Below are 53,783 nucleotides of genomic sequence, written 5' to 3' on the forward strand. Positions count from 1 at the left end.
ACGCGAGGTTGCGCGCGACCGTCTCGGAGGCGCCGCGCACCGCGGTGAGGTCCGGGCCGCCGTCCGGCGAGAGCGGTGTGGGCACGCAGATCACCACGGTACGGGCGCCTTCGAGGATCGCCTCGTCCAGGCTGGGCGTGAACCCGGCCGCCAGCATCGCCTCGACCTCGTCGGCGGACACGTCGTCGATGTGCGACGACCCCGCCTCGAGACCTGCCACGACGCGGGGGTCCCGGTCCAGCCCGCCGACCCGAAGCCCGGCCAGGCAGGCTTCGCGCACCAGAGGCAGCCCGACGTATCCGAGCCCTATGACCACGAGATCCACGCGGCGCTCCCTTCGCATGTTCCCCCCGGGGAAGTGGGGCCGATCCGGGGCGGGGGGTAGTACGGCCCGGTCAGCCGACGTCGCGGTAAGCCTTCAGGTAGCCGGTGGCGACCGCACGCCACGTGCGTCTCGCCCGGACCCAGTCCTGGGCGGCCTCACCGATTTTTCGGCGTTGCTCAGGACTGTAAATCAGGTCTGTCAACAACTGGGCCCAGGCCTCTGGGTCTTCCGGAAGAGTTAACGTGCCGGTCACGCCTGGTTCCACGATTTCACGGAGAGCTTTGACATCACTTGCTATTACTGGGACGCCTCCGGCCATCGCCTCGACGGGCTTGAGCGGGGTGACCAACTGGCAGACTCGGTCCGCCCTGCGGGGGACGGCAAAAAGATCAAGGACGGCGTGGAATTGACGGACCGACGACATCGGCACGCGGCCGGTGAAGACGGCGTGCACCCTCTGCTCGGTGGCGCGCCGTTCCAGCGCCGCGCGCTCAGGTCCGTCGCCGACGAGCAAAAGGGTGATCGGCGTGCCCCGGTCGCGCAGCAGCCCGGCCGCGTCAATAAGCGTGTCAATGCCCTCGTAACCATAGAACGACGATGTGAGCCCGGTCACCATCGCGTCGGGCGCGATGCCGAGCGACGCGCGCAGCGCGGTGCCGTCGGGCAGCGGTTCGAGGAAGGTGTCGTCGACCGCGTTGGGCACGACGACGATCTTCTCGGGGTCGACGCCCCTGCCGGCGATCTCGTCGCGCATCGCCTCGCCGAGCGTGACGACGCGGTCGGCCTCCTGGATGCAGCGGGTCTCGAGCTCTCTGGTGAGACGGTAGAAGTCGTCCTGCTCGCTGTGCGCGGGATCGCGCGACAGCCACGAGTCCTCGAGGAAGCCGCGCACCTCGTACACGACCGGCAGGCCGTAGCGCTCGCGCAGCTCCAGCGCGACGGCGGCGTTGAGGTGATTGCTCACCGGGTGCAGCACGGCCGGCCGCAGCCGCTCGACCAGCCGCCCGGCGTGGTCGGCGCCGGCCCGTACGGCCGCGGCGAGGTCGCGCGGCGGCAACCAGGGCAGCAGGCGGTGGTAGGGGACACCGTCGACCTCGACGTACGATCGGGCATCGGCGACGCCCTGGGCCGCCGGGTGGCCGAGGCGCGACACCACATGCGGGTCCAGGCCCAGCTCCCGCTGAGCCAGAGCGATCTTGTGCGTCCGCACCGTGTAGCCGGCGTTGGTCCGCGGCAGCGCGTTGGTCACGAGCTGCAGCACGCGTCCCTCCACCACCGGCACCTCCACCGCGTCCCGCGGCCTGGCGGCGCCGGCGGCGGCTTGATCGACGCCCGTGTGATCGACGCCCGTGTGATCGACGACTGCGTGATCACGGCGGAGGCGGAGGAGGGCGCGGAGGTCGGCCACCTCGCGGCGGGGGTCGCGCGGACGCGGGACGGCAAGGGCGGCCAGCCGCCTGCGGGCCGGGCCCGGCATGAACCGTCGCGTCAGGCGAACGCCGAGCCGCAGGGCGCGGGCGGGATCGTCGCGCAGTTGCCGCACGCCGAGCCCGATGACGAAGACGACCAGCCTGAACCGATGCCGTCTCGCCCGAGGTCGTGTTTTTTCCAGCACGGCGGGCGAGCCTAGGCAAGTTCGATGAACAGAAGGGAAATCATGTCCGACCGTGTGTTTCCGGGTGATCGGCCGACGGGGGGCCATCCGCTGGTCGCCCACGTCCTCGGTGCGCGGCCCAACTTCCCCAAGGCCGCCCCGGTCATCAACGCCCTCGCCGACGGCGCGATCGGCACCGGGCAGGTCGTCATCCACACGGGACAGCACTACGACGAGCGGTTGTCCGAGATCTTCTTCCGTGAGCTCGGGCTGCCCGAACCCGATGTCAACCTCGGCGTCGGCTCCGGCACTCACGCGCAGCAGACCGCCGCGCTGATGGTCGGGCTGGAACGTGAGTTCACCGAGCGTTCACCCGCCCTGGTCATCGTGTACGGCGACGTGAACTCGACGATCGCCGCCGCCCTCGTCGCGGCCAAACTGCACATCCCGGTCGCCCATGTGGAAGCCGGGCTGCGCAGTTTCGACATGACCATGCCCGAAGAGGTCAACCGGCGCCTGACCGACCAGCTCTCCGATCTGTGCTTCGTCACCAGCCCGGAGGCGATCGGCCACCTCGCCGCCGAGGGCGTGCCCGTCGAGAAGGTGCACTTCGTCGGAAACCCGATGATCGACACCCTGCTGGCCAACCTCGCCACGTTCGACACCGAGGCGGTGCGCGCCGCCCACGGGCTGCCCGATCGCTACGTGCTCGCCACCATGCACCGGCCGGCCAACGTCGACTCGCCCGAGGTGGCGGCCGAGCTCGTCGGCCGCCTGCACGAGATCGCCGACCTGGCCGACGTGGTGATCCCGCTGCATCCGCGCGGCCGGGCCGTGCTGCTCGCCGCCGGCCTCGCCGACCACACGGGCGTGCACGTCCTCGACCCGCTGGGCTACATCGACTTCATCGCGGCCGTACGCGGGGCGGCCGCCGTCGTGACCGACTCGGGCGGGCTGCAGGAGGAGACGACCATCCTGGGCGTCCCGTGCCTGACCGTGCGTCCCAACACCGAACGGCCGATCACCATCACCCACGGCACCAACCAGCTCGTCACCTTCGACGAGCTGGTCCCCGCGGCACGGAAGGCGCTCGGGCAATCCGCCTCGGCCGGCCATGCCGCGTCGGACCGCACTCCGCCGCTGTGGGACGGTCAGGCCGGGCCCCGCATCGCCGAAGTGATCACGAGGTATCTGGGTGACTGAGTCCACCACGTCCGAGACGTCCGCAGGGACGTCCGAGACGTCTCCAGAGACGTCCGCCGAGCTGTCCAAGGCGCTCCGGACGCAGCAGGCGCAGGCCAACCGGCAGGTCGCCCGGCTGCGCGCCGCCGTGCGTGAGCGCGACAGCCGCCTGCACGAGGTGGAGGAGCGGCTCGCCGCGCTCGAAGGCTCGACGACCTACCGGTTCGGGCGCATCGTCGTGGGCGCGGCCCGCCGGCCCGGCCGCCGGGCCACGCGGCTGCCACGCGAGCTGTACCGGCTGTGGAAGCACCGGGACTCGCCGCAGCAGCCGGGCCAGGGCCGCGACATCACCCGGGTCCAGTCGGACGTCTTCGACCGGCAGGAGGACCGGCTGCTCGCCGCGTCTCCGTCGGCGCTCGAGGGCTCCGTACGGCAGCTCGTCATCGCCGGCGTGTTCGGCCCCTCCACCCCGGCCGACCTCGCCGGGTTCGCGCGCACCGTCCCGCTGTTCCCGCATGACGGCGCGCTCGTGCTGGAGTCGGCCGACGCCGACCTGCTGCTCGTCGACGCCGCAGCGGGCGCGGCCGGCGGGCCGTGGGCCTACCTCGGCGAGCCCGGGATGTACGACCGGGAGCGTACGCTCCGCACGCTCCTCGACGCGGCGGGCGGCCGGGAGCTGCCGGTCGTGCTGTGGCCGGCCGGCCGCGGCGACGAGGGCGAGCTCGCCGGTGTCGCGACCGCGCCCGGGCTGAGCCGGCTCGACTGGGACGCGATCGCCGTCCCGGGCGTGTCACTGCGCCGCTTCAACCCCGCCTGGGGAACGGCGCGCGACCGCACCCCGCTCGTCGTCGACCCCGGAGTGCGGCTGCCGCTGGGCGTACGCCGGGCCGTCGACGCCATCACCGCCGCGATCGGCGCGCGGGTCGCCGCGCCCGGGCCGGCGGAGCTGCCGGAACTGCTGCGGCGGCACGCCGTGACGGTGGCGGCCACTCCCGCGCAGGTGCCCGAGCAGCTCGCCTCCGGCGCCTTCGTCCTGTGCCCCGCCGCGGTCGCGGACGCCCTCCCCGCGGACCTGCGCGCTCACGTCCACGTGGTCACCGACCCGGCCGCCCTGCACGAGGTGCTCTCGGCCGTGCCCCGGCACGACCCGCGCCTGGCGCTGCGCACGCTGTTCCTGCGCCACTCGGCCCCGGTACGGCTCGCGGAGCTGTGCCGCCGGCTCGAGATCGACGCCGACCCCGCCGCCGCGCGCGGCGTCACCGTCGTGGCGGACGTCCACGCGGCGGCCGACGCGGCCCGGCTCGCCGACACCGTGCTCGCCCAGGCGCACCGTCCGGTCGAGGTGGTGGTCCGGCACGGCGTCGAGCTTCCCGCCGGGGCGTTCGCGACGGTCACCGCCCGGCTCGCCGAGCACGGCGTGACCGTCCACCTGCAGGCCGCCGACGGGCGCGCGGCCACGCCCGGCGACGCCGCGTGGGTGGCGCCGTGGCAGACCCGCGCGCACGTGCCCGACTCCTACCTGGCCGATCTGGTCTGCGCCGCGGAGTGCTCCGGCGCCGACGCCGTCGGCCCGGCGGGTTTTCCCGACTACACGTTCGTCACGGCGGTCGAGCCCGCGCTGGTCCGCCGGGAGCTGTACGAGACGGGCGGTGCCCCGGACGGGTGGGCCGCCCGGGGCGTCCGCCTCATGTCCCTTGACCCGAGAAGTTAGGAACCTCAGTGCGACCACGCGCCCTCGTTTACGGCGACGTCGATCTCAACCTCATCGACGGTTCGGCGATCTGGGCTCAGGGGATGGTGCAGGCCCTCGTGCGCGCGGGCTGCGCGGTGACGCTCGTGCTCAAGGCCCCGGTGCGCACGGGCCGGCTGGTCGACCCGCTCGCCGCCCTCGACGGGGTGACCGTACGGCGGCCGCACGAGGAGGGCCTCATCGAGGGCGGCGTGGGCATGACCGCCAAGCAGGCCGTGCGGATCCTCACCGACATCGACGCGGCGGAGCCGTACGACCTGGTGGTGATCCGCGGCCGGCGGCTGGCCGGCAAGCTCGCGCACAGCCCTCTGCGGGGCCGGCTGTGGACCTACCTGACCGACGTGCCGCAGTCGGCGGCCGAGTTCGACGGCAACGCGAAGGGCGAGCTCACCCGCATCGCCGAGGCGTCGCGGTTCCTGCTCTGCCAGACCGAGGAGCTGCGCTGCTTCCTCGAGGCCGCGGTGCCCGCGACCGCCGGGTCGTGCGTGCTGTTCTCGCCGGTCGTCGTGCTGCCCGACGGGCTGTCGCCGCAGGACCGTACGCCACCGGAAGGCCGGTCACTGCGCCTGGTCTACACGGGCAAGTTCGCGCCGCGCTGGAACACCTACGAGATGGCCGGGCTGCCACGCCTGCTGGCCGCGCGCGGTGTCGAGGCCGAGATGCACATGGTCGGCGACAAGATCCACGACGACCCGCAGGACCCGAACTACTCCCGGCGGATGCGCACGGCCCTGGAGTCGGCCGACGGCGTCGTGTGGCACGGCGGGCACCCGCGCGCCGAGGCCATGCGGCTGACGGCCGGCTGCGACATCGGGCTGTCGTGGCGGCACCCGGACATGGACGCCAGCCTGGAACTGTCCACCAAGGTCCTCGAGATGGGCGCCCTCGGAGTGCCGGTCGTGCTCAACCGGACGCCCATGCACGAGCGGCTGCTCGGCGCCGACTACCCGCTGTTCGCCGCGGCGGAGACCGACGTCGTCGAGGCCCTCGCGGTCGCCGCCAGGGAGCCGGAGACCTATGCCATGGCGGTCGAACGCTGCCGTCAGGCCTCCGCCGGTTTCTCGCTCGACGCCGCCGCCGACCGGCTGCGGCGCTACCTGACCCAGGCGTTCCCCGAGCCGTCCGAGGCGATCCTGCGGTCGTCCGGGCAGGGCGGTCGCCCGCTCAGGGTGGGGATCGCCGGGCACGATCTGAAGTTCTTCACGAGGCTGCTCGACTACCTCAAGTCCCGCCCGGACATGGAGGTCCGCGTCGACCACTGGGCGGCGCTGAAGGTGCACGACCCCGAGCGCAGCCAGGAGCTCGCCGACTGGGCCGATGTCATCATCTGCGAGTGGTGCGGCCCGAACGCGCTGTGGTACGCCGAGCACAAGCGGCCCGGGCAGCGACTGTTCGTGCGGCTGCACCGGTTCGAGCTCTACTCGGGCTGGCCGCAGCGGCTCGACATCGGCGCCGTCGACCGGGTCATCTGCGTCAGCCCGCACTATGCCGACCTGACCCGCAAGATGACCGGCTGGCCGACCGACAAGGTCGTGGTGGTGCCCAACTGGGTCGACGACACCCAGTTCGACCGGGTCAAGCTGGACGGCGCCGAGCACCATCTCGGCATGATCGGCATCGCTCCCTCGCGCAAGAGGCTCGACCTGGGGCTCGACGTGCTGGAGCAGCTGCGCCGTGACGATCCGCGGTTCATGCTCTTCATCAAGTCCAAGCTGCCCTGGGACTACTGGTGGATCTGGCAGCGCGAGGAGGAGCGGGAGCACTACGAGCAGGTCTTCCGCCGCATCCGCCGGTCGCCGCTGCTCGCCGGCGCTGTCGTGTTCGACTCCTACGGCCGTGACGTCGCCTCGTGGCTGCGGCGGATCGGGTTCGTGCTGTCCACCAGCGACGACGAGAGCTTCCACCTCGCCCCGGCCGAGGGCATGGCGGCCGGGGCGGTCCCGGCGCTGCTGCCGTGGCCGGGGGCGGAGACGATCTACGACCCGCACTGGATCCACGCCGACCCGGCTGCCATGGCCGCCTCGATCGCGGCGACCGTACGGGAGGGACGCTGGGAGGATGAGCGGCTGCTCGGCCGGGTCCAGGTGCGCGAGGCCTACGCGCTCGACGAGGTCTGCCGTCAGTGGACCGGCCTCCTCGCCGGCGAGGCGATGTAGAGGTAGACGTAGAGGTAGATGCAGAGGTAGATGCAGAGGTAGACGGGCCTGTTCCCGGTCGTCGGAGCCTGTTCACCCCGGACGCCGAGTCGTAGGCCTCCGTCCGTGTTCATCGACGCGGTCGTGAGGATGTCTCAGTCGAAGTCGTAGACGGTGACGGGGATGTCGCGCTCGGACAGCGTGTCGATGATGATCGGCTCTATTCGTTCCCACTTGCCGCCGGCGAGCCCGCAGCCGATGCGGGGCATGTGGAGTGAGGCGCCGAGGCGCAGGGCGTCGTCTCCGACGGTTCGCAGACACTGCTCGACGGCGTCGTAGCGGATCGGTGGCCCGCTGCTGCCGGTCTTCATGCCATGCTGGGCGACCATGTTCGCGACCCAGGTGTCAGGGCGAACCTGTACGAGCTGCACGGCTCCGAGGGCGAAGTCGCTGCTCGCCCGCTCCCGGTGTCACCGGCGGTATTCGCGCTCGGGCTCCGGCCAGCGCCGGGAGATCGCCAGCACGAACCCCTTGCCCCACCCGCCGCGGTCGTTGCAGACATGGGTGATGATCTTCGGGCCTTTGGCCTGAGGGCTGGTCGCGTCGCCTTTGATGATCCGCAGTGGTTCCACGGCGGCCATGCTGACCCAGGTAGCGATCATGGGTCTAGAGGTGAGCCCGGTTCGGCGTCGGAGCGGCACGGTGGGTCTGCGAGGATCTACCAATGCAGCGAGCTGGGGTCGAGGTCCACGACGAGTCGGCGACGTCCGCCGCTCCGGATGCCGAGAAGAGTGAGCGGCGGCGATCGTGGCGGTCATGGCGGCCGGGGCTGACGACGCTGGGGCATCCGAGCGTGGTGGCGGTGCTGGTCTGGCTGGTCGCGGCCCCCTTGGCGGCCCTCGTGCCGTCGGTGCTGGACGTGAACCCGTTCACGCAGGCGGGCGCCGACGTGCCGCTCGTGCTCGGCGGGTTCGCCGTGGCGGCGATCGCCGGTCTGGCACTGTGGAAGCGGAGCCCGGTCGTGATCGGCGTGGCCGCCGGCCTGTTCGCGGCCTGGACCGTGCTGCTGCTGCGCACCGCCTGGCACGGCACGCCCTTCCCGGCCGAGGGGCTGTACGGGGACACCGGCCGGCTGGCGGCAATGGCCACCCGCTACACGGTCACCTCGGCCAGCACTGACGGCCTCGTCGAGGGCGTGGCCTCGGAGTATCCGCCGCTGTACCCGTGGCTGATCGGCAAGACGGCCGTGCTGCTGGACATCGAGGCCTGGCGGCTGCTCGCGCCGGCCGCGATCCTCGTGGTGTCGGCGTCGATCGTGGTCGGCTTCGCGCTGTGGTCGCGGCTGACCTCGCCGGGAGCGGCACTGGCGATCACCGCGCTCGGCCTGGCGGTCTTCGGCAAGCCGGTCAAAGCGTACGAGGTCATCGCGCTGGCGATCATCATCCCGCTGCTGCTGTTGACGGCGGGATCGCCGGACAGAGGGCGGCTGCACTGGCTGCCGGCCGGTCTGATCGGCGGGCTGATGGCGCTGACCTACTACGCCTACCTGGCGTTCGCGGTGCTGGGCGTGCTGACGCTGGTGTGGCTGACCTGGCGGGCGGAGTCCGACCGCAGGGCGTACGTCCTCTACCTCGGCCGCATCGTCGCCGTCATGCTGGTCGTGACGTCGTGGTACCTGATCCCGTACGTCTGGGCGATGTTGCACGGCGGCCAGCAGGTCGCCGACATGTTCCAGTCGAGCCTGATCTCCATGAACCCCCTGCTCTTCCTGGAGATGACCCCGCTGGGCATCGCCCAGCTGGTCGGGCTGGCGGGCCTGCTGTGGCTGCGCCGTTCGGTGTGGTGGGCGCCCCCGCTGCTCGCGGTCGTCCTGGGAACGTACGCCTACTACCTGATCAGCCTCGCGCGCTACGTGGCGACCTCGCACACGGGCCTGTTCTACTACGCGTTCCCGGTGATCTCGGCCGCTCTCCTCGCGGCGGCGGTGCTCACGGTCCTCCATGTGGTTCCGGCGCTCGTACGGCATTTCTCCGCGCCGTCCCCGGCCGGCACCGGCGTCGCCGTCATGTCCATCGTGCTGGTCTTCGCCGGATACACCTACTGGCACACCAACATGCCGAGCGTCCTCTGGTACTCCACGCCCACGGGCGGGGGCAGGCCCGACTTCGGCGCGGGCGCGAAGTCCAACCGCGATGCCGCCTACGCCCACAACCAGGCGTTCCCGGGCGGCTCCCGGCCCCGGTTCGCCGGCGCCGCGGCCCGGGCCGAGAACCGGCCGTGGTTCCCGGTCGAGCCGATCCAGCGGGCGGTGGAGTCGACGCTGGGCCCGGGAGCGCGCCCGAGCACGCTGTCCTACGACGAGCAGTTGTTCGCGTTCCTGCCGTGGCGCGGCTACATGGGGGTCGAGCGCATCGCCTCGTACGGCCCGGTCCGCTGGGACGACAGGTACGCCGAGGTCACCAGACTCTCCAAGATCACCGACCCGGCCGCCTTCGCGCAGGCCTCGGCGAACACGAAGTTCGGGCCGATCGACGTCTTCGTCCTGCACCGGGAGAAGACCGGCCTGGTCTGGCGGGCGCGGCAGGTTCCGACAATGCCGACCTTCCAAGCGCAGCAGTTCGACCCCAGGACCTTCGTCGTCGTGGACGGTCTGCCGGCGGACACCGTGGTGGCCGTCCGCCGGCCCTGAGTCTCAGCCGAGGGGTCTCAGCCGAGTGGTGCCAGCCGAGGGGTCTCAGCCGAGTGGTGCCAGCCGAGTGGTGTCAGTCGATTGGCGTCAGCCGAGGGCCGAGTGATCTCCGACTCGGAGCCATCGGCACTCGTAGCCGCCCAGGTTGAGTGCCGCGCGGCCGTCGGCCGACACCGGGGTCGTCCCGTCCACCAGCAGGTCGGTGAGCACATGGGAATCGTCAAGGCCGGCCGTTTCGACTTCGACCTTGACCGGGTCGGCAGTGAGGTTGTGCACCGCGATAACCGCGGCGTCGCCGGCCGTGGTGCGATGCGCCAGCACCGCGTCCGTTCCGGTGTCGAGTACGGTGCACTCGCCCCAGGCCAGCTCGGGGTTCTCGCGGTAGCGGCGCACGAGCAGGCTGATCCAGGACAGCAGCGAGTCCGGGTCGCCGAGCTGCGCGCCGACGTTCACCCGGTCGGGCCCGTAGTCGCCCTCGACCACCGGGCCGGGGAACCGATCGGGATCGGCGGCGGAGAATCCGGCGCCGTCGCCGGACCTCCACTGCATCGGCGTTCGCACCGCCATCCGGCCCGGGATGTCCAGGTTCTCGCCCATGCCGATCTCCTCGCCGTAGAACAGCACGGGAGTGCCCGGCAGTGAGAACAGCAGGCTGTAGACCATCCTGATCCGGTCCTGGTCGCCGTCGAGCATCGGCGGCAGCCTGCGGCGCAGACCGCGCCCGTACAACTGCATGTCCTCGTCGGGGCCGAAGGCGTCGAACACCTCCTGCCGCTCGCCGTCGCTGAGCTTGTCGAGGGTCAGCTCGTCGTGGTTGCGGACGAAGGTGGCCCAGTGCCCGTCCTTGGGCGGGGCTGGCCGCTCGCGGATGGCCGCCGCGAGCGGCCGGGCGTCGCCGCGGGCGAGCGCGAGGTACATCTTCTGCATGCCGATGAAGTCGAAGCACATCGTCAGTTCGGGACCGTCGCCGTCACCGAAGAAGCGCATCGTCTCGTCGTAGCTCAGGTTCACCTCGCCGAGCAGCACGGACGAGCCGCTGCGCCGGGACTGGAAGGCGCGCAGGTCGGCGAGGTACTCGTGCGGGTCGGGCAGCTTCAGCTCGTCGGCCTGGCCGGCGGTCTCGAGCAGGAACGGCACCGCGTCGACCCGGAAGCCCGACAACCCGAGCTCCATCCAGAAGCCCACGATCCGGGCGATCTCATCGCGGACCGCCGGGTTGGTGATGTCGAGGTCGGGCTGCTGCTTGTAGAAGCGGTGCAGGTAGTACTGCTCGGTCTTCTCGTCGTACTCCCACAGGCTCTTCTCCTTGTCGGGGAAGGTGATGCCCTGCGGTCCGTCGGCCGGCGGCTCGTCGGCCCACACATACCAGTCACGGTACGGAGAGTCGAGGCTCTCGCGTGCGCTCTGGAACCAGGGGTGCTGATCCGAGGTGTGGTTGACGACCAGGTCGGCGATGACCCGGATGCCCCGGTCGCGCGCCGTGCGGACGAACTCCACGAAGTCGCCCAACGTGCCGAGGCGCTCATCGACGCCGTAGAAGTCGGTGATGTCGTACCCGTCGTCGTTCTCCTGAGTCGGGTAGAAGGGCATCAGCCAGATGCAGGTGACACCGAGCCGGTCGAGATAGTCGATCCGCTCGGTGAGGCCGCGGAAGTCTCCGATCCCGTCGCCGTTGCCGTCCTGGAACGTCTCGACGTCCAGGCAGTAGATGACCGCGTTCTTCCACCACAGGTCCGCTGTGCGGGCCGGCATGCTGGGGGGCACTGTTGACTCCCTGACCTCGGAGGTTTCGTCTGCATCGCGTCCGCACTTCTTGTGCCCTGGTCAGCGACACGAAACATTCGTGAGGTGAGGCGGCCGCCGCCTGCGCCTGTGCCTGGAAATGCAAAAGCCCCGACCGTGGTCGGGGATGTGCTGGCACAGGAGCGCAAACTGACAGCCATCAGCGGAATCGGCCCGGTTCGGGTGGCGGAGATCGAAGCGGCTCTCACAGCAGCAGGGTTCGACTTGGGCCACGATCACCGATGCTGTGATCGCAGACCTCGCGGGCGCACCGGCGGTCAGCGGGAAGCGCCATCGACGTGAACTGTCGAAAGGCGGAGGGCCGCGGGTTCTTGTCGCGCTAACAGTAATGGGGTCGGCGGAATCATCGGTCCCCGGCCTGCTGTGGGGCGGGCTCAGCCACGCAGCCGGCGTCCGCACTCACGTCGAGGTGCGATGGCATATGACGTGTGCGGCCGAATGCATGGCGTATGGTCCTAATCAATCCTCGATTGAAAGCTTTGACTTACGTGCGCGGATTACGCATCTATGGTTTGGTGTATGAGGTCTCGTGGACCGATAGCACAGGACCATTGGCGCAGATCTGGGCACCGGCAGGTTGGTGGCCGCGGGGTGGTCTGGCCGGATGAGGACAAATGGCGGGTCGACGGGGTAGCGGGACGTCTCATCTCCCAAAGGATATGAGGAGGGTGCTGTGGTGGTTCGACGTCGGGGCTGGTTGGTCGCGGGTGGAGTGTTCCTGGCCGGGGTTGTGACGGCGTCCGTGGCCTGGTTCTGGCCGGAACCGAAGCCGGTGGCGCTCGTCCGCGACTATTTCGAGGCGATCGGTGAGCGCAAGGTGGAGGAGGCGCTCAGGGTGGCGGGGGTCCAGCGTCCCCGGGGTGAGCGGGGACGGTTCCTGGTGCCAGAGGCGATAGACGGTGGCTTGGAGATCGCGAAGATCACCGTGGAGTCCGAGGACAGCGAATACGCCGATATGACGGTCGTTGTGGAGTCCCGGGACGGGGTTCCGTTCCCGCGCAGGGTGAGGGTGCTCAAGGAGAAGGACGGCCTGCGGCTCGCAGATCCGTTTGCGGTTGTGGTGTTCGAAAAGACCGCTCTGCGGTACGCCGAAGTCGGTGGGGTGCGGATTCCCTTCGTCGCCGAGGACGAGAACGGGGACGGGTACGAGGACAATAGCGTCACTTACGATCTCTTTCCTGGGGATTACCGGTTTTACGCGGGACGCTCGGACATTGTGCGCACCCGGGTAGAGCAGAGCTGGTTGTGGGGCGGGGCGAGGGTGGAACCTCAATTCACTATAACGCCGGTCGGGCAGCAGGCCGTGGCAAGGGCGTACAAATCGTTCATTGACCAGTGTGTGAGGAAGGGCGGGGTTCGCCCGCAGGGGTGCCCCTTCGGCAGGGATATTTCGAGTTCTTTCACTTGGCGAAGCTACCCCTTTCCTGAATTTCGGCAAACGTCGTGGAGGGTACTGAAATATCCGACAGTGGTCGCCGCTCCGGGCACTGAAGCGCTGGAGCTCAACGAGCGGGAACCCGGCATCGTCGAATTGACGGGAGTCGGCAAAGTCAATTCGGCGAAGCCCTCCAGGCGTTTCAGCGCCCAGTGTGAGATCAACACGGGGGATGTCGAGGTCGTGGTGGGCATGGACCAACGGATTTCGATCAGGGACACGTCGGGTTACCCGTTGAACACCTGCCGGAAAGCCCCGGCTCCAGTGCGCTGAGAACCTGAATGGGACACGATCATCGTGGTGCGGGCGGGCGAGCGGACGGCGTGCCGCCGAAGCGATCGCAGTGGCCGATTGACTGGGCCTACCCGCGAATCCGTCGTTGAGTTGCGGCGTGTCGTCGGTGCGAGCCCTGCGACACCGACGACACGCCGCAACTCAACGCGCGCCGTGGGCTTCAGTGGGGTGGGGGCGCTGTTAGCGGCGCTCCGAAGGGGCCTACGCGGAGGCGGCGTCGAGCTCCTTCAAGCCGAAGCCGAGTTGGCTGTACAGCTCCAACTGATCGAAGTACTCCCGGTGCGTCTTGATCTTGCCGTCCTCGACGAAGGTCGAGCATGTGGACCGGAGGGTGATGCGGCGGCCCGTTCCATCCAGCACACGCCCATCTGGCAGAAGGAAGGGTCCGGTATGTGTCCCGGTCATGGTCCATTCCGTCACCGCAGGGTTATCGCAGTCGCCGAGCTCGAACCACGGTGTCAGGTGAAGGTCTGGGAAGCCCTGGAATAAATGTCCGTAGAGCCAGGCGATCTGCTCATGTCCTTCTGCGACGCCTGACGGCGTCACATATACGGCGTCTGGACGGTAGCAGTCGAGCACTCCCTGCAGGTCGTGAGCATTGATCGCCTCGCCCAGCCGGTGTTTGAGGTCCCAGAAAGTAGACATGGGATGCCCCTCGCTGATGTTGAGGGCCGCCGACGCTCTCGATGGATCGAGATGGCATTGCCCCAGCGCCTGGTGAGCGCCTGATCGAACTCAATCATCAAATTTTTATGTTATCCGGCGAAGGGTCAGCTGCTGATCACGGCCGCGTTTGCCGCACACCAAGGACATGTCACGGTTTCCCATCGGCTCCTGTCGTGCACGCCTTCTCTGGTCAAACGGAGGCCGACTCGCACACCACTCCGCGGAACCCATCGGGGGTTGCTCAGTGGCCTCCCTGCTTGAGCTGCGGCAGCACCTTGTCGCCGAACGTGTCGATGAACGCCGTCTGTTCCTGACCGACGTGGTGCAGGTAGATGCCGTCGAAGCCGAGCTCGGCGTACTCGTGCAGCCGGGCGGCGTGCAGTCCCGGGTCGGCGGAGACTATGACCGACTCGGCGACGTGTTCGGGCGTGACGTGCTTGGACGCCTCGTCGAAATGGTCGGTCAGCTCCAAGTCCCAGCACACCGGTGGGGCGAAGACGTTGCTGCGCCACTGCTCGTGCGCGATCCGGGCGGCCTCGTCCTCGTTCTCGGCCCAGCTCAGATGGACCTGCAGATTGACCGGCCCGCGCCCGCCCGCGCCGTGGTAGACCTCGATGATCTGCTGTAGTACGTCGGTCGACTGGTTCACCGTGATGAGGCCGTCGGCCCATTGGGCGCACCGGCGGGCCGTCGAGACGCTCACGGCGGCTCCGATCAGCGGCGGCGGGGTCTCAGGCCGCGTCCACAGCCGCGCCCGGTCCACGGTGACCAGCCCGTCATGGCTGACCTCCTCACCGTCGAGCAGCGCGCGGATGACGTCGACGCATTCGCGGAGCCTGGCGTTCCGCTCGTCCTTGCGCGGCCAGCGCCCGCCGGTGATGTGCTCGTTGCTGGCCTCGCCGGTGCCGAGCGCGGTCCAGAAACGGCCGGGGTACATCGCGCCGAGGGTGCCGATCGCCTGCGCGATGATGGCGGGGTGATAGCGCTGGCCGGGCGCGTTGACGACACCGAACGGCAGCTCGGTCGCCTGTAGCGCCGCACCGAGCCAGGACCAGGCGAAGCCGGACTGTCCTTGGCGTTCGCTCCACGGGGAGAAGTGGTCAGAGCACATGGCCGCCGCGAAACCCGCCTGCTCGGCCTGGATCACGGCGGCCAGGAGATCGCTGGGGTGCACCTGCTCGTGCGAGGCATGGATTCCGTAGACCGTCATGCGGCCGCCTCTACCCGACAAATCGCCCGTGATGTCACACCACGCGGAACAATGCCGTTTGCCAGGCGGAGAAGGGGCGGGCGAGCCCGCCCGCGCTGTTCAGAACTCCAGTTCGCCGAGCTTGATGGCGCTCAGCAGCCGGCCGAGATCGGTGGCCGAAACGGCAAGCATGCCGCCCTCCGGGTTCTTGCCGTCCCGAATCCCGACGGCCCCGACTAGCCTGGCCAGTTCAACACAGTCGGTGTTCTGGCTGCCGCCGCTGTGACTGGACTTACGCCACACGGGTGCACTCATGCCTTCGCCTCCATCTTTTTCACGATCAAGGCCTGGGACGAGTCTACGGGGAGTGCCCAGGCCCCGATGCGATCATGCCGCAAGGTGAAGGCTCGCACCTCTCCGGGATCTGTGACCAGCCTGCCGCCGCCACATGCCTCTGTACAGGCCACATCACCGGTGTCCACAGTGAGGATTTTGAAGGCGCCCTCGAATCCGAAATGCCATCCCACGGTTCTGGGGACGACTCGCAGGGTCACGTGGTGTCGTTCGCCGATCTCCAGGAGCCGGGCGAGCTGATCCCTCATCACGGCCGTACTCCCGACCTCGTGGTCGAGCACTCCCTCATCCAGCAGGACCCACACAGTGGGCGGATCGGGCTTTTCCAATGCGCGTTGTCGCGCCATGCGTGAGGTCAGTTCCCTGTCCAGGTCCTCGTTCCGCAATCCGGCGGCGGTGAAGGAGGCGCGGGCGTAGTCGGGTGTCTGGAGCAGGCCGGGGACGACGGCGAGTTCGTAGATCTTGAGCATGGTCGCCTTGGACTCGTACTCGAGGTGCTGCTTGAACCAGTCGGGGTCGTGGCCCGCCCTGGCGAACCTCAGCAGTCGGAGGAAGTGACCGCCGGTGTCCCAGTGGCGGTCGAGTATCCGGGCCTCCTGCTCGCTGATCCGGCGCCGGCCGGCCTCGCAGTTGGAGACGCTCCCTCTGGTACGCCCCATGATGCTCCCGAGCTGGGCCAGCGAGAGCCCGTGCTTTTCGCGGTAGAACCGCAGGTCGTGTGCGAGCCACGCCCATAGCGAGGAGTCCGGGTCTATCGAGTCGGCGGCGCTCATCGCTGACCCTCCGCGTATCCAATGAATTCGGTGACATTCAAAGAGTAGTGACCCGGTGTCACGATGAGCGAAGAACACCGGAAACCAGATCCGGGAGACGGCCAGAGGGCAGGCTAGATGAGTTCAATTCCGGCAAATGTGGCGGCTCGCAATGGCGCGGAACACACCTTCAAGTATCCGGCCGAGCCGCAGAGCGTTCGGCTCATACGCGAGATGGCCGACACGGTGATCAGGTCATGGGCACTGGAGCGGCTCCTTCCGGACGTCAAGCTCATTCTGTCCGAGCTGGCGACCAACGCGGTCGCGGAGACGCCGGGAAAGGGCATCGCCCTGCTGATGAAGCACGAGGGGTCTTCCGTCTCCGTGGGCATCTGGGATTCCAGCACGCGAATGCCGAACGAAAGGAGGTGCGCTCTGGAGGCCGAATCGGGCCGGGGCATGACGATCGTCGCGAAGACCGCTGACGCCCACGGTTCTCATCGTGCAACAGATCGCAATTGCCGGATCGGGAAAATCGTCTGGGCAAGGATCGTTCTATGAACCGAAAATGGCGCCGAGGGGTGTCCTGGATAGTGAGATAGACGAGCAGGGCTCACTTCGCCAGGTGGAGGCGGGAGCGCCCGGCTCTTCGTCGGGGGGTGCGTCGGCTGGACGGTTCGGTCAGGTTTGGTTGGCCTTGGGGGATTGGATCCGCTGCCAGGCGCGGAGCCCCTCAGGCGTCAGGAACGCGTCGAAGGCGAGTTCGGCCGCGCCGATGAGCGGCGCGTCGATGCCGAGTTCCGAGGGGACGAGTTCGGGCGGCCGGTCGCGCCGGAACATCATCAGACCGGCGAGGTAGGCAGTGCGAACGGTCTCCTCGGCGTGCGCCCAGAGGTCGGCGCCGACGCCGGACAGTGTCACGACGTGGGGATCGTGGGCGTTGACCAGTGCACTCACGCCCTGGCCCAGGGCGTGTGCGGTCGTGGTGAGGACCCCGGCCGAGGCGGCGTCGCCCGCCATCGCGCGGGTGATGACCTGCCGTGCCTCAGCGCGGCCCGCGCCGGGCGTCACCGCACTACCCGTCAGCCTGAGGAGCGCGTTGGCGCCGACATCCAGGCTCCAGCAGCCGGTGGCCCCGCACGCGCAGACTCCGGCCGCGCCGGTCAGCGGCATGTGACCGAACTCGCCACTGGTGCCGTGCGCGCCTTTGACCGGACGCCCGTCCAGGAGCAGAGCGCCGCCCACGTCGAAGTCCACGTGCAGGTGCAGGCCGACCGCCACGCCGCGCAGCGCGCCCCTGCGGGCCTCGGCCAGGCCCGCGAGCGTCGCGTCGTTGTCGAGCAGCACCGGCGGGCGTGAGCCAGCGTGCGGACGGTCGGACGGTGCCGTCCGCGATGCCTCGGCGGACGGTGCCTGCGTGAACGGGGCGCCGGTCGGCGGTGCGGTCAGTGGCGTGCTGATGAGGAGCGCGTCGGCGTCGACGTCCCGCCAGCCGAGGTGCGGTATGTCCAGCAGCCGGTCGTCGCGTACCGGGCCGGGCATCGCGATGCCCACACCGATGACCCGCGGGCCGAGCGCGGCGACGTGTGCGCGCACGGCTTCCGCCAGCTCGCTCAGCACCGCTTCGGGCGGCCCGGCGGGATGCGGCCGGGTCTCGCGCGGGGCGAGCCGGCCGCCCAGCTCGGCCACCGCGATGGTCCAGGAGTCCTCGCGGAAGTCGACGGCGAGCGCGATCGGACCCTCCGGATGCGGCCGGAGGACGTGCGTCGGTCGGCCCCGGGCACGCTGGACGGCCGGTTCCTCTCGTACGAGCCGGTCGCCGATCAGGTCCGCCACCAGCACGGTGGCGGTGCCACGGGCCAGGTCGAGGTCGTGGGTGAGCTGCGCCCGGGTGTGCCGTGCCCCGCCGTCGTGCACGGCGCGCAGCATCCGGAGCAGGTTGTGGACGCGGAGTTGCCCGCTCGTCGTCGCTCCCGTCTCGCCAGGCACCCGCCCATTGTGTCAGCCGCTCCGGGTTGTTATGTTCAAGCCCAGAGCAAAAGATACTCAGAGCAAAGATGGAAGGGGAGACACGTGATCGACTCGGACGTGCGGCGCGCGCGGGTGAGCGTGTTCGGTTACTTCGGCCTGTGCGGCGCGGTCGTCGGGATGTGGGCCGCCGGACTGCCCGCCCTCGACGACCGGCTCGGGCTGGGCGCGGCACGTCTCGGCACGGCGCTGCTGTTCGTCTCGTTCGGCGCGCTGATCTCGATGCCGGTCGCCGGCCGGCTGTGCGACCGGTGGTCGAGCCGGTACGTCAACATGGTGGCCGGCCCGGTCTGCGCCCTGTCGCTGCTCTGTCCCGCGCTCGCGTCCTCGTACGGGACGCTCATCGGCGGTGCCCTCGTCTTCGGCATGGGGCTGGGGCTGCTGGAGATCGCCATGAACGTCCACGCGGTGGAGGTCGAGCGCCGCCACTCCAAGCCGATCCTGTCGGCCTTCCACGGCGTGTGGAGCCTCGGCGGTGCGGCGGGCGGGGGGATCACCGCCCTGGGCGTCCACGCGGGCGTCGACGCGCAGGGCATGCTGGTGGCGGCCGCGCTGGCCGGAGCGGTCCTCTTCCTGCCGCCGGCCCGGTGGCTGCTGGCCGGTGCGCCCGACGCGGGGACGGCCGAGCAGACCGGTACGGCGAAGACCGGGCGGGCCGTGCACTGGAGCCTCGTGCTGTTCCTCGGCACCGTCGTCTTCGCCGGACACCTCGGCGAGGGGGCGGCGCTCGACTGGGCGGCCCTGCACGCGAGAGACGTGCTGGACGCGGGCCCGTCGGTGGCCCCGCTGGCGTTCACCGTCTATTCGGTCGCGATGACCACGGTGCGGCTGCTCGGCGACGGGCTGCGCGGCCGGCTAGGTGCGGCCCGCACCATCCGGCTGTCCGGGCTGGTCTCCGCCGCCGGCTACGTGCTGGTCCTGCTGGCGCCGGCGGTGGGTGGGGCCGGGCTGGGCGTCGCCTGGGCCGGCTGGGCGCTGGCCGGTGTCGGGCTGGCCACGATCGTGCCCGTCGTGTTCAGCGCCGTCGGGACCGCGGGCGGCAGCGCGGGGCGCGCGCTGTCGACGGTGACGATGTTCGGCTACGCCGGGCTGCTCGGGGGGCCTCCCGTGATCGGGCACCTCGCCGACGCCACGTCACTGTCCCTGGCCCTCGTGATCCCGGGTGTTCTCTGCGGCTATATCGCCGCGGCGGGCCCGGCCGGGATCCGGGCGCTCGGCCCGTCCCGCCCCGAACCCGCCGTGCGCACGTCCGTCGACGCGTGACGCGTCGACTCACGTTCAGCTGCTGACGGCCTCGAGCAACTTGCGGCGCTGCTGCTCGCCGAGGCCGCCGACCCGGCGGCTGTCGTCGATGCCGGCCTGCTCCATGAGCGCGGCGGCCTTCGCCGGGCCGTAACCGGGCAGCGCCTTGAGAACCTGGACGACCTTGGTCTTCTTGGCGATGTCGTCGGTGCGGGCGAGGATGTCTCCGACGCTGAGCGTGCCGGACTTCACCCCCGCGAGAAGCTCGCTGCGCTCCTTGCGGGCCTGCTGCGCCTTCTCCAGCGCCTGGGCACGCTGCTCGGGGGTGAGCGTGGGCAGAGCCATGAACGTCTCCTTCTTCGTTGTCACCTCTCCGTCGCGTCATGCGACGGTCATCCGGGCCATCATGGCGGAGTCTCACGACATCCGTGGTGGGAGGGTCGTCGCTGGGTTGGATCCAATGCCACGGCGTCCGCGGCGCGGATGGCCTCGATGAGCGCGTCAGAGGTCGCCACCAGGTAGGCCGCGCGGGGGATCGCCGGCCTGTCCAGCACGCTCGCCCGATAGCGCCGCGATCTCGCGCGCGATGCCGTCGAGCCGGGCGCACACCGCCGCCACGGCCGGTTCGAGACGCGACACTGATCCTGATCCTGATGCTGATGCGAACGCTCATCGGCGCCGGGGGCCGGGCGGCCGCTCCCCGAGGATGACGCGGCGCACGGCGCGCTCGGCGGCGTTTCCGTCGTCATAGGCGCAGAACTTGCGGCGGAACTCGGCGCGGGCCTTGGCGGCGATGTCGCCCCAGACGGCGCCGGACCGGAAGGCCTCGATCAGGCCGGTCTCGGTGGTGGCGACGGCGCCGGGCGGCTCGGCCATGAGGTCGATGTTGACCCCGCGGGTGCGGACGTAGGTGTCCCAGTCGTTCGCGTAGATCACGATGGGCCGGCCGTCCAGGTTGGCGTAGTCGAACATGATCGACGAGTAGTCGGTCAGCAGTACATCCGAGGCCAGGCACAGATCCTCGACGGCCGGGTGGGCCGACACGTCGATGACGCGGCCGGCCGGCCAGCCCTGCCGGGTGGCGAGGTCGCCGGTCCGGTAGAAGTAGTGGGCGCGCAGCAGGATCACGTAGCCGTCGCCGAGCTCGCGCGCCAGCCGCCCGAGGTGCACCATCGGCTCGAACGCGAGCATGTAGTCGCGGTGCGTCGGCGCGTACAGGATCGCCTTGGCGCCCTCGGGGATGCCGAGCCCGGCGCGCAGCCGGGCGACCTCCGCGTCCGTGGCGCGAAAGAACCGGTCGTTGCGCGGGTAGCCGATCTCGAGGATCTCGTGGCGGCCTGGATAGGAGCGGTCCCACACCTCGGTCGACCGGGGATTGGCGGAGATCAGGTAGTCCCAGCGGTCGACCCGGTCGAGCAGCGCCTGGAATTCCTCGCCACGGTGCGCGGTCAGCGGGTAGTGGATCTGCTCGATGCCCATGACCTTGAGCGGCGTGCCGTGCTGGGTCTGCAGATGCACCTGACCGCGGCGCTTCACGATGTCGTCGAGGAAGTTGACGTTGTTGATGAAGTACTTGGCGCGGGCCATGACCCGCAGATGGCCGAGCGTGCCCGCGATCACATACTCGACGCCAGGGGGCAGGCGCTCGGCCTGCGTGCGGTTGCGCACGACCCAGACGCCGCGGACCCATGGTGCCAGCTCCCTGCACTTCTCGTAGATGGCGGCCGGGTTGCAGGCGTATCCGCGATACCAGTACGCCGCGTAGACGGCGAGATTCTCGTCCATCGGCAGCCGGAGCTGGACCCGGTAGTAGAGCCGCTTGCCCCGGCCGCGCAGGAACCGGGCGCTCGCCCGGATCGCCTTGCGGGCACGGCGGCGCAGGCCGCCGCGCACCAGGAGCCGGCCGATGTTGAGCACCTTCAGCAGGCTGAACAGTGTGAAGGCGTCGCGTTCGACCAGGCGGTACTTCAGTCCCTGCAACCCGCCGGGCTGGACCTGGCCGGTCCTCGGCCGGTAGGCGTTGTAGAGCCCGGACATCTCGTGGAAGAACGTCGGCCGCAGATCGCGCGGCACCCGGTCCTTGCTGGCGAAGACGATGAGCAGATGCCACATCATTCGGTCGAACATCGCCTTGCGGAAGGGTTCGCCCCTGTCGCCCAGCCGGTCGAGGAATCCGAAGATCAAGCGGTACTGCTTGAAGATGTCCAGGTGCTTGGCGCTGATGGTCCTGGTGATCGACGTGCCTTGCCCGCGCTGCCGGTAGCAGACGCTCACCCGGTCGAGCATGCTGATGCGCTCGGCGGCGAAGAGCACGGGATAGGCGACCGGGGTGTCCTCGTAATAACCCTTGGGGAACCGGAGGCCGTATCGGAGCATGAACTCGCGGCGGATCACCTTGTTCCAGGCGAGCGGCAGGATCTCCAGTAACTCCATCCTTTCCTCGAGCCGGAACACCTCTGGCGCCTGCGGATCGGCGAACAGGTGCCTCTGCATGCTGCGGTGGATCCGGCCGTCCCAGTAGACGCGCGCGTAGTCGAGCAGCAGGACGTCGGGCCGCGTCTCCTCGAGCCGCCGGAAGACCAGCGGCATGGTGTCGTCGGTGAGGTGGTCGTCACTGTCGATGAACCACACGTAGTCGCCGGTGGCCATCGAGAGCCCGATGTTGCGCGCCTCGCCGAGGCCGACGTTCGCCTCCAGGTGCCGCACCCGGAGCCGGGGATCACGCTCGGCGAACATATCGAGAAGCGCACCGCTGCCATCTGGTGACGCATCGTTGATCGCTATCACCTGTAAATTGGGGCATTCAGGATCTAGTACAGACTCCAGGCATTTCCTGAGATAGCCATAAACTTTGTGCACGGGGATGACGACAGTCAGCGAGATGTCGCTATCTATGCTCATCAAAGTTGGCCATTCGTTCGATAAGATTGCATGGTAATGCCCCCGTCATTGAATGGATCGGGAGCGTATCTCCGGCAACGTTAACCGGTCGCGTTGGCGAACGGATCGCATTTCCCCCGCCGGTGCGCGCCCCTCGTCGCGCCGGCCCCGGGCGGACAGGTCCGGACCGGCCAGAGGGCCGCACCGGACCGCACACCGGACCGCGCAGAGGAGCGGCGGCCCTGTGATCGCAGGGGGGCGTCGATCCGTACGCCCCGCGGCGCGGCGACGCGGGCCGGATGAGGGCGCTTCGACAGAGGATCAGGTCGTCCGATGGTAAACGTGCAGAAAACGGGTGATGGCCGGAAGATGCCCCCTGCTCTGCTATATCGTGATGAAGGATCTACCACCGTCGGCCGTGCGTGGAGCGGGTGGCTCGCCCGCGACCAGGCCGGGGCCCGCTCCCTGAATCCGCTGGCCGCCGACCCTGCCGATCACCTCAAAGGAAGACGAGACAGCACGGATGTCGCAAAGTTCAAAGGTCATGCGGGTACTCGTGACGGGAGGCGCCGGATTCATCGGCTCCCACCTGACTGACGCCTTCCTCGCACGAGGTGCCGATGTCACCGTGGTGGACGATCTCTCCAGCGGCCGGGTCGCCCGGCTCGACCCGGCGGCCGACCTGCACAAGGTGAGCATTGCCGACGCCGGCCGGCTGGCCGAGATCGTGGAGCGGACCAGGCCCCAGGTGATCTGCCATCTCGCGGCCCAGATCGACGTCCGGGTCTCCGTGGAGACCCCGGCCGAGGACGCCAGGATCAACGTCCTCGGAACCATCAACGTCCTGGAGGCCGCCCGTGCGGTCGGCGCCCGCGTGCTGTTCGCCAGCACCGGCGGCGCCCTGTACGGCGAGAACGCGCCCATCCCCTCGGACGAGACCGTGCCGCCCGCCCCCGAGGCCCCGTACGGCACGGCCAAACTGTGCGCGGAGCAGTACATCGGCCTGTTCAACCGGCTGCACGGCACCCGGCACGGCGTGCTGCGGCTGGGCAATGTCTATGGACCGCGCCAGGACCCCTCGGGCGAGGCCGGAGTGATCGCCATCTTCTGCGGCCGGATCCTGCAGGACCAGGGCCTCACGGTGTTCGGTGACGGCACCCAGACGCGCGACTACGTGTACGTCGGCGATGTCGTGGACGGCTTCCTCGCGGCGGCGGACGCCGACCGGGCCGGAGTGTGGAACATCGGCACCGGAGCGGAGACCACGGTGCTGGACCTGATCGACCTGCTCGGCCGGGCGGCCGATCGCCCGCTCGAGCCGGAGTTCGCCCCGCCCCGGCCCGGCGAGCTGCAGCGCAGCGCGCTCGACAGCGCCCTCGCGGAGCGTGAGCTCGGCTGGAGACCGGCCACCACGATCGACGCGGGCATCGCGGCGGTCTACCGGTGGGCGGCGTCGGGCGCACCTGAGCGGGCGGGCCTGTGAGCGAGGTCCTTCTCAGCGTCATCGTCCCCGCTTACAAGGTCGCCGGATACCTCCGGGAGTGCCTCGACTCGGTCCTCGCCCATCCGGGCGACGACATCGAGCTCATCACGATCGACGACCGCTCGCCGGACGGCTGCGGCGCGATCATGGACGAGTACGCGGCGCGCGACCCCCGGGTCCGGGTACGGCACATGGAAGAGAACGTCGGCCTGGGCGAGGCCCGCAACATCGGGCTCGAACTCGCACGCGGCGAGTACGTCTGGTTCGTCGACGGCGACGACTGGCTGCCCGACGGCTCGATCCAGGCGATCACCCGGCGCCTCCGCGAGACCCGCCCGGACATGCTGGGCTTCGACCACTCGCGTGCCTACTGGGACGGCCGGGTGACGCGCAGCGCCCACCGCAAGGTGTTCAAGAACCTGCCGGAATCGGGCGTCTTCACGATGCGCGAGCGGCCGAGCGTCATGGACTTCCTGATGATCGTCTGCAACAAGGCGATCCGGCGGGAGTTCCTGCTCGAGCTCGGGCTGCGGTTCGGCGGTGGCTACTACGAGGACATCAACGTCACCTACCCGGTGCTGATGGCCGCCGAGCGCATCACGCTGCTCGACCGGGTGTGCTACTTCTACCGCCAGCGGCGGCGCGGCTCGATCACGAAGACCGTCGGCAAGCGGCACTTCGAGGTCTTCCCGCAGTACGATCGGATCTTCGCCTTCATGGACGAGCGCGGCGCCGAGGTCGACGAGTTCCGCAAGGCGATGTTCAACCGGATGTTCTGGCACCTGTTCATCATCTTCGGCCATGGCGAACGCGTGCACCGGTCCGACCGGCACGAGTTCTTCCGGCAGATGGCGCAGTGCTACCGCAAGTACAAGCCCAAGGGCTACCGGCCCCCGGGCGGCGTGACGGGCGTGCGCCTGCGGCTGGTCGAGCGGGGTTCGTACCGCCTGTTCGTGGCGTTCCGGCGGGTCAACCTGGTCCGCGTCACCGTCGGCAAGCTGCTCGCCGGCGTGCGCGGCACGGGCCGACGCGTGATCAAGGACGCCAAGGCCAGATACCGCAGGCTCTACTACCGGGTCCAGCTCCGCCTTCCCATGGACCCGAAGCTCGCGGTCTACAGCGCCTACTGGAACCGCGGCTATGCCTGCAATCCGCGCGCGATCTACGAGAAGGCCCGTGAGCTCGCCCCCGACGTTCGGGGCGTGTGGGTGGTCAACAAGAACGGCGTGAAGTCGCTGCCGGCCGGCGTCGACCACGTCATCGCCGGCTCTTTGCCCTACTACCGGCTGATGGCCAGGGCGAAGTACTTCGTCAACAACGCCAACTTCCCCAATTTCCTCGTCAAGCGCCCGGGGGCCGTGCATCTTCAGACCATGCACGGTACGCCGCTCAAGGCGATGGGCCTCGACCAGCTCAAGTATCCGGTCGCCTCCAAGGGGACCGACTTCGACGACTTCCTGCGGCGCTCGGACCGCTGGGACTACCTGATCTCCTCGAACCCGCTGTCCAGCGAGGCGTGGGAGCGCGCGGTCCCCTGCGACTACGAGCTGCTGGAGATCGGCTACCCGCGCAACGACCGGCTGGTCACCGCCGACGCCGCCGAGGTCGCGCGGCTGCGTACGGAACTCGGCATCCCCGAGGGCGCCACCGCGATCCTCTACGCCCCGACGCACCGGGACTACCAGCACGGATTCGAGCCGATGCTGGACATCGGCAAGGTGATGACCGAGCTCGGCCAGGATCATGTGCTGCTGCTGCGCGCGCACTACTTCTACAACGTCAAGGACGCCGCCGAGCGGTACGGATGGCCGGCCGACCGGATCATCGACGTCTCCGCCCACCCCACGGTCGAGGACCTCTGCCTTGCCTCGGACGCCCTGATCACCGACTATTCGTCGATCATGTTCGACTACGCGAACCTGGACGACCGGCCCATCGTGATCTACGCGAACGACTGGGACACCTACCGCCGGACCCGCGGCGTCTACTTCGACCTGCCCGCCGCCCCGCCAGGCGCGGTCGCGACCACCGAGAACGAGCTGATCGAGGCGTTCCGGGCCAGGACGGCCTGGGACGGCGAGGCCGTCAAGCAGCGGGCCGAGTTCCGCCGGCGGTACTGCCCCTGGGACGACGGCCGAGCCGCCGAGCGCGCCGTCCGGCACGTGTTCCTGGAGCGATGACCCCCGTTCTCGCGTCATCGCGGCATTCAATGATCAACAGGAGTTTGGTTTGCCAGAAGGGAAAGCTTTGACCCCGGTGCCGGATGTCAGCGTGGTCGTGATCGTCTACAACGACGCCGCCCGGCTGCCGGCCGCGGTGCGCTCGGTGCTGGATCAGACCCTGCGCAACCTCGAGGTCATCATCGTCGACGACGCGAGCACGGACGCCTCGCCGCGGGTGGCGGACGAGCTCGGCGCCGCCCACCCCGACCGGGTGCGGGTCATCCATCTCCCGGAGAACTCGGGCGGGTGCAGCCGCCCGCGCAACGTCGGCATCGACAACGCGCGCGGCACGTACATCATGTTCCTCGACAGTGACGACACCTTCGACCGCAACGCCTGCATGACCCTGCTCAGCACGGCGGAGGAGACCGGCGCCGAGCTGGTGGCCGGTCTGACCGTCCGCGAGATGGTCGACACCGGCAAGGAGGTCCGCTGGTTCCCCGGGCTCTACCAGCGCAGCGCGACCTACGACTCCATCAGGGACCACCCCGACCAGCTGTACGACATGCTGTCGACCAACAAGCTCTACCGACTCGACCTGCTCAACCGGCACAAGCTGCGGTTCCCCGAGGGCCTGCTCTACGAGGACATCCTGTTCATCGCGCACGCCTATCTCGTCGCGAACCGGATCGCGATCGTGCCGCACCGGATCTACAACTGGCGGATCGAGCGCAAGAAGGGCACGCTGTCGATCTCCAACCGGCGGGGGGACCTGCGCAACATCTCCGACCGGCTGGAGATCCACCGGCGGATCGACGCGGTCTACCGCGAGCACGGCGCCGACGACCTCAAGCTCCGCAAGGACACCCGGTTCCTCGACCACGACCTGCTGATGCACATCCGGGATCTGCCGGGTCAGAACGAGGAGTACCGGCAGAAGTTCCAGGGCATCGTGCGGGACTACCTCGCCGAGCTGGACCCGCAGGCCTACGACGACAGCCACAAGTTCAAGGCGATCGCCGGTTACCTCATGCGGGAGGGCGACATCGCCGGAGCGATGGCGGCGGCCGACTACACGCCCCCGAAGGGGCAGCGGCCGAAGATCTCCACCCCGCTGGTGGAACGCGACGGCCGCGTCTACTGGTGCGACCGTCATCTCGACACCGAAGAGGGACGCCGGATCCTCGACGTCACCGAGCTCGGGCTCCACCAGCAGCCCCTGTCCAAACTGGAGCTCGACAACACACTGACCCGGCTCGAGGCGGACGGCACCCGGCTGCGGTTGGCCGGCTCCCTGATCAACCCGATCGGCCGGATCCGCCCCGACGCCAAGCTCAAGTGCGACCTGGAGTTCTTCGACCGGCGGCGGCCCCGGCGCGCCGTACGGGTGAAGGCGCGGGCGACGCATCAGGGTGACCGGATCGGCTGGGACGCCGAGTTCGAGCCGGGCCGGTCGATGCGCCCGCTCGGTTTCATCGACCGGGTCTGGGACGTACGGGTCCACCTCACCGTCGGAGACGAGAAGATCACGTCCCGGCTCAGCACGTATGACGTCGCCCACGGCGGCGTCGCCGTCCCGTTGCGGCCCCGGCTCACCAGGCTCGCCTCCGACCACCTCGAGTCCTACGTGACCGAGCGCTCGGAGCTGGCGTTCCAGCTCGTCGAGCGCGGACGGCCGGCGCGGGCCGCGCGGGCCATCACACAGTGGATCACCGGTACCAAGGTCGGACGCAAGGTGTGGAGCGGCATCGCCGCCGGTGAGCGCTTCGCGCTCAAGGCGGCCGGCCATCCCCGGACCAAGGTGTTCGTCTACGGGACGTTGCTCCGGCGGCTGCCGATCCGCAAGCGGACCATCGTCTTCGAAAGCGACCTCGGCCGCGAGTACGGCGGCAACCCGAAGTACATCCACGAGGAGCTGCGCCGTTCCGGTGCGCCGTACAAGCCGGTCTGGTCCTACAGCGGCAGCACCCGCGGGTTCCCCAAGGGGACGAAGCTGGTCAAGCGGGGCTCGTGGGCCTACCACCGGGCGCTGGCCCAGGCCGAGTTCTGGGTCGACGACGAGGGCGGCTTCCCCGTCGAGCTGGCCAAACGGCCGCGTACGACCTATGTGCAGGCCTGGCACGGCTCCGCCGTCAAGCACATGGGCCTGGACCGGCCGGACGTCAAGGCGGCCTCGCGCGGCGAGCAGCGGCGCGTGCTGGCCGAGATGGATCGGTTCGACCACATCCTCGTACGGTCCGAGCACGACGTCAGAGCCCTCACCAGCGCCTTCAAGCTGCGTGCCGAGCCGCTCCGCGGCGGCTACCCGCGCAACGACGCTCTCGTGACCGGCGGCGACCCGGCGGAACTGGCCTCGCTGCGGGGCAAGCTGAAGCTGGACGACGACCGCCAGGTGGTGCTCTACGCGCCGACCTACCGCGAGGGCCCGAACGCCAAGCCGGTCGCGCGCTTCGAGATGCCGTTCGATCTGGAGCGGTTCGCCGCCGAGCTCGGCGACACCCATGTCCTGCTGGTGCGCCCACACCCCCAGACCGGCATCGTCGTGCCGCCCGAGCTGCGGCACGCGGTGCGCAACGTCGCATCCCCCTACGACATCACCTCTCTCATGCTGCTCTCCGACGCTCTGATCACGGACTACTCCCCAGTGATGTTCGACTACTCCCTGCTGGGCCGGCCGGTGGTCTTCTACACCCCCGACCTCGACGACCACGTACGGAAGGGCCGCGGGTTCTATCTGGACCTCGCCGAGCAGGCGCCGGGCCCGGTCACCCGGGATGAGGAGGCGCTGTTCGACGCCCTCCGTGACCTCGACGGGACGAAGGAGCGGTACGCGACCCGCCTCGGCGACTTCGCGAAGCGGTTCGGCGAGTACGACAGCGGCACCGCCGCCAAGTCGGTCGTCGAGCGGCTGTTCACCCCGGGGAGGACGCGGTGAGCGAGCAGCGTGACATCTTCCTGGTCTGCGACGCCATCGGCGGCCCGGACGACGGACGGCGAGACCTGCACCGCCTTGGCGAGCTGCTGGCCTCCAGCGGTCACCGGGTCCGGCTGATCGCCGTCAGGGCCGGCGGTGACCGGCCCGAACCGGCCTTCGAGACGACCGTGCTCACCGCCCGGCTGCGCTTCCGGGGCGGCGGGCGGGTCATATCCCGGCTCGGCGAGATCTTCCGGTCGGCCCGGCCGGGCGGCGTGGTGATCGTGACCCATCCGGCCGCCATGGAGTGGGTCGGGCGGGCCGACACCGCCGGGCTGAAGGTCGTAGGCGTTCACCGGGTGCCCCACGCCGTCGCCGAGACGAAGCCCGGCTACGCGCAGGTCCTGCGTGATTTCGCGCGCGCCGACCGGTTTCTCGCGCTCACCAGGGAGGACGCCGACGGCTGGGCCCGGGCGGGCCTTTCCAATGCCGACGTCATCCCCGACTGGTTCGACACCGGGGCGCCTGAGCAGGCCGAGCCGGCCCCGGCCACCGGGCAGGTCGTTCTGGGGCCGAGCGTGCTGACCCATGACAAGGGCGTGGACATGCTCCTGGAGTCCTGGGCCGTCGTCGCGCGGCGGCAGCCGTCGTGGCGGCTCCGGTTCCACGGCACCGGCCCGGAGGAACCCCGGCTGCGCCGCATGGCGGCGGAGCTCGGGGTGGACGACAGCGTCGAGTTCCACCCTGCGGCGCAGGACCCCGAGACGACGCTCTCCGAGGCGTCGATCGTCGCCCTGCCGTCCCGCGAGGAGGTCTTTCCCGAAGCTCTGCTGGCGGCGATGGGCCATGGGCTGCCGGTGGTCGCCTTCGACTGCTCGCCGGCGGTACGGGAGGTCCTCACGGGCGAGGTGGACGGTCTGCTCGTCGACCCCGGCCACACCGAGCAATTCGCGCTGGCGCTGGAGCTGCTCATGACCGACGAAGGGCTGCGCGACAAGCTCGGTCGCGGAGCGCGGGAGTCGGTACGGCGATTCTCCTCCGAGAACATCTCCGCCCGCTGGAACCGGCTGTTCACACTGCTCTTCCGCTGACGGATGGCCGTCCGCGTTCCGCCCTCCCGAATTTCCATCTCTCGTTAAAGTTGACGGGCGTTAGTCCGAAAGGGTCTGCATGTCGTCACCTCGGGTCAGCATCGTCGTTCCGATTCGCGCGAACGAGCCTCATCTGCGGGAGTGCCTTGACTCTCTCGAGGCGCAGACGCTCACCGATATCGAAGTCGTCCTCGTCGACCGTGGTGCGGCCGACACCCTCCCGGACGTCCCAGGCGACCGCTTCCGCGTGACGTCGGCGGAAGGGGCCTCCGTCGGCGCCGCCCGTGACGCGGGCACCGCGGCCGCCACCGGCGAGTTCCTCATGTTCGTGGACGCGGGCACGGTGCTCGCCGAGGACGCCTGCGAGCGACTGGTCGGCACTCTCGACGCGACCGGCTCCGACTTCGCGGCCGGCAACGTGCACGTGCTGACCGACGCGCGCCCGAGGCAGTCCCCGCGGCACGGCACGGCTCTCGGCCGGACGCGCAAGCGCACGCACATCAGCCGCGACCAGGATCTGTTCGCCGACTCCTCGGTGGCCGGAAAGGTCTTCCGCCGGGCCTTCTGGGACCGGCACGGCCTCGGCTTCGGCGATGGTGGCGGTCACGGCGATCTCGCGATCACACTGCCCGCTCACTTCCATGCGTCCTCGGTCGACGTGCTGCACGACCCGGTCTGCTTCGAGCGGCCCGAGACGGCGAAGCCGCCGTTCGACGACGCCGCCGCCACGGAGGCCTTCGCCGCCGCGACCAAGGCCCGAGCCTTTCTGACCGCGCGGGGGAGGGGCGGCCGCAAGCACCTGCACCACTACGACGAGGTCGCCCTGGGCGATCTGCTCAAGTCCTTCCTCGACGCGATGCCCGACGCCGACGAGCCGCTGCGGCGCCGCATCGTAGAGCTCGCGGCCGGATTCGTCGGCGAGACCGGTCTGTCGGCGCTCGACCCGCTGCCCGCCCTGACCCGGCTCAAGTGGTACCTCGCGCACCGGGGCTTCGCCACCGAACTGGTCAAGCTCGTGCGCTTCGAGCGCGGCAAGACCAATGTCGAGATCGTCCGGCGGCGCGGCCGGCGTTATGCGCGCTACCCGTACTTCAGCCACGAGAAGATGGCGATCCCGCGCAGCGTCTACCGGGCCGGGCCGGAGCTCAACCTCCGTACCAAGGTTCACAGCCTGAGCTGGCGGGACGGAAAGCTCCAGATCGCCGGAGAGGCGCACATCCACTCGTTCAGCGAAAGGCGCCGGTGGCTGTCGCTGAAGCTGTTCGTGCTGCGGCGGGGCGGTTCCCGCCGCACCGTGGTGGTGCCCGCCCTGAGCCGGCGCAGGCCCGGCGCGGCCAAGGGCAACGACCCCTACGAGTGGGCCGGATTCGCGATCACGATCGACCCGAAGCGACTGCGGACGAAGGGCGCGTGGCGCGACGGCAACTGGGACATCGTGGGTGGAGTCGTGAACACCGGCGTGTTCCGCAAGGCCCGGTTGCGCGGAGGAAGCACGGGAAGCGCCGCCCACCCGCCGTACCACTATGTCGACGATGACGTTCGGGTGATTCCCGAGCTCGCCGGCGGCCGTCTGCGGCTGCGGATCGAGACGGTCCGCGCCAAGGCCGTCGGCTGCCGCTTCGACGGCGCCGAGCTGGTCATCGAGGGTCGGCTCAGCGGCAAGTCGGCCAAGCCGTCCGCGCTGCGGCTGTCCGCGGGCCGCGACGTCGAGCCGGTCGACCTTCCGCTGACGGTCACCGGCAGCGGCGACGGCGCAACCGCCTTCGAGGCGCGGGTGGGGTCGGCCGAGCTGCCCGCCGACGGCCCGGTCAACGGCTGGAACGTCGCCGTCGTGGCCGGGAAGGAGACGCCGCGGCTCGTCATGGCCGAGGGGCTGGACGACGCCCGGTCGCTCGACGGCGACAGCGAGCTGGTCGCCGGCCGCACGTGGGACGGTTACCTGCGGCTCTCGGCGCAGCCGGTCCGGCCGGTCACGAGCACGGTCGAGTGGCGGCCCGACGGCACCCTGGTGCTGTCCGGGGAGCACTCCGCGCTCGACTCCCGCCCGGCCGACGTCGTGCTGCGACTGCGCGGCAGGAGCCAGGAGCACCACTTCCCGGTCACGGTCGACGGCACCCGGTTCCAGGCGGAGATCAACGTGGCGGCCGTGACATCGATGGCCGGCACGCTGCCCCTGCGAGCCGGCACGTGGGACGTGCTGTTCCGGCGGGACGTGGACGGCGCCGCCCGGGCGGTCGAGCTGGGCCGCGCCGCAGCCGAGCGGTTCCCCGCGCAGGTGGAGGTCGCCGGTCGTCGTTACACCCTCGACCATCACCGCTACGACCAGCTCCTGATCACCGTGGGCTCCAACGTCCAGCCGGACGAGGCGCACGGCCAGCGCAAGCTCTGGGCCGCGGCCCGCGACCGTGCCGCCCGCGAAGGGCTCAAGGACGCGGTCATGTACATCAGCTACAACGGCAAGCAGTTCTCCGACAGCCCGCGGGCGATCCACACGGAGCTGATGAGCCGGGGCTCCACCCTGGAGCAGCTGTGGGAGGTCAACGACGCCCAGACCGAGGTTCCGGGCACCGTGCGGGCGATCCGCCGGCGCGGTGCGGAGTGGTACGACGCGCTGGCCAGCAGCCGCTACATCGTGAGCAACGTGCGGATGCCGGAGTTCTTCAAGCGGCGCCCCGACCAGATCCTCATCCAGGCCTGGCACGGCACCCCGCTGAAGAAGGTGGGCCGCGACGTGAAGGAGGTCCACTTCTCCTATGCACCGGGCATGGCGACGGTGAAGAAGAAGGAGACCAAGAGCGAGCCGAAACTGGCGGAGTGGAGCCACCTGATCTCGCCGAACCGGTTCAGCACCGAGATCCTCGGCCGGGCGTTCAAGGGCTCCTACGAGGAGATCCTCGAGGTCGGGTTCCCGCGCAACGACATCCTCTACAGCCCCGACGCCGACAAGATCGTGGCAGAGGTGCGGGCGCGGATCGGCATTCCCGACGGCAAGCGGGTGATCCTTTACGGTCCGACCTGGCGGGACGACCAGTACTACGGCCGCGGCCGGTACAAGTTCGATCTCCAGCTCGACCTCGACGAGGCCAAGAGGCGGCTGGGCGACGACCACGTGCTGCTGATCCGCCCGCACTCGAACGTCGTCGACGCGGTGCCGGGGGCCGGGGACGGATTCGTCTACGACGTCGCCGCCTACCCCGACGTCAACGATCTGTTCCTGATCGCGGACGTGCTCATCACCGACTACTCGTCGCTGATGTTCGACTATGCCAACACCGGACGCCCGATGCTGTTCTTCACCTACGACCTCGAGCACTACCGGGACACGCTGCGCGGCTTTTACATCGACTTCGAGAAGGAGTCCCCCGGCCCGCTGCTGCGGACCTCCGAGGAGGTCATCGACGCGCTGGTGAACATCGACCAGGTCGCGAAGGACTACCAGGAGGCCTACGACCGGTTCGCCGAGCGGTTCTGCGACCTCGACGACGGCCGCGCCGCCGCCCGGGTGATCGAGCAGGTCTTCGAGAAGAACTGACCGAACCTCGACGGAAAGAGCCCGGGGCGGGCCCTCGAACGGCCCCCGCCGGGCTCTTCCACGTGGGGTCGGCGACCCGCACGAACGGCGATGAGGAAGCCGCCGGTCGACTATCCGGGGGCTCGGCGCCCGTAGGAGGCGGCGAGTAACCCTTCGGCGAGCCACGCTGTCGGCGCGGCGCGATCGAATCCGACCGTGACCGGCTCGATCGCCCAGCGCTCGCGCGGATCGATCGGCACAGCGATGCGCTCGCAGCCCGGCACCGCGTCGCACCCGGCAAGCACCGCGTCCCTGAAGACGGCGAGATCCTTGCGTCGGCTGCGCATGCAATGACCTCTGGGCTACTCGCGGGCGTGTGGCGCTGGGCGCGCGAACAACTGCATGATCACGGGACGGCCTCCCCCTGGCGTGATCATGCAGTTGTGCGCGCTGTTCGGGTCGCCGCAGGCGGTCAGGGTCTCCGGTGGCTGGGCTCGCCCGGGTGAGGAGCCTGCCCGATGGTCGGTTCCGAGGCCTGCGACGGGATGATCCGGTCGGTGGGCGGCTCGGCGGCCGGAGCCGGTTCGGTCGCCGCGGGAGCCGCAGGAGCCGCAGGAGCCGCGGGAGCCGCAGGAGCCGTGGGGACTGTGGGGACTGCGGGGACTGCGGGGACTGCGGGAGCCGCGTTGGTGGGTTTGGCGGCGTGCCTGGCCGCGGGCTTTGACAGCAGCCAGCCGACCCTGGGCTCCACCAGCCAGTGCGTCGCGCGCCGCACCGGTGCGGAGGCGAGCACGACCGACAGGCCCACCGCCGCGAGGGTCGTCAGGACGAGACCGGCCCTGGACTGCACAGCGGGCTCGTCGAGCAGCTTGGTGTAGTCGAACACCTTGAGCACCAGAGCGTGCAGCAGGAAGACGTACATCGTCCGCGTGCCGAGCTCGGTGAACCACGTCCGGCGCTTCGGGACCAGGGCGAGGAAGGCCGCACCCAGCGCGATGGCGAGCGCGAAGGCCATGAGCCTCGCCGCCACCCCCACCGGCAGGGACATCTTCATGTCCCTGTAGGTGTCGCACCAGTAGGACAGGGCGGTCACGCGGCGGTCGACGTACGAGCTCGTCCAGAGGTAGAACGCCAGGAAAACGCCGAGCAGCACCGGCGCGCCCATCCACCACCGGGCCCGGCGGCGCAGCCGGTCGAACAGCTCGGTGTCCACGGTGAGGCCGAAGACGAAGAACGGCAGCAGGATGATGGTGTGGCCGACGTTCTTGTCCGAGCTGAGATCCCAGCCGCCCACGACGAGGGCGACGACCACCGAGGTGGTGACGGGGAAGCGCAGGTGCCGCCACAGCGGGGCCGACAGCCGCCAGCAGACCAGGGCCGCGAGGAACCAGGTGACGAAATGCGGCTCCAGCCACTGGTCGGCGGGGAACGGCTTGTCCGCAACGAAGTAGAGGTTGGCCCGGGACAGCAGGGTGAAGATGACGTACGGCGCTATCACCGTCGGGAGCAGGCCGCGCAGCTTGTCGGTCGACCGGATGTAGCCGCGGGAGAAGTACCCCGTGATGAAAGTGAACAGGGGCATGTGGAACGCGTAGATCACCATGTAGGCCGAGTGCTCGGCCTGGCTTCCGCGAAGCTGCGCCCAGAGATGACCGACCACCACGAGTGTGATCGTCATGAACTTGGCGTTGTCGAAGAAGGCGTCCCGTTGCTTGACCGGCGCTGGGGGAGCCGCGGTCGCCGGAGCGGTGTCCGGGACCTGAGGCCCGTTGAGGGTATGCGTCATGGTTCCGTGGGGGGTGCGAGGGGCTCAGCCGATGTCCAGGGTCCTTCGAGCCCGAAGAGCGACCCTACCGACTCGGGGCGGCCGATAGTGGTCGGATTCCGTCAGATCGCCGCACTGGGCCGGCCCGGCGGTCGCCCGTCAGCGCTTTGACCGAGGGCGGCGCAGCGGGGTGAAGGCCCAGGTCATCCGTGGTTCGAGGGCCCAGTGCATGACCTTCACGACCGGTTTGGTGCACAGCAGCGTGCCGACCACCGCACCGCCCGCCGCGAGCGTGAGGACGCCGGGGACGGTGTGCATCCAGTCCAGGTCGTACCAGCCGACGAACTTCATCAGCCGGGTGCCGAACCCGTGCAGCAGGTAGGCGTAGAGGGTGGTGGTGCCGAGCGTGGTGAACCACGTGCGGCGCCTGGGCACCACGGCCAGGAAGGCGGCGACCAGGATCGTCGCGACGACGAGCATGCCGAACCGCATGAGGGTGCCGGTCACGAGGTCGACGCCCAGTTTCGCGTGGCTGCTGCGCCAGTAGACCCACTCGGTGGCCATGTGCCGGTCGACGACGAACGACGCGGCGAACCCGCCGGCCAGGACGAGAGCGCCGAGCACCCGGGACACCGGCCGCTTGAGCAGTTCGAAGTGCTCCGGCCGCAGCAGGAGCCCCAGCACGTAGAACGGCACCAGCCCGAAGACCCGGTGCATGTCGAGCTGGTCGGACAGGGTGCCCATGTAGGACATCAGCGAGATGGCCACCGCGACCCCGAGCGGCCAGCGGATCTGCTGCCAGACGGGGGTCGACAACCGCCACATGAAGAGCGCCATGAGGAACCACGTCAGGAAGTACGGGTCCAGCAGCGTGATGTGCAGGTTGTTGTGGCCGACCTTCCAGTCGTAGGTCGAGTAGGCGATCTCGAACACGACGTAGGGCACGCCCAGGTTGGTGATGAGCTTGCGCGCCTTGCCCCCGGAGAAGCTGAAGTTCCGGGAGAAGTAGCCGGTGATGACGATGAACACCGGCATGTGGAACATGTAGATGAACAGGTACGCGGCGTGCGCCAGGTGCACGTCGTACAGGCCCTCGATCGCATGACCCGACACCACGAGCAGGATCGCCAGGAACTTGGCGTTGTCGAAGAACGGGTCACGCGTCCTGCCGCCGGGCGCGGTCGCGGGGGCCTGCGCGGCCGGAGAGTCCGCGGGCGCGCGTCCTTCCGGACCCGCACGCCCTTCCGGACCCGCGCCGGCCGGCGGTTCGTGGACGGTGGTCTGCGTCATCTGCGGCCGCGCTCCACTCAGGTCGCCTTGCAGATGTTCCCGTTGGCGCGGATCTCACCTTGGAGCTTGGGGATCGAGTTCGCCTTGCGCTTCACCGGGCCGAGGTCCGGGCCGATGATCAGGTCGACGACGGCCGGGGTGCCGCCCTGCCGGGGCTGGGGGGTGGGGGACGCCCCGGTGAGCACGCCGACCAGAGTGGCCGCCTGCTGGTCACCGCCCGCGCCGTACCGAACCTGGGTGGCGGTGACGGCCCGGGGGGCGGTGCCGACGGCGACGACCTGGAAGCCCTGCGCCTTCAGCTGGTCGGCGTACCGCTGCGCATGGCCGGACACGGCAGTTCCGTTGTAGACGCGGACCCGCACCTGGCTCGCCGGCACCTTGGGGGCGGACGTGCTCTTCTTGGGCTCCTCCTTGACCTCCCGGTCGGAGCGGATCGCCGCGAAGAAGTTGTTGGCGGCCGGCTGCGCGAGCGCCACCCGGTTGGGGTCGGGCGCGTAGGCGCCGTACGGCACCGTGACGAACCGCAGCTTGCCGGCCGACATGCCCTGCATGCTGGTGGCGATCTCGCGCATGACGCCGATCGTCAGGCCCTTGTCGGTGGTGAGCGACTTCGTGCCGGCGTTGAGCAGCGAGGTCAGCTTGATGGGGTTGGCGAGCACCCCGCCGCTCATGGCCTTGTTGGCCACCGATCCCAGGAACTGCTGCTGGCGCTTGATCCGGGAGGTGTCGGAGCCGTCGCCGAGGCCGTGCCGGGCGCGGACGTAGGCCAGGGCGTCCTCGCCCTTGACGATCTGCTTGCCCTTCTTGAGGTGCAGCTTGGCCTCGCGGTCGTCGACGTCCTTGGGCAGGCAGATCTGGACGCCGCCGAGTGCGTTCACGATGCCCTTGAATCCGGCGAAGTCGACCTGCGCGAAGTGGTCGATCTTGATGTTGGTCATCGCCTCGATGGTGGCGATGGTGCAGGTGGCCCCCGCGTAGGTGAAGGCCTCATTGATCATCGCCGCGTTCGACCCGGGCGCGCGGCTGCCGTCCTTGCGCTTGCAGGACGGCCTGGGCACCACGAGGTCGCGCGGGAAGCTGATGCCGAGGGCGCCGGTGCCGCCGGGCGACAGGTGCAGCAGGATGGTCGTGTCGGCCCGCGCCGCCTCGTTCTTCAAACCGCGGCCGTACTTCGCGTTGGCGCCCGCGCGGGTGTCTGACCCCAGCAGCAGGATGTTCAGCGCCTTGTTGAGCTTCTTCGGCCGGGGACCCACCGCGGCGTCGACGTCCTCGTGGGTGATGTTGCCGTTCAGCTTCCGGTACCCGGCATAGGCGGTCAGGCTGGTGGCGACCATGATCACCGAGAGCCCTATGGAGACCCAGCCGAGGATGCGCCAGCTACGCCGACGTGCCGGCTGGGGCTCTTCCCCGTAATCGGCGTCGTCGACGTACTCCATGTACATCGGGTTGCTGCTCATGGGCTCCACAGGCTATTCACAGAAGGCGGCGTACGGGCCCGGTTCGGGGATCCCATCCGGGTACTCCGGCCACAGCGGTCACATGCTCCAAAGAGAGTCGTCGATCTAGGGTGACTTTGTCGAGGTTTCGTTGAATTATGACCGAACCGTTAGCACTCAGGGGCGCCAGCAGTGCAGCCAAGACCCCTTCGAGTGTGATAAGTGGCAGGTCGACCAGTATCCGGCTCTGGGCGTCCAGTTGCCAGGTCACGGCCGCCTCACGAGCCCGGCGCACGAGATCGGTGGCGGAGAATGTGGCGTTCATCACAATGAGCGCCGGCTCGTCGGGATCCACCTCCGCGTACGGTACGAAGTCGTCCGCGTACGCACGGATCTCCACGGCGTAGTCGACGACGCCGGGAGGCGCCGCGGAGAGCGGCGCGCCGAGCGAGTGCAGCGACAGCCCGACCACCTCACGCGCGCCGGTGTCGGCCGGCACCTCCGGCAAGAGCTCCTCGGCCACCGCGACGATGTCCGCGCGGACCGTGCCGAGGTCGCCACCCTCGCCACGCGGTGACCCCTCCGTCGTCGCGGCCACGGGCACGGCGACCACGCCGGCCGACCAGCACGCCATCAGCCACACCGCCGTCTGCCAGTGCGGCGGCAGGGCGAGGGCCACCCGGTCGCCGGGCTCGGCGTCCAGCCCGTCGACGAGCAGGTTCGCGGTCTTCGCCACCCAGTTCGCGAAGACCTTGGCCGAGAGTTCGATGCGCTCGCCGGTCGCGTCGTCGTAGAACGTCACCAGCGGGCGGGACGGGTCGGCCGCGAGGGCGGACGCGAGCAGGTCGGCGGGAGTGCGGTCTGACATAGCGCAGAGCGTATGACCAACGCGGCCGCCCGGGGCCGCGCGAGGAGTAAAGGGAACGGTGGGAGCGGCGGAACCGGTGCGGGCGCGAGCACAACGCCGGGACGACTACGGTCGGCGGGGATGGTGACGCTACGCTCCGCTGCGGTGGACATGCGAGGACGCATGGTTCACGCACTGACGCATGGTCGTGCGCGGAGGCCCGTGCGCGGAGGCGAAGGCTACGGACCGGGGTGGGACATGAGTGCGGGCAGCACTCTCGCGCGCGTCACGGTCGCTCCGGCGCTCCTGCTCGTCGCGTGGCTGGTCGCCGCCCTGCCGCTGCTGATGACGGGGACGTTCACCATCGGTCCCGCTCTCGCGCTCTTCGTGCTGGCCACGGCCGTCATCCTCACCCTCGGATTCCGGGGCGTGCGCGCCCGGGTCGTCCCGGTCCGCCAAGAGGCCTCGTGGTGGGCGGTCGCCGGCGTGGTCGCGGTGACGCTGGCGTTCCTCGTCCTGCAGCTGGCGATGTGCTCGGAGCAGATCATCGTCCGGCGCGACCCGGCGTCGTACGTGCAGTTCACCACCTGGCTGACCGGTCACGGTTCGCTGCCGATCCCGCAGATGCGGTGGGCGTTCGGCGGCGGCGACCCGGCCCTCACCTACCAGAGCCCCGCGTTCTACCAGCGCGGTGACGCGCTCATCCCACAGTTCATGGCCGGGCTGCCGTTGATCCTGTCCCTCGGCGGCTGGATCGGCGGGACGCCCGCCATCGTCGGAATGGCGCCCGTACTCGGAGCGTGCGCCGTGCTGTCGTTCGCCGGGCTGGTCGCCCGGCTCGTGGGGCCGCGGTGGGCGCCGCTCGGGGCACTGGCCCTCGCGCTCACGCTCCCGATGCAGTGGGTGTCGCGGGCGACCTACAGCGAGCTCCCCGCGCTGGTGTTGCTGCTCGGCGGGCTGGCGCTGCTGCACGACGTCCGCGAGCTGCGCTCAGGGGCGGCGAGGATCGGGAGCCTGCTGGCCGGGCTCGCGCTCGGGCTCACCGTGCTGGTCCGCATCGACGGGCTCCGCGACGTGCTGCCGGTCGTGGTGTTCGCCGGCCTGCTGACGATCCGCCGGCGGCCGACCGGGCTCTGGCTGTTCGCCGGGCTGGCGCTCGGCGCGGGCGCCGGGGTGATCGAGGGCTTCGTGCTGTCAGGGCCCTACCTCAAGTACCTGCACGCGTCACTGAACCCGCTGCTGCTGATGAGCGTGGCGGTGGTGCTCGGAACGGCGGTCCTGGTGGCGCTGAGCCGGGTGTCCCGTGTGCGTGACCGGCTCCGGCGGGTGGGCGTACGGCTGTCGTCGGGACGGGTGCCCGACGTGGTCGCCGTCCTCACCGTGCTCGTGATGATCGGCTTCGCGGTGCGCCCGTACCTCCAGACCGTCGTGCGGGTGCCGGCGAACGCCGACGACCGGATGAACGCCTCGTTCATCACGCTGGCCCAGCGGGCGAACGGGCTGCCCGCCGAGCTGGGCCGGCAGTACTCGGAGAACTCCCTCTACTGGGTCGGGTGGTACATCGGCGTGCCCGCGCTGCTGCTCGCCACCGTGGGCGCGGCGCTGCTCAGCCGCCGGCTGATGTGGCGCCGCTCGCCCGAGTGGCTGCTGCCGTACGCGGTGATCGCCTGGACCACGGTGACCACCCTGTGGCGGCCGGGCATCACCCCTGACCACCCGTGGGCGGCCCGGCGGCTGATCTCGATCGTGATTCCCGGGCTGCTGCTGCTGGCGCTGTGGGCCCTCGCCTGGGCGCTGCGGCAGGTCCGGCGGCTCGGGTACGGCCGGGGCGTGACCCGGGCGACGGCCGTCGCGGGGGTGCTGCTCGTGCTCGTGCCGATCGGCCTCACCTCGGCCGGGCTGATGTTCACCCGGACCGAGCAGGGCGAGGTGGCAGCGGTGCGCTCCCTCTGCGCCAGGCTCGGCCAGGGCACGTCGGTCGTCATCGTCGAACGGGTCACCGCCGACCGCTTCACCCAGGTGATCCGGGGGATGTGCGGGGTGCCGACCGCGCGCACCGTCAGGGGCGCGAGCGAGCAGGACGTACGGCGGGTCATCGGCAGGATCTACGCGGTGGGGCGCCGCCCGGTCGTCCTCGGCGCGCTCCCGTCCAGCGTTGCTCCGTACGGCGAGGCGCGGCAGGTCGTGCACGTCAAGACCCGCCAGGACGAGCACTCTCTGGTCACCCCGCCCGACGGCACTTGGGGCCTCACCATCGACGTGTGGATGAGCGAGCCGCTCAGGTCCTGACCTCCCGCACGGCGGGCGGGAATCCGGCCGCGGATCACGATTCGGCGGAGGGGCTTGCGAGCTTTGACATGAGCCACGGAAGCTCCACTATTCTGGCGAAACTCGGACAATCATGTGCCGTGGGACAAGGGTTGCGGGGCAGGACATGACGGGATTGTCGCCGAGGCGATTGACGATTGCGCTGGGCGTCATGGTGGTCGGGGGGATCCTCTGCCTCGCGGTGCTCACGGTCGCGGACGTCGTGAGCGTCGCCGTCGCCGGCGGTCTGGCGCTCGGCGGCTCGGCTCTCGCCGTGCTCATGGTCATTCTGATCGGCGTGCGCCGTGTCGACGCGAAGGTGCAGAGGTCCCTGCGCGAGAACCGCCGGCATCGCGAACAGCCCGTGGTCACCGCGCAGGCGGGGCCGAACGGGCTGGACGAGGTTCGCGAGAAGGTCGAGGAGGTGCTCGGCGCACTCGGCGAGGACCGGATCGAGGTCCTCTCCCGATGGTCGGAGGCCCGCTCGCAGATCGATGAGCGCCTCGCCTCACTCGCCGCGGACATGGAGCGGCGGGCCGACGCGCTGGACGCGCGCATGAGCGAGTTCGGCGGCCGCGTCGAGGCTCTCACGGCGCTCGACGGTCGCCTGCGCGAACTCGAGAGGGACGTGTCTCGGACGCTGAAGTCGGTCACCTCGGCCGCCGATGCCACCTACGCGCGGCTGGAGGCGTACGCCGACCTGCGCGGATGGCTCCAGCCACGCGCGCCGATGCCCGCTCTTCGGGGCTGGGCCATCAGCCCGGACGTGCTGCATCTCGCCGCCGAGATCATCTGGCGCAAGCGCCCGAAGGTGATCGTCGAGTGCGGAAGCGGCTCTTCGAGCGTCTGGCTCGGATATGTGGTGGAGCGGCTGGGGGGCGGCCGGGTGATCGCCCTCGAACACGACGAGCGTTACCTGCAGGTCTCTCGTGACCTGGTGCGCGCCCACGGCATGGAGGACGTCGTCGAGATCCGGCATGCTCCGCTGGAGGCCTGGCGGGACGGCGACGAGGAGTACTCCTGGTACGCCATGAGCGCGATCGAGGACCTCCACGACATCGGGGTGCTCCTGGTGGACGGCCCGCCGGGACCGACCGGCCCGCAGGCGCGGTACCCCGCCCTGCCGGTGCTGCTCTCCCGCTGCTCCGAGGATGTCACCGTCGTGCTCGACGACGCGGACCGTCAGGACGAGCGGGCGCTGAGCGACCGGTGGCTGGCCGCGTATCCGGAACTCGAGCGTACGGCTCCCAAGGGCGGCGGCTCCGCGCACGTCTTCACCCGGCGAACCCGGTGATCACAAGTCTCATCCGGAGCGTTCTGCCCGACGCTCCGATGCTGATCGTGACCGTGGGGTTCCTTCCAGAGGACCAGGCCGGTGACCTCGGCCTGCCGGAGGCCGTCGAGGTCGTCGACCTCGACGAGATCGACCCTGCGGCCGCCCTCGACGCCCCTGGCTCGGGGATCGTCGGGATCGTCGCCCGCACCTCGACCGACCTGCGGCGCGCGGCGTCCTTCGCGCCGCTTCTGCCGAAGGCCAGGCATATCGTGGTCGGTGTCGCGCAGTCGGCGCCGCACCGACCCCTCGCGTTCCCCGCGGTGACCGCGGACTGGCGGGCGATGCGCGAGTTCCAGGCCCGCCGAGGGCCGAAGGGCGACTGGGCCGTGGAGGCGCGGTTCACCCGTCCGATGCCCGTCGGCGAGTTCGTCGCCACGATGGTCCGTGGCTTCGACGGCCATCGCCCGCAGGAATCGCCGTCCACACGTGTCGCCCTCGCCGGCGCGGGGGCCTCGCACTGGCGTCCGGGCGACCCCGGCGTGACGCCGATGAGCGAGCAGGGTCCGCTCAGCGACCCCGGCGAGTTCCGGCCCGCGGATCTGGTCTTCCGGTCGACCGGCCAGGAGCCGCTCCAGTGGAGCGATCCGCGGGTACCGGTGGTGGACCGCCCACGGATCGGCCGCCTGTCCTGGAGCGCGCTAGGCACGCCCGGCGGCACCGCCGAAGCAGAGTCGATCATGCCATTGCTGTCCCAGGTGGACGCGGTGCCCCCGGTCGACGAGCGGTCGGTGAACCCCATCGGCTTCGTCTCCACCCCCGAGCTCGGAACCGGCTCGCTGACACAGACCGGCGGCCACTGGTCGGTGCGGACCGGCGAGGCGCACGTGGTGCGGTTCCACCCGTCCGGAGCGGTGACCGACGCCGACGTCGCCGCGCTGCGGCAGTTGCGTGCCGTGAACATCGAGTGGGGCCGGCACAGCGGCCCGGTCGCGGCCGTGCGCGTGATAGCCGGGCTCGCGGCGGCGGGCGTACCTCTCCGCACGTCGCACATCCCGACGTGGGCGCGGGCGCTCGGAACCGAACTCACCGAGCTCATCGTGGGGATGTGCGACGCCGATCTGGACGACGACCTGCGCCGGGAGGAATACAGCATCCGGTTGCGCCGCGCGGCGCTGAGGACCCATTCGGCCGAGGCCCGATGGCGCAACCTGGCGGTCACGGCCGGCCTCGAGGTGCCCGACCGGTCACAGGTGTCGGTGGTCCTCTGCACCCGCCGCCCCGACTTTCTCGGCTTCGCCCTCGCGCAGGTCGCCAGGCAACGGCACGTCGACCTCGAACTGGTCCTCACCCTCCATGGAACGTCGGCGGACCGGCCCGAGGTCAAGGCGGCGACAGCGGGCTTCGACCGGCCGCTGACCGTTGTCGAGGTGCCGTCCGAGGTGTCCTTCGGCACGGCGCTCAACCATGGGGTGGCTCGTGCGTCCGGGCGCTACGTGGCCAAATGGGACGACGACGACTGGTACGGCCCCGACCACCTGGCCGACATGCTCCTCGCGTTCTCCTACACCGGGGCCGATCTCGTGGGCGGTCTCAGCCAGCTCGTCTATCTCGAGGAGATCGACCTCACGGTCCTGCGGCCCGGCGGGGCCTCGGAGCGGAGCAGCCGATATCTCTCCGGCGGCACGCTGGTCATGGACCGCCGGATCTTCGACGCCGTGGGCGGCTTCCGCCCGCTCCCGCGGAACGTCGACACGGGACTGCTACGCGCGATCGAGAGTGTGGGCGGCCAGATCTACCGGACCCACGGCCTCGGATACATGCTGCACCGCAGAGCCGCAGGTCATACCTGGACGCAGCCGGTCACGCACTTCCTGCGTCGGTCCACGCGGCAGTGGAGAGGGTTCCGGCCGAGCGCTCTGATCGCGGCCGAGGAGATCCGGGGAAGCGCCGCTTCCCCTTCGAAGGGGGCCGTGACGGATGAGTGAACCCTCGATCCGGCGACGTCAGGTTCGGATCAGGCACAACGACTACACGGGTCTGGACGTGCCCGAGATCGGCGCGTGGCGACCCGACCGCACGGCGTCGGTGGTGATTCCCGCCTACGGCGACCAGGCGAAGCTCGACCTCGTCATGGCGGCACTCGCGGCACAGACCTACCCGGCGCATCTGCTGCAGGTCGTGGTGGTCGACGACGGGAGTTCGCCGCCCCTGAGGCTGCCCGAGCTGGCCCCCGAACACTCGCAGATCGTGCGGAGCTCCCCGGACGGCTGGGGATCCGCGCACGCGGTGCACCAGGGGATCATCGCGGCCGACGGCGACGTCGTCCTGCGGCTCGACGCCGACGTGCTGGCCTACGGTGAGCATGTCGAGGCGCACATGCGCTGGCACCACATCGTGGACTACCTCGTGGTGCTCGGCCGCCTGCGCTACGTGGACTTCGCGCCCGGCGAACTCGACCACCGGCAGGTGCACGACGCCGTGTCGGCGGGCACGGCCGAGGCGCTCTTCGACGCGGATCGCAGCAGGGCGACCTGGGCCGCCCAGGTGATAGAGGAGACTGGGGGCCTGCTCAAGGCCGGAAACCGTGCCTACCGTGCCGCCAGCGGCGGGACCATCTCCTTCACCCCACGGCTCTACCGCGAGTGCGGCGAGATGAACACCCGGCTCGTCCTCGGGGGCGACCTCGAGCTCAGCTACCGGCTCGCGCAGGCGGGCGCCGTCTTCGTGCCCGACGGGCAGGCGCGGTGCTGGCACCTGGGGGTCACCCAGATGAAGAGCCGTAACCGCGAGGGTACGAGGTACCGGGAGCCGTTCCTGACCCACTACGTGCCGTTGCGCCGGGACTGGCGGAGCGAGGCGGGCCGGCAGTGGCGGGTGCCCTACATCGACGTCGTCATCGACACGCGCGGTGCGTCGTACGAGGACGTGCGAGCGAGTGCGGCCGGGGTGCTCGCCGGCACGCTGTCGGATGTCGGCGTCACCCTGGTCGGCCCCTGGTCGGAGCTCACAGACGATCGCCGGACCCCGTTGGACGATCCGCTGCTCGACCTGCGCCTCATCCATGAGGCCTTCGTCCACGACGGCCGGGTGAGCCTGGCCGAGGAGGTTCCGCCGACCTCCGCCCCCGCCCCGTTCCGGTTCGTGTGCCCCGCCGGCCTGACGCCCACCGCCGACGCGCTGCGCCGCCTGGCCGAATTCGCCGATGAGGAGGGCCTCGGTCTGCTGCTGCTGGCGTTCCCTCTCGGCGGGGAACTGTTCATCGCGCGGCTGGAGCGTACGGAGGCGGTCGCGCGGGCGCTGGCCCTGCGCGAACCGGGGGAGGACGTCGTCGAGGTCGTTCACGAGCTGTTCGGCACGCACTGGCTCGACGGCAGCGAGTGGGCGCTGGTCTCCACCGCGAAGGCGGCGAAAGCCGCCAAGGCCGCGAAACCGGCGCCGAAGGCGGCCGCGCAGAAGCCGAAGGACGAGGCCGCCCGGTGGAAGAAGGAGGCCGCCCGGCTGGAGAAGGAGGCCGCCCGGCTGGAGAAGGAGGCCGAGCGGTGGAAGAAGGAGGCGGCCCGGCTGAAGCGCAAGGTTCAGGCGCCGCTCAGCGAGAAGCTGCTCGAAGCCGCGGGCCGCAGGGTCACCCGGCACCGCTCCACGGACGATCCGGCCGGCCGGGCATGACCGGGACGTCGACGAGCCCGGCCCCGCAGGAGTCCGCTGTGGAGATCTCCTACCGGAAGCGGCCCTATGTCTGCGGGGCGATCGGGCGCGTCGACCCGGAAACGCTGCGGCGGCTGAGGGACGCCTCGCCCGGAGGACTGCGCGAGGTCCGGTCCTCTCCGGTCGCCACCCTGTGGGCGACCGGCACCCCGGACAGGTGGAAGGCGGCGTCCCGCAGCGGCTACTTCTGGGGATCGCTTTCCGAGGGGGCCGCGCCGGCGTCGTGGGCCGAAGCCGCCGAGCGGCGCCTCGCGGCCGGCCTCGAGTTCACGGGGGACGAGGCGGTACTGCACACGTGCGCGCTGGGGATGCAGGATCTCTACCTGCGCCGTCACGGCGACGCCGTCTACTTCTCCGTGCGGATCGACCCCCTTCTCGACATCGCCGACGGGCCACTGCACGTCGACTGGTCGGCCTGGGCGGGCATCCTCGCCGTCACCGGCCCGGTGGGAGATGCGACGCCGTTCCAGGAGGTGCGCCGCATGGTCGCCGCCACGGCCTGGCGGGCCCGCCCCGGCGTGCTCGAACGGCGGGATTTCGAGCCGTCATGGCTCGGAGCGGAGCCCACGGGCGACACGACCGCCGCCGACATCGTCGAGATCGTCGCGAGTCACAGTGGCGCGCGGCGTGCGGCGATCACCCTCAGCGGCGGATGGGACTCCCGCCTGCTCGCGATCCTCGCCACCCGCCGGAGAAGGCGGCGGATGGTCGCCTGGACCACCAGCAACGACGACGGCCGCGATCGCGACATCGAGTACGCGGGCGCCGTGGCGGGCGCGCTGGGGCTCAGCCACCAGGTGTTCATGCCGGGACCGGACGCATGGACGGAGGAGCACTCCGACGTGCGCCGCCGGGTCAACTTCCAGACGACCCACCATGTCTGGATCATGCCGCTGGCCAGGCGACTGCACACCCGTGACGAGCAGTTCCTGGACGGGCTGGCGGGCGACGTGCTGTTGAAGAGCCTGTTCGTCGACCGGCAGACGGCCGAGGCCGGCGATCCACGACATCAGCGCCGGCTGCTCTGGGACAAGCTGGCCGAGAGCAGGCTCCGCCGGTATGAGCTCTTCGCACCCGGCGTCGGCGCGGCGTTCGAGGAGATGAGCCGCTCGGCCTTCGACGGAGCGGTCGCGAGGTTCGAAGGGCACCCGGCGGCTCCGACGCTGGGCGTGCTGCACACCCGTACGGCGCGCGCGATCGCGTCATCGGCGCAGTGGCTGCTCGGGCCCGAGATCGACGTTCGCCTTCCGTTCGTCCACCCCGACGTGATCAACGCCGCCCTGCGCGTGCCGCTCGGCACGAAGGTCGGCGGTGGCTTCTACCGCGAGATACTCCAGACGGCGGATCCCCGGGTGGCCGCGCTGCCGTCGACGAACGACACCCCGCCCAAGGGCAAGCGCGGGGCGAGGCGGCAGACCGAGCCCGCGGCGCTGGCGGCCATGGCCGACGCGATCCTCTCCGGCGAGGGGGCCCGGCAGGTGCTCAGCGCCGAACTGCGGCTGGCGCTCAGGGATCCGAACGCGCTCACGCTGCTCGGCCGGAGCCTGACCGGGTTGCGGGTGCTGAACTGGGCCAGCCTGCTCGGTGAATGGCAGGCCACCTACGCGTCCAGGCTCGCGAGTCTGCGCTTCGAAGTGCCCGCTTAATGGGTTCTGTGCCGACATCTAACGCCGTGCCGGATTCGTAATGGTGGTAGCGAATCCAGTGATACCGTCTCGGCAAGCGGGCGAGCATCCAGAGTGGGCGCGGACTGATCAGGAGGTCGCTGGGCATGCGCGATCTTGGGGGTCCGGTCGCGCTCGGCGCGGTGGCCGTGGCCGCGGTGCTCAGCCTGGCGATGGGGTCGTCCGACACCGAGCGGAGCCCGGCGAACCGGGCGGGAGAGCAGGCCGGCCGGCTGGCCGACAACGGCGCGACCGGGGCGTTCCGCGTCTTCATGGACCCGTCGGGAACCGACGGCAACGACGGCCGTACGCCCTCTTCTCCGGTCCAGAGCCTGGCCCAGGTGCAGCGCGTGATCGCGGCGGCGCGCCCGACCAGTGACGTCGAGGTCCGGATCGCCAAGGGGACCTACGTCGCGCCGCCCCTGGTGTGGGACACGTACGTGGCCGGCCGGTCGATCACTTTCCTGCCGGCCGACTACGACTACGGCGAGGGCGTCGGCGGAATCCGCGGGCGTCCCATCTTCCGCGGCACCGGGTCGGCCGGATTCTGGTTCCGGGCCGTACTGCCGCCGCAGAACGCGGGCGGGGACGCGCGGCTGCGCTTCTACTACCTGCAGGTGGAGCGATATTCGAGCGGCGGGATCATGCTGGACGGGGGCACGAAGCGCAATGGCGCCGGCGTGACCCTTCCTCGCACTCTCGGCGTGAACGGCAATACCGTTTACGGGATGAATTTCCGGTCGATCGGGTCGAAGCACGTGTCGTCCGGGCTCGGGTTCGGGGCGCTCGACCTGGTGAACTCCAGGAACAACGTCATTCAGCGCAACGAGTTCACCCGGATCGAGAACCGTTCGGGCTCGGGCGAACTCGAACTGGTGCACGGCATCTACATGGCGCACCACAGCACCGGCAACGTCATCCGGGAGAATCGCTTCGATCGGGTGAGCGGCGATCCCATCCGCACCCGTAACGGCAGCGGCCGAAACGACATCGCCCGCAACACCTTCGTGCGTTCGGGCTTCAAGGCGTTCTTCTCCGACTGGTTCGTGAGCGCGTTGAAGTCACGCGAGACCAGAGAGTGCCCGTCCACCCAGAACAAGTTCCACGAGAACCGGCTGATCTCCGGCTATGTGGGCGGCGTGACGCCTTGGTCGGCGTCGCCGGACGGCCCCGAACACTCGGCCGCGGCCGACTGCGGTAACGGCGCCGAGAACCGGGTGCTGTCCTGGGACAACGAGACGCGCTGACCGCGCCGCCCCCTTCCCGCCGCCACGGTCCCGTCGAAGCCGGGCATGGACGCCTGCGGTAGTGTTGGCGTCTCGAGCAGCGGACCTACCCAGGAGGTGAGACCCATTACCGCCAGATCAGGCCGGGTGCTCTCACCTCACGGCTGTGCGGTCGACCTGCCCTAGGTGACCGGGAGAGCGCCCATCGGTATCCCGAAGGGCTTCCATGTCGGCTTCCCCATCACCTCTCCATCGATCCGTCTCACCGTCACCTCTCGCCATGTCCGTCATCGTCACGAGGCTGCGGGCCGCCGGCTGTGTCTTCGCCGAGGACGAGGCGGACCTGCTCGTCTCCACGGCCCGGACGCCGGCCGACCTCGCCGCAATGGTGGACCGGCGCGCCGCCGGCCTGCCCCTCGAACACGTCCTCGGCTGGGCCGAGTTCTGCGGCCTGCGGATCGCCGTGGACGCCGGGGTCTTCGTGCCCCGCCGCCGCACCGAGTTCCTCGTGCGCGAGGCCGCCGCCCTCGCCGGGCCACGGGCCGTCGTCGTCGACCTGTGCTGCGGCTCCGGCGCGTTGGGCGCCGCTCTGGTCGCGTCCCGCCGCGATCAGGTCGAGTTGCACGCCGCCGACATCGACCCCGCCGCGGTGCGGTGCGCCCGCCGCAACGTCGCCGCCGCGGGCGGTCAGGTGTACGAAGGCGACCTCTACGAGCCGCTGCCGGCCGCGCTGCGTGGCCGCGTCGACGTCCTGCTCGCCAACGTGCCCTACGTGCCGACCGAGGAGATCGGGTTGCTGCCTCCGGAGGCGCGCATACACGAGGCGCGGGTCGCGCTCGACGGCGGCGCGGACGGGCTCGACGTCCTGCGGCGGGTGACCGCCGCGGCACCGCTGTGGCTGGCGCCGGGCGGCCACCTGCTGGTCGAGACCAGCGAGCGTCAGGTGTCACGGACCGTCGAGACCTTCGCCGGCGACGGGCTGATCCCGCGGGTGGCCGTCTCGGACGAGCTGAACGCCACCGTCGTCATCGGAACCAGGCCCGCTCCCGGGGACACGGGGCTGGCCGGTCTGTCCCGTGAGGTTGGGTAGGCGGCCGGTCACCCGCAGCCGGTCATTGGGCCGGGGGGCGCCACAGCGTGGTCTTCTCCGGCCCGTTCTCCGTGGTGATCCCCACTCCGAGGTACCCGGCGCCCTGCGGGGTGATGCCGTGCACCCGCTGGAGCCCCGCGCCGGCGAGTCCGACGCCCTTCGGGCTCGACATGCGCCAGGACCGCCCGTCCGGTGAGCTCCACATGATGACGTCCCCGGTCAGCGCTCCGCCGACCGTCCCGAGGATCACGAAGGCCTTGGGGCTGACGGTCCGCGCCGTCACATAGCTCGGTGTGCCCTGCACCGGCATGGGCAGCTGCGCCGCCCGCCACGTCGTCCCCAGATCATCCGAGACCATGACGAAGGCGCGCGTGCCGCTGAACAACGCCTCTCCCGCCGCCACGACGGTGTTCCCGCTGATCGTGACCTGGCTGAGCCGGCCGGCCGACGCGCGGTTCGGCAGGGCCGCCTGCTTCTCGGTCCAGCGCAGGCCGTCGGGCGAGGTCCAGATGCCCGGCCTGGCCCGCTGGGCCGGGGGCCGGTCCGCATCGGTGGTCTCTCCGACGGCGGCGTAGCCGGCCGAACCGGCGGCGACGTCGAGGATCGTGCGCGGCGCCCCGCTCTTGCTCGCCGGGATCTGGCCGCGCCGCCAGGTGCGAAGGTCCGCCGAGTGCCAGGCGACCGCGAACGAGGTCGGGCTGTCCCCGCCGTCGGTCCCGACGATGACATAGCCCTTGGCGCCGTTCGCCACGGCGGACAGGGTCGGCGGCCGGTTCGCCGTGCCGGCGAAGGTCCGTTCGTCGACCGCCTGCCAGGACCGGCCGTCGGGAGACGTGGCGGCGAACGGCCTCCCCACCTTGGAGCCGATCGCGAGCCAGCCCTGCGGGCCGTGCGCGACCTTGGTGAAGCCCTGCTCCTCCGATCCGCCGAGCGAGGAGGTGTCGGCACGGCTCCAGGTGACGCCGTCACCGGAGGTCCATGCGGCCGCCCTGCCGTTCGCGCTGCCGACGGCGACGGTGCGGCCGGAGGCCGTGGCGACGTCGCGTACGGACCGCTCCCGGTTCACGGCGCCGGGCACCTTGGCCACGTCGATCTGGGCGGGGCTTCCCGGGCCACCGGCCATGGCGAGGTAGAAGTCCTGATCGGGTCCGCGCCGCGTGCCCCCGATCACGACGCCGCCGCTCGTGACGGCGAGCCCGGCCGCGGTACGGACGGGATCGTCGGTGAGCGTCGCCGAAGGTCGCCAGTTAGCGCCGTCGGTGCTCTGGTAGAGGGTCCGCTGGTCGCCCGGCCCCGCCGACAGCACCGCGAATCCCTGGTCTCCGCCGACGATCCGCTGGGGGTTGATCGGCGCGCCGTCCGCGCTCCTGATGGTGCCGCCGGCCTGCCAGTTCTCCCCGTCCGCCGAACGGAACACCACGCCGAACCGGTCCTGCCCGTCCTTGCCCTCCCGTAGCGCGAGGAAGCCGCCGGAGGTGGCGGCCAGATGCACGGAACCGAAGGCGCCGTTCCCGCTCGGCGAGTCCATCGCGGTCCAGGTGCGCGCGTCGTCGGTCGACCGCCAGACGGCGGCCACGGTGCTCTTGGCCTTGACGACGTCACCAGTCACCAGCAGTGCGCCGCCGGCGGCCGCGACGTAGCGGAGCCCGGCGGGCTTTCCCGCCTTCGCCGGCAGCTTCAGCCTGCCGCCGTCCAGACGCTCCCACGCCCTGCCGTCGGCGGAGCGCCACACGATCGGGGCCGCGTTCCGGTCCGACGCGCGGTGTCCGACGGCGACGAACGCCTGGGGCGTACGGGTGATCCCCTCGATCTCGTCGTCGGCGCGGAAGGCGTTGACGCGGCCGCTCAGCTGGGTCCACGAGCGGCCGTCCTTGCTCGTCCAGACGGCCCGGTCGTTACCGCTCGCGCCGAGGGCGAGCCAGGCGCCGGGCGCACCGGTGATCACGTCGGGTCGGCCGGTTGCGGCGCTGCCGTCTTCGGACTTGACCGGGGCGACCTTCCAGGTGCGTCCCTGGTCGGTGGAGAACAGAAACGCGGGACGGGGGGCGGCGCCGCCGACCTCGGATCCCGCCGCCACGACGGTGTTGCCCGCGGCGGCGATGTTCGCGATCGCCTGATCGCGCCCATCGGGACCGGTCGTGTCGACGGCGAAGAGGTCGTCGGCCACCTGGGAGACCGGGGTCTTGTCCGGATCGGAGCCGCCCTTGCCGAGCACGCTGTAGATCCCGTAGCCGCCACCGCCGGCCACGACCAGCGCGCCGACCACGATGAGGACCGGCACCGTGGGAAACCGGCGCCGGCGTCGCGTGCCGCCCTGGATGACCCACGGTTCGTTCCCCTGCGCGCCGGGGCCCAGAGGCATGGCCGGCGGCCCGCCGAAGTGCTCCGAGGCGACGGGCTGGTGGAACCGCTCCGGTCCGGCGGGAGGCGCGTTGAAGGCCCCCGGAGAGGGGCCCGGGCCCATGGGCGGCGGGGGCGGCGGAGGCGGGGCGGGGGCGCCGAAGGCCCCCGGCGGCGGCGCCGGATTGGTGTAGGAGGGCGGCGGAACCGATGGGGCGAAGGCCTCCGGCGGCGGGGCCGCCGAGATGGCGTTTGGCGGGGGGACCGCGGGCGGGCCCGGCGGCTGCGCCCCGGGGGAGGCGAAGGCGTCCGGTGGCAGGACGGGCTGAGGCCCCCACGAGGAGCCGAAGTCGTTCGGCGGGCCGTACTGCCAGGGCGGGGCCTCGGGCAGGCCGGGCATGGGGCCGGGTTCGGCCGCCGCCTCGGCGTTCTCCTGCGCGGGCTGCTCCACCGGCGGCGCCTGCGGGTCCTGCCGGGTGATGTCCGTGGCCGCCGGGTTGCCCCACGCCGGTGGCGGCGCCGGCGCCTGCTCCCACTGATCTTCCTCGGGACGAGGCTGATGCGGGTCGTTGTTCTCTGGTCTGCCAGCCCCGTTCACGGTGCCCCTCCGGACATGCGTCTATCCAATTTGCCTTAATTGTCGCTCAAGAACACTAGTGAGAAGAACTCTAGTGTCCGCGCAACCTCACGTTGGCTTGCGTGCGGCGTTTCCGTCAACCAGCGATTCCTGAGCGCGGGTCTCGCCCGCCCATTCCATGAGCCGGGTCACGAAAACGCTTCCATGGTGGGGCCAGTGAAAACGACGGAGGGCCGCTTCGTGCCCGCGGCCGGCCAGCCTCGCGCGCAGGACCGGGTCGTCGCGCAGCCGTAGCACCGCGGCCACGGCGGCGGCGGGATCCTCGTACGGCACCACGAGCCCGCACCCGGCCTCGGCCACGATGGCGGCGGCAGGTGGGACCGGCGTCGTCACGACCGGAACGCCGTGCGCCATGTACTCCACGACCTTGGTCGGCAGCGAATGCCGGTAGTTCGGGAGGTCGTGCAGGAGAGAGAGCCCGGCCAGTGCCCCCTCGAGCATGGCCAGGGCCTCCCGGTTGCTCTGGTAGCCGTGCCACCGCACCAGGCCGTCGCGGTGCGCGTCGCGGAGCAGCGCCGTGGCCTGGGGGTCGGCGCCGCCGATGAGCTCGGTCGTGATGCCCTCGGGCCTGAGCAGCCGTGCCGTTTCGATGAGGTCCCTGACGCCGCGAGCCTCAGAGAGGTGGCCGAGATAGACGACCCGGTCGGCGCCGGGCGGCGCCGGCGCGGTCGCGGGCACGTACGTGGTGTTCGGCACCACCGGGTGGTCGCGGCGGAATCTG

Annotated in this window: 39 protein-coding genes and 1 pseudogene; 19 read left to right on the plus strand and 21 right to left on the minus strand. The window is 70.3% G+C overall.

Going from position 1 to position 53,783, the window contains the following annotated elements:
• Together HKK72_RS12645 and HKK72_RS12650 are read right to left on the minus strand one after the other, a co-directional pair.
• A pseudogene (locus tag HKK72_RS12645) lies at positions 1-325 on the minus strand (nucleotide sugar dehydrogenase); the annotation flags it as partial.
• A 70-nt stretch (positions 326-395) separates the two neighbouring features.
• A complete protein-coding gene (locus tag HKK72_RS12650) occupies positions 396-1,940 on the minus strand; it encodes a glycosyltransferase family 4 protein (RefSeq protein ID WP_315987209.1) in 1,545 nt (514 codons plus the stop codon).
• Positions 1,941-1,982: 42 nt separating this feature from the next.
• Between HKK72_RS12650 and wecB the strand changes: the two genes are divergently transcribed.
• From wecB to HKK72_RS12665, 3 genes are all read left to right on the plus strand, one after another.
• Complete coding sequence (wecB, locus tag HKK72_RS12655) at positions 1,983-3,122, plus strand: non-hydrolyzing UDP-N-acetylglucosamine 2-epimerase (RefSeq protein WP_187234519.1); 1,140 nt, start codon at positions 1,983-1,985, stop codon at positions 3,120-3,122.
• Positions 3,115-4,812 carry a hypothetical protein gene (locus HKK72_RS12660; protein ID WP_187234520.1) on the plus strand — a complete coding sequence of 566 codons (1,698 nt, stop codon included), beginning with the start codon at positions 3,115-3,117 and terminating at the stop codon, positions 4,810-4,812. The genes wecB and HKK72_RS12660 overlap by 8 nt, the downstream gene beginning before the upstream one ends.
• Before the next feature lie 83 nt (positions 4,813-4,895).
• The gene (locus tag HKK72_RS12665; protein WP_187234550.1) at positions 4,896-7,007 is read left to right on the plus strand and encodes a glycosyltransferase; all 2,112 of its coding nucleotides are present in this window, start codon (positions 4,896-4,898) and stop codon (positions 7,005-7,007) included.
• On the opposite strand, the gene HKK72_RS12670 is transcribed toward HKK72_RS12665, so the two are convergent.
• Genes HKK72_RS12670 through HKK72_RS40875 form a run of 3 tightly spaced genes read right to left on the minus strand, consistent with a single transcriptional unit; the run spans position 6,971 to position 7,648 of the window.
• Positions 6,971-7,120, minus strand: a complete 150-nt coding sequence (locus tag HKK72_RS12670; RefSeq protein WP_187234521.1) for a hypothetical protein — start codon at positions 7,118-7,120, stop codon at positions 6,971-6,973. The two genes, HKK72_RS12665 and HKK72_RS12670, sit on opposite strands and share 37 nt — an antisense overlap.
• A gap of 21 nt (positions 7,121-7,141) precedes the next feature.
• Positions 7,142-7,417, minus strand: coding sequence for a hypothetical protein (locus HKK72_RS40870; protein WP_315987210.1), 276 nt, complete (start codon positions 7,415-7,417; stop codon positions 7,142-7,144).
• Between the two features lie 39 nt (positions 7,418-7,456).
• Positions 7,457-7,648 carry a hypothetical protein gene (locus HKK72_RS40875; protein WP_261986759.1) on the minus strand — a complete coding sequence of 64 codons (192 nt, stop codon included), beginning with the start codon at positions 7,646-7,648 and terminating at the stop codon, positions 7,457-7,459.
• Positions 7,649-7,710: 62 nt separating this feature from the next.
• Here HKK72_RS40875 and HKK72_RS12680 point away from each other — a divergent pair, with 62 nt between their 5' ends.
• On the plus strand, positions 7,711-9,675 hold the full coding sequence (locus HKK72_RS12680; protein WP_187234522.1) for an arabinofuranosyltransferase: 1,965 nt from the start codon (positions 7,711-7,713) through the stop codon (positions 9,673-9,675).
• An 87-nt stretch (positions 9,676-9,762) separates the two neighbouring features.
• Here the strand turns inward: HKK72_RS12680 and HKK72_RS12685 are convergent, their stop codons facing one another.
• Entirely contained in the window at positions 9,763-11,439 is a 1,677-nt protein-coding gene (locus tag HKK72_RS12685; protein WP_315987211.1) for an alpha-amylase family protein, read from the minus strand.
• Positions 11,440-12,151: 712 nt separating this feature from the next.
• Between HKK72_RS12685 and HKK72_RS12690 the strand changes: the two genes are divergently transcribed.
• The gene (locus tag HKK72_RS12690) at positions 12,152-13,186 is read left to right on the plus strand and encodes a hypothetical protein (protein ID WP_187234523.1); all 1,035 of its coding nucleotides are present in this window, start codon (positions 12,152-12,154) and stop codon (positions 13,184-13,186) included.
• A gap of 222 nt (positions 13,187-13,408) precedes the next feature.
• Here the strand turns inward: HKK72_RS12690 and HKK72_RS12695 are convergent, their stop codons facing one another.
• The 4 genes from HKK72_RS12695 to HKK72_RS12710 all read right to left on the minus strand — a co-directional run bounded on the left by HKK72_RS12695 (position 13,409) and on the right by HKK72_RS12710 (position 16,189).
• Complete coding sequence (locus HKK72_RS12695; RefSeq protein ID WP_187234524.1) at positions 13,409-13,852, minus strand: ester cyclase; 444 nt, start codon at positions 13,850-13,852, stop codon at positions 13,409-13,411.
• Positions 13,853-14,114: 262 nt separating this feature from the next.
• A complete protein-coding gene (locus HKK72_RS12700; protein ID WP_187234525.1) occupies positions 14,115-15,083 on the minus strand; it encodes a TIGR03885 family FMN-dependent LLM class oxidoreductase in 969 nt (322 codons plus the stop codon).
• A gap of 99 nt (positions 15,084-15,182) precedes the next feature.
• Positions 15,183-15,377, minus strand: a complete 195-nt coding sequence (locus HKK72_RS12705; protein WP_187234526.1) for a DUF397 domain-containing protein — start codon at positions 15,375-15,377, stop codon at positions 15,183-15,185.
• A complete protein-coding gene (locus tag HKK72_RS12710) occupies positions 15,374-16,189 on the minus strand; it encodes a helix-turn-helix domain-containing protein (protein ID WP_187234527.1) in 816 nt (271 codons plus the stop codon). Before HKK72_RS12710 ends, HKK72_RS12705 begins: the two co-directional genes overlap by 4 nt.
• Positions 16,190-16,306: 117 nt before the next feature.
• Here HKK72_RS12710 and HKK72_RS12715 point away from each other — a divergent pair, with 117 nt between their 5' ends.
• Entirely contained in the window at positions 16,307-16,729 is a 423-nt protein-coding gene (locus HKK72_RS12715) for an ATP-binding protein (protein ID WP_187234528.1), read from the plus strand.
• A 120-nt stretch (positions 16,730-16,849) separates the two neighbouring features.
• Here HKK72_RS12715 and HKK72_RS12720 read toward each other — a convergent pair whose 3' ends face one another.
• A complete protein-coding gene (locus HKK72_RS12720) occupies positions 16,850-18,157 on the minus strand; it encodes an ROK family protein (protein ID WP_222720636.1) in 1,308 nt (435 codons plus the stop codon).
• Between the two features lie 84 nt (positions 18,158-18,241).
• On the opposite strand from HKK72_RS12720, the gene HKK72_RS12725 reads away from it, so the two are divergent.
• On the plus strand, positions 18,242-19,459 hold the full coding sequence (locus HKK72_RS12725) for an MFS transporter (RefSeq protein WP_315987212.1): 1,218 nt from the start codon (positions 18,242-18,244) through the stop codon (positions 19,457-19,459).
• Between the two features lie 15 nt (positions 19,460-19,474).
• On the opposite strand, the gene mihF is transcribed toward HKK72_RS12725, so the two are convergent.
• The 3 genes from mihF to HKK72_RS12740 form a co-directional block, all read right to left on the minus strand.
• Entirely contained in the window at positions 19,475-19,783 is a 309-nt protein-coding gene (mihF, locus tag HKK72_RS12730) for an integration host factor, actinobacterial type (protein WP_187234529.1), read from the minus strand.
• 156 nt (positions 19,784-19,939) lie between these two features.
• Positions 19,940-20,077: a hypothetical protein gene (locus HKK72_RS12735; protein ID WP_187234530.1), complete on the minus strand. Its 138-nt coding sequence runs from the start codon at positions 20,075-20,077 to the stop codon at positions 19,940-19,942.
• A 30-nt stretch (positions 20,078-20,107) separates the two neighbouring features.
• On the minus strand, positions 20,108-22,339 hold the full coding sequence (locus tag HKK72_RS12740) for a bifunctional glycosyltransferase family 2 protein/CDP-glycerol:glycerophosphate glycerophosphotransferase (RefSeq protein WP_187234531.1): 2,232 nt from the start codon (positions 22,337-22,339) through the stop codon (positions 20,108-20,110).
• Between the two features lie 523 nt (positions 22,340-22,862).
• Between HKK72_RS12740 and HKK72_RS12745 the strand changes: the two genes are divergently transcribed.
• From HKK72_RS12745 to HKK72_RS12765, 5 genes are all read left to right on the plus strand, one after another.
• Positions 22,863-23,801 (plus strand): NAD-dependent epimerase/dehydratase family protein, encoded by a 939-nt coding sequence (locus HKK72_RS12745; RefSeq protein ID WP_187234532.1) that lies wholly within the window; start codon positions 22,863-22,865, stop codon positions 23,799-23,801.
• Positions 23,798-25,981 carry a CDP-glycerol glycerophosphotransferase family protein gene (locus tag HKK72_RS42120; RefSeq protein ID WP_187234533.1) on the plus strand — a complete coding sequence of 728 codons (2,184 nt, stop codon included), beginning with the start codon at positions 23,798-23,800 and terminating at the stop codon, positions 25,979-25,981. The genes HKK72_RS12745 and HKK72_RS42120 overlap by 4 nt, the downstream gene beginning before the upstream one ends.
• Before the next feature lie 49 nt (positions 25,982-26,030).
• Positions 26,031-28,898, plus strand: coding sequence for a CDP-glycerol glycerophosphotransferase family protein (locus tag HKK72_RS12755; protein ID WP_222720637.1), 2,868 nt, complete (start codon positions 26,031-26,033; stop codon positions 28,896-28,898).
• A complete protein-coding gene (locus HKK72_RS12760) occupies positions 28,895-29,968 on the plus strand; it encodes a glycosyltransferase (RefSeq protein ID WP_187234534.1) in 1,074 nt (357 codons plus the stop codon). Before HKK72_RS12755 ends, HKK72_RS12760 begins: the two co-directional genes overlap by 4 nt.
• 79 nt (positions 29,969-30,047) lie before the next feature.
• Complete coding sequence (locus HKK72_RS12765; protein WP_187234535.1) at positions 30,048-33,500, plus strand: bifunctional glycosyltransferase family 2 protein/CDP-glycerol:glycerophosphate glycerophosphotransferase; 3,453 nt, start codon at positions 30,048-30,050, stop codon at positions 33,498-33,500.
• 110 nt (positions 33,501-33,610) lie between these two features.
• Here HKK72_RS12765 and HKK72_RS12770 read toward each other — a convergent pair whose 3' ends face one another.
• The 5 genes from HKK72_RS12770 to HKK72_RS12790 all read right to left on the minus strand — a co-directional run bounded on the left by HKK72_RS12770 (position 33,611) and on the right by HKK72_RS12790 (position 38,838).
• On the minus strand, positions 33,611-33,826 hold the full coding sequence (locus tag HKK72_RS12770; protein WP_187234536.1) for a class I SAM-dependent methyltransferase: 216 nt from the start codon (positions 33,824-33,826) through the stop codon (positions 33,611-33,613).
• Between the two features lie 125 nt (positions 33,827-33,951).
• Entirely contained in the window at positions 33,952-35,265 is a 1,314-nt protein-coding gene (locus HKK72_RS12775) for an acyltransferase family protein (RefSeq protein WP_187234537.1), read from the minus strand.
• A gap of 138 nt (positions 35,266-35,403) precedes the next feature.
• Positions 35,404-36,534: an acyltransferase family protein gene (locus tag HKK72_RS12780; protein WP_187234538.1), complete on the minus strand. Its 1,131-nt coding sequence runs from the start codon at positions 36,532-36,534 to the stop codon at positions 35,404-35,406.
• Positions 36,535-36,551: 17 nt separating this feature from the next.
• The gene (locus tag HKK72_RS12785) at positions 36,552-37,991 is read right to left on the minus strand and encodes an LCP family protein (protein ID WP_187234539.1); all 1,440 of its coding nucleotides are present in this window, start codon (positions 37,989-37,991) and stop codon (positions 36,552-36,554) included.
• A 16-nt stretch (positions 37,992-38,007) separates the two neighbouring features.
• Entirely contained in the window at positions 38,008-38,838 is an 831-nt protein-coding gene (locus tag HKK72_RS12790) for a TIGR03089 family protein (RefSeq protein WP_187234540.1), read from the minus strand.
• Between the two features lie 237 nt (positions 38,839-39,075).
• Between HKK72_RS12790 and HKK72_RS12795 the strand changes: the two genes are divergently transcribed.
• The 7 genes from HKK72_RS12795 (at position 39,076) to HKK72_RS12825 (ending at position 50,085) form a co-directional block, all read left to right on the plus strand.
• Positions 39,076-41,106 (plus strand): hypothetical protein, encoded by a 2,031-nt coding sequence (locus HKK72_RS12795; RefSeq protein WP_187234541.1) that lies wholly within the window; start codon positions 39,076-39,078, stop codon positions 41,104-41,106.
• Positions 41,107-41,275: 169 nt separating this feature from the next.
• Positions 41,276-42,418: a class I SAM-dependent methyltransferase gene (locus HKK72_RS12800; protein ID WP_187234542.1), complete on the plus strand. Its 1,143-nt coding sequence runs from the start codon at positions 41,276-41,278 to the stop codon at positions 42,416-42,418.
• A complete protein-coding gene (locus tag HKK72_RS42125) occupies positions 42,415-44,385 on the plus strand; it encodes a glycosyltransferase family 2 protein (RefSeq protein ID WP_187234543.1) in 1,971 nt (656 codons plus the stop codon). Before HKK72_RS12800 ends, HKK72_RS42125 begins: the two co-directional genes overlap by 4 nt.
• Positions 44,378-46,066 carry a glycosyltransferase gene (locus HKK72_RS12810; protein ID WP_187234544.1) on the plus strand — a complete coding sequence of 563 codons (1,689 nt, stop codon included), beginning with the start codon at positions 44,378-44,380 and terminating at the stop codon, positions 46,064-46,066. The genes HKK72_RS42125 and HKK72_RS12810 overlap by 8 nt, the downstream gene beginning before the upstream one ends.
• Positions 46,063-47,751, plus strand: coding sequence for an asparagine synthase-related protein (locus HKK72_RS12815; protein ID WP_187234545.1), 1,689 nt, complete (start codon positions 46,063-46,065; stop codon positions 47,749-47,751). Before HKK72_RS12810 ends, HKK72_RS12815 begins: the two co-directional genes overlap by 4 nt.
• Positions 47,752-47,876: 125 nt before the next feature.
• Complete coding sequence (locus HKK72_RS12820; RefSeq protein WP_187234546.1) at positions 47,877-49,016, plus strand: right-handed parallel beta-helix repeat-containing protein; 1,140 nt, start codon at positions 47,877-47,879, stop codon at positions 49,014-49,016.
• A gap of 259 nt (positions 49,017-49,275) precedes the next feature.
• Entirely contained in the window at positions 49,276-50,085 is an 810-nt protein-coding gene (locus HKK72_RS12825) for a putative protein N(5)-glutamine methyltransferase (protein ID WP_261986760.1), read from the plus strand.
• Between the two features lie 22 nt (positions 50,086-50,107).
• On the opposite strand, the gene HKK72_RS12830 is transcribed toward HKK72_RS12825, so the two are convergent.
• Together HKK72_RS12830 and HKK72_RS12835 are read right to left on the minus strand one after the other, a co-directional pair.
• A complete protein-coding gene (locus HKK72_RS12830) occupies positions 50,108-53,023 on the minus strand; it encodes a hypothetical protein (RefSeq protein ID WP_187234548.1) in 2,916 nt (971 codons plus the stop codon).
• Positions 53,024-53,110: 87 nt separating this feature from the next.
• Positions 53,111-53,783, minus strand: a 673-nt coding sequence (locus HKK72_RS12835) for a glycosyltransferase (protein ID WP_187234549.1), incomplete at its 5' end; no start/stop codon positions are given.

It is taken from the genome of Actinomadura sp. HBU206391 (genome assembly GCF_014323665.1).
Lineage (GTDB): Bacteria > Actinomycetota > Actinomycetes > Streptosporangiales > Streptosporangiaceae > Actinomadura_C.

Coding starts and splice junctions, on each gene's coding strand:
- wecB (WP_187234519.1), top strand. CDS start 1,983: ATGTCCGACCGTGTGTTTCCGGGTGATCGGCCGACGGGGGGCCATCCG.
- HKK72_RS12665 (WP_187234550.1), top strand. CDS start 4,896: ATGGTGCAGGCCCTCGTGCGCGCGGGCTGCGCGGTGACGCTCGTGCTC.
- HKK72_RS12670 (WP_187234521.1), bottom strand. CDS start 7,120: ATGAACACGGACGGAGGCCTACGACTCGGCGTCCGGGGTGAACAGGCT.
- HKK72_RS40875 (WP_261986759.1), bottom strand. CDS start 7,648: ATGATCGCTACCTGGGTCAGCATGGCCGCCGTGGAACCACTGCGGATC.
- HKK72_RS12680 (WP_187234522.1), top strand. CDS start 7,711: ATGCAGCGAGCTGGGGTCGAGGTCCACGACGAGTCGGCGACGTCCGCC.
- HKK72_RS12695 (WP_187234524.1), bottom strand. CDS start 13,852: ATGTCTACTTTCTGGGACCTCAAACACCGGCTGGGCGAGGCGATCAAT.
- HKK72_RS12700 (WP_187234525.1), bottom strand. CDS start 15,083: ATGACGGTCTACGGAATCCATGCCTCGCACGAGCAGGTGCACCCCAGC.
- HKK72_RS12705 (WP_187234526.1), bottom strand. CDS start 15,377: ATGAGTGCACCCGTGTGGCGTAAGTCCAGTCACAGCGGCGGCAGCCAG.
- HKK72_RS12710 (WP_187234527.1), bottom strand. CDS start 16,189: ATGAGCGCCGCCGACTCGATAGACCCGGACTCCTCGCTATGGGCGTGG.
- HKK72_RS12715 (WP_187234528.1), top strand. CDS start 16,307: ATGAGTTCAATTCCGGCAAATGTGGCGGCTCGCAATGGCGCGGAACAC.
- mihF (WP_187234529.1), bottom strand. CDS start 19,783: ATGGCTCTGCCCACGCTCACCCCCGAGCAGCGTGCCCAGGCGCTGGAG.
- HKK72_RS12740 (WP_187234531.1), bottom strand. CDS start 22,339: ATGAGCATAGATAGCGACATCTCGCTGACTGTCGTCATCCCCGTGCAC.
- HKK72_RS12745 (WP_187234532.1), top strand. CDS start 22,863: ATGCGGGTACTCGTGACGGGAGGCGCCGGATTCATCGGCTCCCACCTG.
- HKK72_RS12765 (WP_187234535.1), top strand. CDS start 30,048: ATGTCGTCACCTCGGGTCAGCATCGTCGTTCCGATTCGCGCGAACGAG.
- HKK72_RS12770 (WP_187234536.1), bottom strand. CDS start 33,826: ATGCGCAGCCGACGCAAGGATCTCGCCGTCTTCAGGGACGCGGTGCTT.
- HKK72_RS12775 (WP_187234537.1), bottom strand. CDS start 35,265: ATGACGCATACCCTCAACGGGCCTCAGGTCCCGGACACCGCTCCGGCG.
- HKK72_RS12780 (WP_187234538.1), bottom strand. CDS start 36,534: ATGACGCAGACCACCGTCCACGAACCGCCGGCCGGCGCGGGTCCGGAA.
- HKK72_RS12785 (WP_187234539.1), bottom strand. CDS start 37,991: ATGAGCAGCAACCCGATGTACATGGAGTACGTCGACGACGCCGATTAC.
- HKK72_RS12790 (WP_187234540.1), bottom strand. CDS start 38,838: ATGTCAGACCGCACTCCCGCCGACCTGCTCGCGTCCGCCCTCGCGGCC.
- HKK72_RS12795 (WP_187234541.1), top strand. CDS start 39,076: ATGAGTGCGGGCAGCACTCTCGCGCGCGTCACGGTCGCTCCGGCGCTC.
- HKK72_RS12810 (WP_187234544.1), top strand. CDS start 44,378: ATGAGTGAACCCTCGATCCGGCGACGTCAGGTTCGGATCAGGCACAAC.
- HKK72_RS12815 (WP_187234545.1), top strand. CDS start 46,063: ATGACCGGGACGTCGACGAGCCCGGCCCCGCAGGAGTCCGCTGTGGAG.
- HKK72_RS12820 (WP_187234546.1), top strand. CDS start 47,877: ATGCGCGATCTTGGGGGTCCGGTCGCGCTCGGCGCGGTGGCCGTGGCC.
- HKK72_RS12825 (WP_261986760.1), top strand. CDS start 49,276: ATGTCCGTCATCGTCACGAGGCTGCGGGCCGCCGGCTGTGTCTTCGCC.